The sequence below is a fragment of the Thiocystis minor genome (assembly GCF_016653465.1).
Lineage (GTDB): Bacteria > Pseudomonadota > Gammaproteobacteria > Chromatiales > Chromatiaceae > Chromatium > Chromatium minus.
Window position 1 is genome coordinate 1 of record NZ_NHSQ01000147.1, and the last position, 57671, is coordinate 57671.

54 protein-coding genes (1 of these 54 running past the window's edge) are annotated in these 57671 nt (G+C 64.0%); 37 read left to right on the top strand and 17 right to left on the bottom strand.

The genetic code is table 11. From position 1 onward, the window contains the following. Both CCR95_RS25535 and CCR95_RS19675 read left to right on the top strand, forming a co-directional pair. A partial coding sequence (locus tag CCR95_RS25535; RefSeq protein ID WP_242523135.1) for an IS4 family transposase occupies positions 1 to 84 on the top strand: 84 nt, incomplete at its 5' end. A gap of 315 nt (positions 85 to 399) precedes the next feature. After that, a complete protein-coding gene (locus CCR95_RS19675) occupies positions 400 to 1242 on the top strand; it encodes a transglutaminase-like domain-containing protein (protein WP_201097657.1) in 843 nt (280 codons plus the stop codon). 247 nt (positions 1243 to 1489) lie between these two features. Here the strand turns inward: CCR95_RS19675 and CCR95_RS19680 are convergent, their stop codons facing one another. Beyond that, the gene (locus CCR95_RS19680; RefSeq protein WP_338115446.1) at positions 1490 to 2191 is read right to left on the bottom strand and encodes a Crp/Fnr family transcriptional regulator; all 702 of its coding nucleotides are present in this window, start codon (positions 2189 to 2191) and stop codon (positions 1490 to 1492) included. A gap of 190 nt (positions 2192 to 2381) precedes the next feature. Further along, positions 2382 to 2804 carry an osmotically-inducible lipoprotein OsmB gene (locus CCR95_RS19685; protein WP_338115447.1) on the bottom strand — a complete coding sequence of 141 codons (423 nt, stop codon included), beginning with the start codon at positions 2802 to 2804 and terminating at the stop codon, positions 2382 to 2384. A 519-nt stretch (positions 2805 to 3323) separates the two neighbouring features. Between CCR95_RS19685 and CCR95_RS19690 the strand changes: the two genes are divergently transcribed. From CCR95_RS19690 to CCR95_RS19835, 29 genes are all read left to right on the top strand, one after another. Continuing rightward, positions 3324 to 3512: a Thivi_2564 family membrane protein gene (locus CCR95_RS19690; RefSeq protein ID WP_201097661.1), complete on the top strand. Its 189-nt coding sequence runs from the start codon at positions 3324 to 3326 to the stop codon at positions 3510 to 3512. A gap of 41 nt (positions 3513 to 3553) precedes the next feature. After that, entirely contained in the window at positions 3554 to 3772 is a 219-nt protein-coding gene (locus CCR95_RS19695; protein ID WP_201097663.1) for a hypothetical protein, read from the top strand. 70 nt (positions 3773 to 3842) lie between these two features. Next, positions 3843 to 4916: a DUF2333 family protein gene (locus CCR95_RS19700; RefSeq protein ID WP_201097665.1), complete on the top strand. Its 1074-nt coding sequence runs from the start codon at positions 3843 to 3845 to the stop codon at positions 4914 to 4916. Between the two features lie 318 nt (positions 4917 to 5234). Beyond that, positions 5235 to 5597 (top strand): carboxypeptidase-like regulatory domain-containing protein, encoded by a 363-nt coding sequence (locus CCR95_RS25540; RefSeq protein ID WP_242523364.1) that lies wholly within the window; start codon positions 5235 to 5237, stop codon positions 5595 to 5597. A 176-nt stretch (positions 5598 to 5773) separates the two neighbouring features. Continuing rightward, the gene (locus tag CCR95_RS19710) at positions 5774 to 5950 is read left to right on the top strand and encodes a Thivi_2564 family membrane protein (protein ID WP_201097669.1); all 177 of its coding nucleotides are present in this window, start codon (positions 5774 to 5776) and stop codon (positions 5948 to 5950) included. A 107-nt stretch (positions 5951 to 6057) separates the two neighbouring features. Beyond that, positions 6058 to 6345, top strand: coding sequence for a sll1863 family stress response protein (locus tag CCR95_RS19715; RefSeq protein WP_201097671.1), 288 nt, complete (start codon positions 6058 to 6060; stop codon positions 6343 to 6345). 179 nt (positions 6346 to 6524) lie between these two features. Further along, entirely contained in the window at positions 6525 to 15221 is an 8697-nt protein-coding gene (locus CCR95_RS19720; RefSeq protein WP_201097673.1) for a glycoside hydrolase family 94 protein, read from the top strand. 344 nt (positions 15222 to 15565) lie between these two features. Continuing rightward, positions 15566 to 17314, top strand: a complete 1749-nt coding sequence (gene glgP / locus CCR95_RS19730) for an alpha-glucan family phosphorylase (protein WP_242523365.1) — start codon at positions 15566 to 15568, stop codon at positions 17312 to 17314. 304 nt (positions 17315 to 17618) lie between these two features. Next, a complete protein-coding gene (locus CCR95_RS25545) occupies positions 17619 to 17960 on the top strand; it encodes a class I SAM-dependent methyltransferase (protein WP_242523366.1) in 342 nt (113 codons plus the stop codon). A gap of 96 nt (positions 17961 to 18056) precedes the next feature. After that, positions 18057 to 18488: a hypothetical protein gene (locus CCR95_RS19740; RefSeq protein WP_201097677.1), complete on the top strand. Its 432-nt coding sequence runs from the start codon at positions 18057 to 18059 to the stop codon at positions 18486 to 18488. A 163-nt stretch (positions 18489 to 18651) separates the two neighbouring features. Beyond that, complete coding sequence (locus CCR95_RS19745) at positions 18652 to 19107, top strand: hypothetical protein (protein WP_201097679.1); 456 nt, start codon at positions 18652 to 18654, stop codon at positions 19105 to 19107. Positions 19108 to 19256: 149 nt separating this feature from the next. Then, complete coding sequence (locus CCR95_RS19750) at positions 19257 to 19433, top strand: hypothetical protein (protein ID WP_201097681.1); 177 nt, start codon at positions 19257 to 19259, stop codon at positions 19431 to 19433. 179 nt (positions 19434 to 19612) lie between these two features. Then, positions 19613 to 20698: a transaldolase gene (gene tal, locus CCR95_RS19755; protein WP_201097683.1), complete on the top strand. Its 1086-nt coding sequence runs from the start codon at positions 19613 to 19615 to the stop codon at positions 20696 to 20698. After that, positions 20695 to 21051, top strand: coding sequence for a hypothetical protein (locus CCR95_RS26465; RefSeq protein ID WP_201097684.1), 357 nt, complete (start codon positions 20695 to 20697; stop codon positions 21049 to 21051). The genes tal and CCR95_RS26465 overlap by 4 nt, the downstream gene beginning before the upstream one ends. Next, positions 20934 to 21449, top strand: a complete 516-nt coding sequence (locus CCR95_RS26470; protein WP_420825676.1) for a phosphoketolase family protein — start codon at positions 20934 to 20936, stop codon at positions 21447 to 21449. The genes CCR95_RS26465 and CCR95_RS26470 overlap by 118 nt, the downstream gene beginning before the upstream one ends. Positions 21450 to 21471: 22 nt before the next feature. Further along, the gene (locus CCR95_RS19770) at positions 21472 to 21600 is read left to right on the top strand and encodes a class I fructose-bisphosphate aldolase (protein WP_201097686.1); all 129 of its coding nucleotides are present in this window, start codon (positions 21472 to 21474) and stop codon (positions 21598 to 21600) included. Continuing rightward, positions 21597 to 22214 (top strand): histidine phosphatase family protein, encoded by a 618-nt coding sequence (locus CCR95_RS19775; RefSeq protein ID WP_201097688.1) that lies wholly within the window; start codon positions 21597 to 21599, stop codon positions 22212 to 22214. The genes CCR95_RS19770 and CCR95_RS19775 overlap by 4 nt, the downstream gene beginning before the upstream one ends. A 167-nt stretch (positions 22215 to 22381) precedes the next feature. Continuing rightward, positions 22382 to 23848, top strand: a complete 1467-nt coding sequence (gene atpD / locus CCR95_RS19780; protein ID WP_201097690.1) for a F0F1 ATP synthase subunit beta — start codon at positions 22382 to 22384, stop codon at positions 23846 to 23848. Further along, positions 23845 to 24234 (top strand): F0F1 ATP synthase subunit epsilon, encoded by a 390-nt coding sequence (locus CCR95_RS19785; RefSeq protein ID WP_201097692.1) that lies wholly within the window; start codon positions 23845 to 23847, stop codon positions 24232 to 24234. Before atpD ends, CCR95_RS19785 begins: the two co-directional genes overlap by 4 nt. After that, on the top strand, positions 24227 to 24565 hold the full coding sequence (locus CCR95_RS19790) for an AtpZ/AtpI family protein (RefSeq protein ID WP_201097694.1): 339 nt from the start codon (positions 24227 to 24229) through the stop codon (positions 24563 to 24565). Before CCR95_RS19785 ends, CCR95_RS19790 begins: the two co-directional genes overlap by 8 nt. Continuing rightward, a complete protein-coding gene (locus CCR95_RS19795) occupies positions 24558 to 24878 on the top strand; it encodes an ATP synthase subunit I (RefSeq protein ID WP_201097696.1) in 321 nt (106 codons plus the stop codon). Before CCR95_RS19790 ends, CCR95_RS19795 begins: the two co-directional genes overlap by 8 nt. Next, complete coding sequence (locus CCR95_RS19800) at positions 24859 to 25548, top strand: F0F1 ATP synthase subunit A (protein WP_201097698.1); 690 nt, start codon at positions 24859 to 24861, stop codon at positions 25546 to 25548. Before CCR95_RS19795 ends, CCR95_RS19800 begins: the two co-directional genes overlap by 20 nt. A 30-nt stretch (positions 25549 to 25578) precedes the next feature. After that, complete coding sequence (locus CCR95_RS19805; RefSeq protein WP_201097700.1) at positions 25579 to 25860, top strand: F0F1 ATP synthase subunit C; 282 nt, start codon at positions 25579 to 25581, stop codon at positions 25858 to 25860. 3 nt (positions 25861 to 25863) lie between these two features. After that, complete coding sequence (locus tag CCR95_RS19810; protein WP_201097702.1) at positions 25864 to 26643, top strand: F0F1 ATP synthase subunit delta; 780 nt, start codon at positions 25864 to 25866, stop codon at positions 26641 to 26643. A gap of 179 nt (positions 26644 to 26822) precedes the next feature. Beyond that, positions 26823 to 27392 (top strand): four helix bundle suffix domain-containing protein, encoded by a 570-nt coding sequence (locus CCR95_RS19815; RefSeq protein ID WP_201097704.1) that lies wholly within the window; start codon positions 26823 to 26825, stop codon positions 27390 to 27392. Positions 27393 to 27630: 238 nt separating this feature from the next. Further along, positions 27631 to 29181: an alternate F1F0 ATPase, F1 subunit alpha gene (locus CCR95_RS19820; protein ID WP_201097706.1), complete on the top strand. Its 1551-nt coding sequence runs from the start codon at positions 27631 to 27633 to the stop codon at positions 29179 to 29181. 49 nt (positions 29182 to 29230) lie between these two features. After that, the gene (locus CCR95_RS19825) at positions 29231 to 29599 is read left to right on the top strand and encodes an HPF/RaiA family ribosome-associated protein (protein ID WP_201097708.1); all 369 of its coding nucleotides are present in this window, start codon (positions 29231 to 29233) and stop codon (positions 29597 to 29599) included. Beyond that, entirely contained in the window at positions 29596 to 30543 is a 948-nt protein-coding gene (locus tag CCR95_RS19830; protein ID WP_201097710.1) for a F0F1 ATP synthase subunit gamma, read from the top strand. Before CCR95_RS19825 ends, CCR95_RS19830 begins: the two co-directional genes overlap by 4 nt. 204 nt (positions 30544 to 30747) lie before the next feature. After that, the gene (locus CCR95_RS19835; RefSeq protein ID WP_201097712.1) at positions 30748 to 31062 is read left to right on the top strand and encodes a DUF1840 domain-containing protein; all 315 of its coding nucleotides are present in this window, start codon (positions 30748 to 30750) and stop codon (positions 31060 to 31062) included. A gap of 123 nt (positions 31063 to 31185) precedes the next feature. Here CCR95_RS19835 and CCR95_RS19840 read toward each other — a convergent pair whose 3' ends face one another. The 3 genes from CCR95_RS19840 to CCR95_RS19850 form a co-directional block, all read right to left on the bottom strand. Then, complete coding sequence (locus tag CCR95_RS19840; RefSeq protein ID WP_201097714.1) at positions 31186 to 31401, bottom strand: YgaP family membrane protein; 216 nt, start codon at positions 31399 to 31401, stop codon at positions 31186 to 31188. A 138-nt stretch (positions 31402 to 31539) separates the two neighbouring features. Further along, a complete protein-coding gene (locus tag CCR95_RS19845; protein WP_201097716.1) occupies positions 31540 to 35004 on the bottom strand; it encodes an HAD-IC family P-type ATPase in 3465 nt (1154 codons plus the stop codon). A 164-nt stretch (positions 35005 to 35168) separates the two neighbouring features. Then, the gene (locus tag CCR95_RS19850) at positions 35169 to 35315 is read right to left on the bottom strand and encodes an entericidin A/B family lipoprotein (protein ID WP_201097718.1); all 147 of its coding nucleotides are present in this window, start codon (positions 35313 to 35315) and stop codon (positions 35169 to 35171) included. Positions 35316 to 35957: 642 nt separating this feature from the next. Between CCR95_RS19850 and CCR95_RS19855 the strand changes: the two genes are divergently transcribed. The 4 genes from CCR95_RS19855 to CCR95_RS19870 are packed head-to-tail and all read left to right on the top strand — an operon-like array spanning position 35958 to position 42730. Continuing rightward, positions 35958 to 37031 carry an HlyD family secretion protein gene (locus CCR95_RS19855; RefSeq protein WP_201097720.1) on the top strand — a complete coding sequence of 358 codons (1074 nt, stop codon included), beginning with the start codon at positions 35958 to 35960 and terminating at the stop codon, positions 37029 to 37031. Beyond that, positions 37028 to 39790 carry a ribosome-associated ATPase/putative transporter RbbA gene (gene rbbA, locus CCR95_RS19860; RefSeq protein ID WP_201097722.1) on the top strand — a complete coding sequence of 921 codons (2763 nt, stop codon included), beginning with the start codon at positions 37028 to 37030 and terminating at the stop codon, positions 39788 to 39790. Before CCR95_RS19855 ends, rbbA begins: the two co-directional genes overlap by 4 nt. 2 nt (positions 39791 to 39792) lie before the next feature. Beyond that, on the top strand, positions 39793 to 40917 hold the full coding sequence (locus CCR95_RS19865; RefSeq protein WP_201097724.1) for an ABC transporter permease: 1125 nt from the start codon (positions 39793 to 39795) through the stop codon (positions 40915 to 40917). Positions 40918 to 40957: 40 nt separating this feature from the next. Beyond that, positions 40958 to 42730 carry an EAL domain-containing protein gene (locus CCR95_RS19870; RefSeq protein WP_242523367.1) on the top strand — a complete coding sequence of 591 codons (1773 nt, stop codon included), beginning with the start codon at positions 40958 to 40960 and terminating at the stop codon, positions 42728 to 42730. 2 nt (positions 42731 to 42732) lie between these two features. Here CCR95_RS19870 and CCR95_RS19875 read toward each other — a convergent pair whose 3' ends face one another. From CCR95_RS19875 to CCR95_RS19920, 10 genes are all read right to left on the bottom strand, one after another. Next, positions 42733 to 44643 (bottom strand): class I SAM-dependent DNA methyltransferase, encoded by a 1911-nt coding sequence (locus CCR95_RS19875; RefSeq protein ID WP_201097728.1) that lies wholly within the window; start codon positions 44641 to 44643, stop codon positions 42733 to 42735. A 7-nt stretch (positions 44644 to 44650) separates the two neighbouring features. Further along, positions 44651 to 45055, bottom strand: coding sequence for a type II toxin-antitoxin system VapC family toxin (locus tag CCR95_RS19880; protein ID WP_201097730.1), 405 nt, complete (start codon positions 45053 to 45055; stop codon positions 44651 to 44653). After that, complete coding sequence (locus CCR95_RS19885) at positions 45052 to 45303, bottom strand: type II toxin-antitoxin system VapB family antitoxin (protein ID WP_201097732.1); 252 nt, start codon at positions 45301 to 45303, stop codon at positions 45052 to 45054. Before CCR95_RS19885 ends, CCR95_RS19880 begins: the two co-directional genes overlap by 4 nt. 117 nt (positions 45304 to 45420) lie before the next feature. Next, positions 45421 to 45594 (bottom strand): hypothetical protein, encoded by a 174-nt coding sequence (locus CCR95_RS19890; protein WP_201097734.1) that lies wholly within the window; start codon positions 45592 to 45594, stop codon positions 45421 to 45423. Continuing rightward, positions 45591 to 46241: a Fic/DOC family protein gene (locus CCR95_RS19895; protein ID WP_201097736.1), complete on the bottom strand. Its 651-nt coding sequence runs from the start codon at positions 46239 to 46241 to the stop codon at positions 45591 to 45593. Before CCR95_RS19895 ends, CCR95_RS19890 begins: the two co-directional genes overlap by 4 nt. Further along, positions 46238 to 47398: a restriction endonuclease subunit S gene (locus CCR95_RS19900; RefSeq protein ID WP_201097738.1), complete on the bottom strand. Its 1161-nt coding sequence runs from the start codon at positions 47396 to 47398 to the stop codon at positions 46238 to 46240. The genes CCR95_RS19895 and CCR95_RS19900 overlap by 4 nt, the downstream gene beginning before the upstream one ends. Then, complete coding sequence (locus CCR95_RS19905; RefSeq protein WP_201097740.1) at positions 47395 to 49809, bottom strand: DEAD/DEAH box helicase family protein; 2415 nt, start codon at positions 49807 to 49809, stop codon at positions 47395 to 47397. The genes CCR95_RS19900 and CCR95_RS19905 overlap by 4 nt, the downstream gene beginning before the upstream one ends. A 35-nt stretch (positions 49810 to 49844) precedes the next feature. Next, positions 49845 to 49931, bottom strand: a complete 87-nt coding sequence (locus CCR95_RS26475) for a BrnA antitoxin family protein (protein ID WP_420825677.1) — start codon at positions 49929 to 49931, stop codon at positions 49845 to 49847. Between the two features lie 60 nt (positions 49932 to 49991). After that, the gene (locus CCR95_RS19915; protein WP_201097742.1) at positions 49992 to 51053 is read right to left on the bottom strand and encodes a linear amide C-N hydrolase; all 1062 of its coding nucleotides are present in this window, start codon (positions 51051 to 51053) and stop codon (positions 49992 to 49994) included. Between the two features lie 31 nt (positions 51054 to 51084). Next, positions 51085 to 51519: a hypothetical protein gene (locus CCR95_RS19920; RefSeq protein ID WP_201097744.1), complete on the bottom strand. Its 435-nt coding sequence runs from the start codon at positions 51517 to 51519 to the stop codon at positions 51085 to 51087. A gap of 337 nt (positions 51520 to 51856) precedes the next feature. Here CCR95_RS19920 and CCR95_RS19925 point away from each other — a divergent pair, with 337 nt between their 5' ends. Beyond that, the gene (locus tag CCR95_RS19925) at positions 51857 to 54214 is read left to right on the top strand and encodes a phosphoketolase family protein (RefSeq protein WP_201097746.1); all 2358 of its coding nucleotides are present in this window, start codon (positions 51857 to 51859) and stop codon (positions 54212 to 54214) included. A 167-nt stretch (positions 54215 to 54381) separates the two neighbouring features. Further along, complete coding sequence (locus CCR95_RS19930) at positions 54382 to 54633, top strand: cyclic nucleotide-binding domain-containing protein (RefSeq protein ID WP_242523368.1); 252 nt, start codon at positions 54382 to 54384, stop codon at positions 54631 to 54633. A gap of 26 nt (positions 54634 to 54659) precedes the next feature. Here CCR95_RS19930 and CCR95_RS19935 read toward each other — a convergent pair whose 3' ends face one another. After that, positions 54660 to 55202 carry a lipid-binding SYLF domain-containing protein gene (locus CCR95_RS19935; RefSeq protein WP_242523369.1) on the bottom strand — a complete coding sequence of 181 codons (543 nt, stop codon included), beginning with the start codon at positions 55200 to 55202 and terminating at the stop codon, positions 54660 to 54662. Between the two features lie 225 nt (positions 55203 to 55427). Continuing rightward, positions 55428 to 57671, bottom strand: the 3' portion of a protein-coding gene (locus CCR95_RS19940; RefSeq protein WP_201097749.1) for a bifunctional diguanylate cyclase/phosphodiesterase. It continues 45 nt past the right edge of the window; only the last 2244 of its 2289 coding nucleotides appear in the window; the start codon falls outside the window, past its right edge; the stop codon is at positions 55428 to 55430.

The following is a 57671-nucleotide window of genomic DNA, read 5'->3' on the forward strand; positions in this document are numbered from 1 at the left end:
CGCAAGGGCGATGGCGAGCCCGGTTTGAAGACGATCTGGCTGGGCATGCAGCGCATCATGGACTTCGCCGCCGGGATCAAATAGGCCAGGGAGATGCCGGACACGGAAAGTTGTGTGTAATGGGATGGCTTAAACCACGTCAGTTCCGAAACTTGTTGTTCAGGCAACTCAGAGTCGATTCACACACGATACATGCCATGCTGGACGCGCTTTAATCCGCTGTGTCCTCGAAACCACGTTAGCCTCCTGACGTGGATTTTGCCCTCGCAGTTGCGAGGGCTTTTTTATGGATTCTGACTCATGCTCGCGATGCCTTAGAGCGTAAGAACTTCACCCATTTCAACAAGAGACGTTTGGCTCTGCTCCAACGTCTTCCCACAGCAATAGGAGATTATGCGAATGCTGATCCGCGTTGGGTACGACATCATCTTCGAGCATCCGGCGCCAATGCCGATCATCGCCATGCTTTATTTGCATCCCTCACGCCATCAAACGATCCGTCGAGGTGAATATCTGCTCGTCGAACCCTCGGTGCAGGTCAGCGAATACACCGATGTTTTTGGCAATCGCTGCGGGCGTCTGCTCGCGCCGGCCGGCCAGGTGCGGTTCTGGAACGATGCGGTGGTCGAGGATGATGGTCTGCCGGATCGCCAGTCTCCTGGCGCCGAACAGCATGAGATTTATGATTTACCGGATACGACGCTCACCTATTTGATGCCGAGCCGTTATTGCGAAGTGGATCGCATGGTGGATCTCGCCTGGCAGTTGTTCAGTACCGTCCCAACGGGCTGGGCGCGTGTCCAGGCCATCTGCGATTTCGTGCACGGCCATCTCAGGTTCGATTATTTACAGGCCCGCAAGACGCGCACCGCTTATGAGGCTTACCAGGAGCAGGTCGGTGTCTGCCGCGACTTTACCCACCTGGCAATCGCCTTTTGCCGCTGTCTGAATATCCCCGCCCGTTACTGTACCGGGTATCTCGGCGATATCGGGATCCCGCCAATGCCAGGTCCGATGGATTTCAGCGCCTGGTTCGAGGCGTACCTGGGCGGACGCTGGCATGCCTTCGATCCGCGCAATCACAGACCACGGATTGGACGGGTTCTGATGGCGTATGGTCGCGATGCCGCGGATGTCGCTCTGCTGACCGCGTTCGGCCCGAGCCGGCTGGAGCGATTCACCGTGTGGACCGACGAAGTGGGCGAGGAAGCGCTGCGACCGCTGGTCACAGCCTCCCGCTAGACGCGGGATGAACCTATATCCGGCGTTTTGAACCGCAAAGGCGCAAAGGACACAAAGAAAAACAAGGGCTTGCAATGCGCATGACAGTCACCCCTTAGGTGAATGCACCCATCGAGGCAAGACATTGAAATCCTTCGCGTTCTTTGTGTTCTTGGCGGTTTAACTGCGCTTTTTAGGATGACAGGTTCAACGGCTTGGGAAAGGCCAGGTCTGACAAGACCGTTCGCCCGCTGACGCCCCCCTCGCGTCAGCCCAGCATCCGGTCATACATGGCTTCCGCCGCCCCGTAACAACCGCAGGCGGCGTCGATTAGCCGGGCACGGTCAAGAATCTGGATATCCCCGCGACGATAGCGGATGAGCTGGCGCTGTTGCAGCGCACTCGCCGCCTTGGTCACGCCAACGCGGCGCACCCCGAGGATCGAGGCCAGGAATTCATGGGTGATATGAAAGCGATCCGAATGCGCGCGATCCTGGGTCATCAAGAGCCAGCGGGCAAGACGCGCCTCCAGGACATGAAAGCGGGTGCAGGCGACCATCCGCTCGACCTCGTTCGTCAACACGAACAGATAGCGGTTGAGCACCGCCTGAAGCGCGCTGCTCTGTCTGAGTGCGGCGGCAAAATGCTCGGGGGTCATGCGCCAGGCGAAACCCGCGCCCTGGACCAAGGTGCGCAGCAGCGTTACCTCAACCCCCAGGATGAGCGGGGTTCCGATCATCCCTTCGTGACCGACCAGCCGCACCTCCAGACCGGCGTGATCGTCGGCAGGGGTCAGCATGGACACGAAGCTGTCGGTTGGGAAATACACATGGAGAATCCGATCGCCAGGCTCGCTGATCACCTCGGCCAGGTGAAGCTCGACGGACTCGCAGTGCGCCAGGATCTGCTGACGATCCTTGCCGGGTAGCGTCGCCAGGAGACGATTGACCAAAAGGACGGGGGGTTTCACGGGCAGCAATCGCGTTCTCTTTGTGGATCAAGGCGAACCCTGAACGGAACGGCACAGGGAAGGATGTTGAAAATACGCCGAAAAACCCGTTCGATCCGTACGCTAGCAAACATAGTGCGCGATTGACGCCCATTTGTCGTCACAAGGCTCGACCCGAGCCGGTTCGATGAAGAGGATGTTCGGCCCCGCGTCAGTGTCCGAACCAGTCCCCGTCTCCATATCCGACGCTTTGATTGCTTCTGTACCTGCGATCACTGGCGTCATGACGACGGCCACTGTTGTACCGGTTGTCCCGGTTGTCCCGGTTGTCCCGGCTGTACCGGTTGTACCGGTTGTACCGGTTGTACCGGTTGTCCCGATAGTCTCTGCCGTCATTTCGGTAGCGGTCATCGTCCCGGTCGTTGCCGACTTCATGGCCGATGAGGCCACCGACCGCAGCCCCGCCGATTGTTCCAATCGCGCTGCCATCGGTCAGTAAGGAACCCGCAACGCCACCAAGCCCCGCGCCAGCCAGGGTGTTTTGTTCTTGCCGCGACATTCCGGTGCAACCGCCCAAGCCAATCAATACGGCCAAAGTCACTAAACCGCCCAGATAGTTCTGATGTGTTTTCACTGCAATCGCTCTCGCTGATGAATCGGTCTTTCCTGTCTTTGGAGATTGCGTCAAGCGCAGTCCAAGTTGACTTCGACGCTGGAGTATCGGGGCTTGTCACGAATAACCATTCACGCCGTGATCGAGGTCTGGGAGCAGCTTATCGACAAGCGCATTCAACAGTCGGTGCGGTGGCAAACATAAGGCCAAGCCCGTTTTAGCGTTTTAGCTCTGAAGGTTTGCGATCCAGCATGACATCGCCCAATCAATCCCCGTCATGACGCCTGGCCAAGACCGAAGCGTTTTATGTGCGCTACCGTACGGACACGTCCCGGTTCTATCCATCATCTTTATCAGGCATGTCTCGCTCCCCCTCGGGATCGCCGCGAGGCTGGAGAAAGCGACGACATTGAGTGTTTGCTCTGGACGCGGTTCTACCTGAAATCGCTATCGTTTGTACGCTAGCGAACAGACAGCCGCTGGGGTAAAGGCTATTGTCAAGCTGACATCAAACATCTGAAAACATAGCGGAGATACTTTATGACATTGATTTCATTGGTCGTTACATTGGTTGTCGTGGGCGTGATCCTGTGGCTGATCAATAACTACATCCCGATGGACGGCAACATCAAGAAAATCTTGAATGTGGTCGTGATCCTCGTCGTCATCCTTTGGCTGTTGACCGCCTTCGGGCTGTTGGGACCCATCTCGGGGATGCGTATCGGGTAATCGATGAACGAATCAGTAGAACCACTGCGGGAGCAGAGAACATGAAAGCGATCAACATCGCCGCCATTGCGCTCATCGTTGCCGGCGGTTTGGGGCTGGCGTATGGCAGTTTCAGTTTTACCAAAGAGACGCAGGAGGCCAGGATCGGCCCGCTCGCCGTCACGGTTCAGGAGCGGGAGACCGTCAACATCCCGCAATGGGCCGGTATCGCGGCGATCGTGGCCGGCGCGGTTCTGCTCATGGTGTCCAAGCCCCGCTAGTTTCCACATCGCTGGTGATCCCGGGTCACCCTAATCGACTCCCTCCTCGCGGAGGGAGCTGGAGCATGCAATGAACGATCTCTCATCGCCAAAAAAACCGGTTCTGACCAGGAAGGTCAGCCAAGTCGCCAGCTACTATAACCCTCGGACCTGGAAAGAGAAGGGGCTGTGGTGGACCATGGGTCTGTTTCTGATGACCTATCTGGTCGTCGTCGTCATTCTGGGGTTGATCTGGTCGCAATCACCCGACACCTTCGACGTGCGCGCGAATGCCTTGTCGTTGGTGAATGACGATGCAAGCAAAGTGGTTCCGGGTACCGCCACGACGACCACCGCCATCCGGATTGCAGAAACCTTGCTCGATAAACCCGGCGGCTATCTGACCAACGATATCAGCCCGCCAGGTCTCTATCTGGACAACCTCCCGAATTGGGAATTCGGTGCCTTGACCGAGCTGCGCGATCTGGTGCTTGCGCTGCGGAACGATTTCAGCCGCTCCCAGTCCCAGTCGGTCGAGGATAAGGATCTGGGCATTGCGCAACCCCAGTTCAATTACCAATCGAATTCCTGGATCCTGCCCTCCACCGAGTCGGAGTATCGGAAAGGCACAGAAGGACTCTATGGGTATTTACGCCGGCTCTCCGATGAGAATGAACGTGACGGCCAGTTTTTCGCGCGCGCCGATAACTTGACCGTGTATCTCGAAATGACCGAAAAGCGATTGGGAAGTCTGGCGCAGCGCCTGTCCTACGCGGTCGGCCAGGTTCATCTCGATACGGCCTTGGCCGGCGATCCCAACGCCCGTCAGTCGACCCCGGTCCCTGCCCAAGCGCAGACCAAGACCCCTTGGTTCGACATCGACGATATCTTTTTCGAGACACGCGGCTATACCTGGGCGCTGCTGCATACCCTGGAGGCGATCGAAATCGACTTCGAGCCGGTGCTCAAGGATAAGAATGCCTTGGTGTCGCTGAAGCAGATCGTCCGCGAATTGCACAATACCCAGAACATTATCTGGAGTCCGATGATCCTCAATGGCACCGGATTTGGGCCGATGGCCAATCACTCGCTGGTCATGGCCTCCTATGTCTCGCGCGTCAATGCCGCGATCACGGATCTTCGTAGTCTGTTGCAGAAGGGCTGAAGTCGTGCATTTCATTGCGGGCTTCATCTGTGCATCACCTCATTCATCCATCTTAATCAATCCTAAAGAGACCTCGAAATGATCAATCGGCAGAGAGTGGGCTTCATCGCCATGGCGTTGATCCTGGGCACTGGAGCGTGGTCGTCAGCCAGTGCTCAGCGAACCGAACAAGTTCAGGTGACGAAGCGGAGCGCTGGCACCTTGCAGGTGGCTGACGCCCAAACGACGTATGGCATTCGTCCCGCCGACACCAGCGCTTCATCGCCGGCTTCATCCGCGGATTCCGCCACTGGCCACGTTGGCCACGACGGATCCACGATGGGACATTCATCGACCATTCAAAGCGCTGGCGGCATTCGCTATGTTTCGGGTGGGATCGGCGAAAGTGAACGAAACGAACTCAATGCACTCTCCAGCCAGTTCAACCTGCATCTGCTCTTCGCGACGCAAGGCAGCGGCGAGTATCTCTCGGCGGTCCGCGTGAACATTCTGGACACCCAGGATGCTCCGGTCTTGACCGCCGAGTCGAAAGGCCCCTGGTTCTACGCCCAACTCCCGCCAGGCGACTACAGCATCGAAGTCACCCCGACCGGTCGACGCGGCCAGGATGAAACCCAGCGAAAAACCGTCCACCTCGATGGCTCTAGCCAGGCGCGCTTCGATTTCTACTGGAAGAAATAAACGCAGCGAACGTGCTTCCAGCAGAAGCATCCGCGTTCGACGTGCGTCCTATTTCGGCGCGCTGACAAGACGTCGGTGACAGCGGCGTCTTCCCGACGTCTCTGTGCGCTAGCGTACAGACGCTTGTCAGGGCGCGTTGTAGTCTGTCCCTAACCTCATCTGAAAGGATCAACGCCATGGCCTATATTCAATTAGTGATCAACCTGGTCGCCTTTGGCGCCATTCTCTGGGCGGTCAATGTGTATATTCCGATGAACGCTACCGTCAAGAAAGTCGTGAATGCGATCGTGGTCGTGATCGCGATTCTCTTTGTACTCAGCGCTTTCGGTTTCTTTGGCCCCATCGCCTGGTGACGGCCTCGGGCAGGGTGATTCGAGATGAATTCCCGGCCCCGCGATGGGTAGGCAGTTGAATTCCGGCAATCCGCCGGGTAAACGATCCAAAATAGGAGTCATATCCCATGTTGACAAAAGACGAATATGTCGCGCAAATCAAGGTGCAGCTTGACGAATGGAGTACGGAAATCGATAAACTCCAGGAGCGAGGGCATGAAATCAAGGAAGATGCCAAGGTGAAATATGAGGAACAACTCGTCGCGCTCCGCACCAAACGCGAGGAAGGCGAGAAAAAGCTGGAAGAGATTCAGGCCGCCGCTGAAAACAACTGGGAGCAGTTCAAAATGGAATCCGACCGTGTTTGGGAGGCATTCAAGGATTCTTTCGAGACGTTCAAGTCGCATTTCAAGTAATCCTTCAGCCCATCGATTGACGCGCATTCAATCACCATTCGCGCCAATCGATGACAGGCGGCATCAGTCACCTCAGTCACGGGAGGACCGCCGTCTTCCGCGGATGATCTCCGGACAGGGGGGGGCCGGAGAGGGCGGCGTCTCGCCGTCAGCGATTGGGAAATTTGAAGGAGAGTCATTTGGCGATTCGCGACACCCTGCTCCAGTTCAGGAGACAGCTTCCGGGCAACGGTTTGATCGACGTGGCAGTCGGCGACGAGCCGCCGCTGCGTTCGGAACTCTTCAGCGCGGTGCAGATGGAGGAGCACGGCAAGCGGCTCGCCGACGCGCACGCCCTGACGCCCGGACATCCGCCGGACCGCCTGCTGGCGCGACTCAAAGAGAATGAAACCCTTCTGATCGGCGTCTGCCGCCTGCTCATGGCCGCCGTCACCGAGAATCGCCGGATCGCCCCAGCCGGCGAATGGCTGCTCGACAACTTCTATCTGATCGAAGAACAGATCCGCACCGCCAAGCGCCATCTCCCCAAGGGCTACAGCCGGCAATTGCCGCGTCTGAGCCGGGGGCCATCGACCGGCCTGCCACGGGTCTATGACCTGGCGCTGGAGATGATCGCGCACGGCGATGGCCGGGTGGATCCGGAGAATCTCAGCCGGTTCGTCGCCGCTTACCAGACCCTCAGCACACTCAAGCTGGGCGAGTTGTGGGCCATCCCCATCATGCTGCGGCTGACGCTGATCGAGAATCTGCGCCGGGTCGCGGCCCGTATCGCGGTGAGCCGCACCGACCAGAATCTGGCCGACGGCTGGGCCGACCAACTGACCGCGATGGCCGAAAGCGATCCGAAGAATCTGATTCTGGTGATCGCCGACATGGCGCGCTCGAACCCACCCCTATCGAGCGCCTTCGTGGCGGAGCTGGCGCGCCGGCTGCAAGGCCAGAGTTCCGCGCTGGCCCTGCCGCTGACCTGGATCGAGCAGCAGCTCGCCGAGTCGGGTCTGACGATCGAGCAGTTGGTGCAGTTGGAAAACCAGCAGCAGGCCGCCGACCAGGTCTCCATCGGCAACAGCATCGGCAGTCTCCGCTTTCTCGGCGCGATGGACTGGCGCACGTTTGTCGAGACCATGAGTCTGGTCGAGCGGATCCTGAACGAGGATCCGGGCGGCGTGTATGGACGGATGGCGTTCGCCACCCGCGATCGCTACCGGCACGTCGTGGAGAAGGTCGCGAAAAACAGCCGGCTGTCCGAAGCCGAGGTGGCGCGCCACGCGATCGAACTGGCGCGGGAGTGCGCGCAGGCGGCCGCGCCCGGCGACGACGCGCGCACGGCGCATGTGGGCTATTACCTGATCGACCGGGGATTGTCCCAGCTCGAACATCGGGCGCGAGCGAGTTTGCGTTTCGTGGCATCACTGCAACGACGGGGCCGCCGGATCCCCTTCGTCCTGTATCTCGGCGCAATCATCCTCTTGACGGCGCTCTTCACCGGGGGGCTGTTGGCGCAGGCGCCGTCCGAGGGCGTGTCGGATTGGCTGCTCCTGCTCCTGGGGCTGCCCGCCATCCTGGGCACCAGTCAACTCGCGCTGGCGCTGGTGAACTGGCTGGCGACCCTGCTGGCGACCCCCGAACCACTGCCGCGCCTGGATTTTTCCGCCGGCATTCCGACCGCGTCACGCACCCTGGTGGTGACGCCGACCATGCTCACCAGCGCCGAGGGCATCGAATCGCTGGTCGAGGCGCTGGAGGTCCGCTTCCTGGCCAATCGCGACGACCGCCTGCACTTTGGCCTCTTGACCGACTTTCGCGATGCACCGTCGGAAACCCTGCCGGAAGACGCTGCCCTGGTCGCGCTGGCCGCGCAAGGGATCGCGGCGCTGAATGAACGCTATCCGCGCGCCGACGGCCACACATTCTTCCTGTTCCACCGCCCGCGCCGCTGGAACCCGCAGGAGCGGATCTGGATGGGATACGAGCGCAAGCGCGGCAAGCTGGCGGATCTGAATGCCCTGCTGCGCGGCAACGCCGGGGATCGTTTCGCGCTTGTCGTCGGCGCGACGGACATCCTGCTCGGCGTGCGCTACGTCATCACCCTGGATACGGATACCCAACTCCCGCGCGATGCCGCCCGCGAACTGGTCGGCGCCCTGGCGCACCCGCTCAATCGGGCCTCCTACGAGGCGCACCGGCAGCTCGTCACCGCGGGCTACGGCATCCTCCAGCCGCGCGTGGCCGTGAGCCTGCCCGGCGCGAACCGCTCGCGTTACGCACGGCTGCATGGGAACGATGCCGGCATCGACCCCTATACCCACGCCGTCTCCGATGTCTACCAGGATTGGTTTCAGGAAGGTTCCTTCATCGGCAAGGGGATCTACGAGGTCGATGCCTTCGAGCAGGCGCTCGCCGGGCGTTTTCCCGAGAACCGCATCCTCAGCCACGATCTGCTGGAAGGCTGCCATGCGCGCTCCGGGCTGTTGAGCGACGTGCAGTTGTACGAGGACTATCCCGCCTGCTATAGCGCGGACGTGAGTCGGCGCTACCGCTGGATTCGCGGCGACTGGCAGATTGCCGGCTGGCTGCTGCCGCGTGTCCCCGGTTTCGATGGACAGCGGCGCAAGAATCCGCTGTCGGCGCTGTCGCGCTGGAAGCTGGCCGATAACCTGCGACGCAGTCTGGTGCCGGCGTCCCTGACGCTGCTGTTCGTGCTGGGCTGGATGGTCACGGAGTCGCCGGGGCTCTGGACCCTGGCGGTGCTCGGAATTTCGCTGATTCCGTCGCTGCTGACCGCGCTCCTGAGCGTCCTGCAAAAGCCGGGCGATGTGCGCTGGCGTCATCACCTCACTGCGGCGCTCCGCGCGGCGGTCCGGCAACTGGAACAGGCAATGTTCACGATCGTCTGTCTGCCCTATGAGGGATTCTTCAGCCTGGACGCCATGGCCCGCACCCTCTGGCGGACGTGGGTCAGCCATCGACGCCTGCTCGAATGGACCTCGTCGGGCGATCTGGACCGCTCGGACCGGAGTCTCGGCGTCTTCCATCGGACGATGTGGATCGCCCCCGCGCTGGCCCTGTTCACGGCGTTGGTTCTAGCCCTGAGCGAACCGGCCGTGCTCCTCGTGGCGGGGCCGATCCTCCTGCTCTGGCTGGCCGCGCCCAGCCTCGCCTGGTGGATGAGCCGCCCGCTAACGCGCCGCGAGGCTCGTCTGACGGCCGAGCAGTTCCGCTTTCTGCGCGCCATGTCCCGCAAGACCTGGGCCTTCTTCGAGCAGTTCGTCGGCCCCGAAGACCATTGGCTGCCGCCGGATAATTATCAGGAGCATCCGGTCGCCGTGGTCGCGCATCGCACCTCGCCGACCAACCTGGGGCTGTCGCTGCTCGCCAATCTGGCCGCCCATGACTTCGGCTATTTGACGACCGGCGGGCTGCTCGCGCGCACCGCCGGCGCGCTGGAGACGATGGCCAGCCTGGAGCGCTATCGCGGCCATTTCTTCAACTGGTACGACACCCAGACACTCAAGCCACTGGCCCCGCTCTACATCTCCTCGGTGGACAGCGGCAATCTCGCGGGTCATCTGCTGACCCTGCAGCCGGGTCTGCTGGCGCTGATCGACGCGCCGATCCTCAACCCGCGCTGGCTGGAGGGGATCGAGGACAGTTTCGGGATTCTGCTGGATGGGCTCGCGCCGCTTCGGAAGCGCGTGCTGCCGTCCGTGCTCGCGCCATTCCAGCAGACGCTGACGGCGGTCGTCCAGTCGCGCCCAACCGGACTCGCGGCGGCCTGCGGCTGTCTTGAGTCGCTGGCGACGGCGGCCGAGGCGGCGGCGCTGGATCTGACCGGGCACCGCGAGGGTGCCGCGAACACCTGGGCCTTGTCGCTGGCCCAACAATGCCGTGCCCTCCTGGATGATCTGCGGTTTCTGGCGCCCTGGCTCGCGAACCCGGCTCAGAATCCGTTTGACAGGGTTCCCACGCTGCGGGAGTTGGCGCGGGTTGAGCTGGCGTTGGAAGACAACAAAGACAGCAAGGACGGCAAGGACGGCAAGGACAACAGGATCCGGGAGGCCAGCCAGCGCGCCCGCGAGCGGATCGCCGTGCTCGAATACCTGGCCCTGCAGGCCGGCGAACTGGCCCGGATGGACTACGACTTCCTGTACGACGAGTCGCGTCATCTGCTGGCCATCGGCTACAACGTCACCGATCACCGCCAGGATGCGAGCTACTACGATCTGCTGGCCTCCGAGGCCCGTCTGGGCAGTTTCGTGGCGATCGCGCAGGGTCAACTGCCGCAGGAAAGCTGGTTCGCCCTGGGACGCCTGCTGACGGTCGCCGCCGGCGAGCCGACGCTCCTGTCCTGGAGCGGCTCCATGTTCGAGTACCTGATGCCGTTGCTGGTGATGCCGACCGACGACCACACCCTGCTCGATCAGACCTATCGCACGGCGGTCGCCCGGCAGATCCAGTATGGCAAGCAGCGTGGCGTCCCCTGGGGCGTGTCCGAGTCCGGCTACCACACGGTCGACGTTCAGCTCAATTACCAGTACCGCGCCTTCGGCGTGCCCGGTCTGGGACTTAAGCGCTGGCTGGCCGAGGATCTGGTCATCGCGCCCTATGCCTCCGCGCTCGCCCTGATGGTGGCGCCCGAGGCGGCGTGCCAGAATCTCCAGCGCCTCGCCGCCAGCGGCTTCGAAGGTCGCTACGGCTTCTACGAGGCCATCGACTACACGCCGTCGCGCCTGCCGCGCGGGCAGTCGAGCGCCGTGGTGCGCTCCTTCATGGCCCATCATCAGGGCATGAGTTTCCTGTCGCTGGCCTATCTGTTGCTGGACCGTCCGATGCAGCGGCGCTTTTTGTCGGCCCCACTGTTCCAGGCCACCGCCCTGCTGCTCCAGGAGCGCATCCCCAAGACCCCATCGTTCTATGCGCACGCCACCGGCGAGCCGACCGACATCCGCACGACGGACAGTGATCAGGAGTCGCAGATTCGCGTCTTCACCAGCCCTCACACTGCCATCCCGGAAGTGAAACTGCTGTCGAATGGTCGCTACCATGTGATGGTCACCAACGCCGGCGGCGGCTCCAGTCGCTGGAAGGATCTCGCCGTCACGCGCTGGCGCGAGGACACCACCTGCGATCCCTGGGGTAGCTTCTGTTATCTGCGCGATCCGGCGAGCGGCGAGTTCTGGTCGACCGCCTATCAGCCGACGCTCAAGCAGCCGGACAGCTACGAGGCGATCTTCTCGGAGGGGCGTGCCGAGTTCCGCCGCCGCGACCAAGGGATCGAGTCCTATACCGAGATCGCGGTCTCGCCGGAAGACGACATCGAACTGCGCCGGGTGCGTCTCACCAACCGCTCCCGGACCCGCCGGGTCATCGAGATCACCAGTTACGCCGAGGTGGTGCTCGCCCCGCCCGCCGCGGATGCGCTGCATCCGGCCTTCAGCAACCTCTTCGTGCAGACCGAACTCCTCGACCCGCAGCCGGCGATCCTCTGCACCCGCCGCCCGCGCTCGCGCGACGAGTCCTCGCCCTGGCTGTTTCATCTGATGGTGGTGCGCGGGGCCGAGTGCGGCGCGCCTGCCTATGAAACGGATCGGATGCGCTTCATCGGGCGCGACCGCACCGTCGCCAACCCCCAGGCAATGGACGGGGCGCTCTCGGGCAGCGCGGGTTCGGTGTTGGATCCGATCGTTGCCATCCGCTATACGATCACCCTCGATCCCGATCAATTCGCCACCATCGATCGGGTCACGGGCATCGGCGACAGCCGCGAGATCGCCGTAGGTCTGGTCGAGAAATACCAGGATCAGCGCCTCGCCGATCGCGTCTTCGATCTGGCCTGGACTCACAGTCAGGTGGTGCTGCGCCAGATCAATGCCAGCCAGTCCGATGTGCAACTCTACGGGCGTCTGGCCAGCTCGATCCTCTATGCCAACGCCTCGCTGCGCGCCGAGCCGAGCATTCTCAGTCAGAATCGGCGCGGGCAATCCGGACTCTGGAGCCACGCGGTCTCGGGCGACGTACCGCTGGTGCTGGTGCAGATCGGCGACCCGGCGAACATCGAGCTAGTCCATCAACTGGTCCAGGCCCATACCTATTGGCGCCTGAAGGGACTGACCGTGGACTTGGTGATCTGGAACGAGGATCGCGCCGGGTATCGGCAACTCCTCCACGACCAGATCCTGGGGCTGATCGCGGCAGGCGCCGAGGCGCATGTGATCGACCGGCCCGGCGGCATCTTCATCCGACCCGCCGATCAGATTTCAAACGAGGACCGTATCCTGTTCCAGACGGTCGCACGGGTCATCCTCAGCGATACGCGGGGCACGCTGGTCGAGCAACTCAAGCGACGCGGTCCGCTGGAAAAGCGGGTGCCACGCCTGCGTCCGACCCGCAGCCGCTTTGCCGAATGGAGTCGGAGCATCGCGCCCCCAGTGGCCGGCGAGGCGGAGCCGGATGGCCCCGCGCCGCGCCGCTTCGACAATGGACTGGGCGGCTTCAGCCCCGATGGTCGCGAGTACGTCATCACCACCGCGCCCGGCCAGACAACGCCCGCGCCCTGGGTGAATGTTCTGGCCAATCCGCACTTCGGGACGGTCATCTCGGCGAGCGGCATGGCCTACACCTGGAGCGAGAACGCCCACGAGTTCCGACTCACGCCTTGGCATAACGACCCGGTGAGCGATGCCAGCGGCGAAGCCTTCTATCTGCGCGACGAGGACAGCGGCCACATCTGGTCGCCGACGCCGCTGCCCGCCGGCGGCCCCGCAACGTATGTCAGCCGCCACGGCTTCGGCTACAGCGTCTTCGAGCATACCGAGGATGGCATCCAGTCCGCATTGTGTGTCTATGTGGCCCTCGACGCGCCCATCAAGTTCTCGGTGCTGACGCTGACCAACCGCTCGAATCAGCCGCGCCGGCTGTCCGCGACCGGCTATGTCGAGTGGGTGCTCGGCGATTTGCGGCCCAAGTCGGCCCTGCACGTCATCACCGAGATCGATCCGACCAGCGGCGCGATCTTCGCGCGCAATCCCTACAACACCGAGTTTGCCGACCGCCTCGCCTTCTTCGACGTGGACGATCCGGACCGGACCGTCAGCGGCGACCGCACTGAATTCATCGGTCGCAACGGAACGCTTGGCCAGCCGGCCGCGCTGGGACGGATGCGCCTATCCGGCAAGGTTGGCGCCGCGCTGGATGCCTGTGCCGCGCTCCAGACGAGTTTCGAGCTGGCGCCGGGGCAGACGCAGGAGATCGTCTTCCGACTGGGCGTGGTCGGGCGGCGCGGCGCGGACGATGCCAGCTCACTGGTGCATCGCGGTCGCGGGGCATCCGCCGCGCGGACCGTGCTGGAGGCGGTGCGCCAGCATTGGACACGCACCCTGGGCGCCGTTCAAGTGGACACCCCGGACGCCGCGCTCAATGTCCTCGCCAACGGCTGGCTGCTCTATCAGACCCTGGCCTGTCGGCTGTGGGCGCGCAGCGGGTACTACCAGTCGGGCGGCGCTTTCGGCTTCCGCGACCAGTTGCAGGACGCCATGGCGCTCATCCATGCCGAGCCCGGATTGCTGCGCGAGCATCTGCTGCTGTGCGCGGGACGTCAGTTCCGCGAAGGCGATGTGCAGCACTGGTGGCATCCGCCCACGGGTCGGGGGGTCAGGACGCACTGTTCCGACGATTATCTCTGGCTGCCGCTGGCGACCTGTCGCTATGTCCTCGCCACCGGCGATATCAGCGTGCTGGAGGAGACGGCCCGTTTTCTGGAAGGCCGCTTGGTCAGCGGGGAGGACGACTCCTATTACGACCTGCCCGGTCAGTCCGACGAATCGGCGAGTCTCTACCAGCATTGCGTGCGCGCCATCCTGCACGGTCTGCGCTTCGGCGAGCATGGCCTGCCGCTGATGGGCTCCGGCGACTGGAACGACGGCATGAACCTGGTCGGGATCCAGGGCCGGGGCGAGAGCGTCTGGCTGGGCTGGTTCCTCTATGACGTCCTGACGCAGTTCAGCGAGGTCGCGCGCTTACAGGGCGACCTGCCTTTCGTCGAGCGCTGCCAGCAGGAGGCGTCACAGGTCCGCCAGAATATCGAGGCCCACGGTTGGGATGGCGGCTGGTATCGGCGCGCCTACTTCGATGACGGCACCCCGCTGGGCTCGGCGAGTCAGGTCGAGTGCCAGATCGATTCCATCGCGCAAAGCTGGTCGGTGCTCTCCGGGGCCGGCGATCCGGCGCGCGCCCGCCTGGGCATGGCGGCGCTGGAGGCGCGGCTGGTGCGTCGGGATGCCGGATTGATTCAACTGCTGGATCCGCCTTTCGACACCTCCGATTTGAATCCGGGCTATATCAAGGGCTACGTGCCCGGCGTGCGGGAGAACGGCGGGCAATACACCCATGCGGCCATCTGGGCGACGATGGCCTTCGCGCGCCAGGGCGATGCGGCGCGCGCCTGGGAACTCTTCGCCATGATCAACCCGATCAACCATGGTCGCTCGCCTGCGGACATCGCGACCTACAAGGTCGAACCCTATGTCATCGCGGCCGATGTCTATGGCGTCGCGCCGCATGTCGGGCGCGGCGGCTGGAGCTGGTACACCGGCTCGGCGAGCTGGATGTATCGGCTGATCCTGGAATCCCTGCTGGGGCTGCGGCTGGAGGTCGACACCCTGCATGTCGCACCCTGTCTCCCCGCCGATTGGGAGGGGTTCAAGCTGCGCTACCGTTATCGGGAGACGATTTACCGGATCGTCGTGACGCAAGGCGTCGATGGCGAGGGCGGGACGCGGATCACCCTAGACGGTGTCGCGCAGGACGCGCCGAGGATTCCGCTGGTGGACGACCGCCGCGAACATCGGGTTGAGGTGTTCATGCGTCTTCCTGCCTAAACAGCCGGAGAGTCCATCGACTGGCGCGTGTCGCCCCAAGCCGGCATTGAGAAGGTTGCGCGCCGCGTTGAGGTCGCGGTCGTGTTCCGCACCGCAGCCAGAGCACACTTGATGTCCTGGTGCCGGTGTGTCCAGGTGAATTAGGTATTCTTACGGAGTGTCTGATCGCGCTTGGAAAGCCATCATTAAAACACGGCACTCCAGCCGCTCGGGACGACGTGAGTCGAACCTTGACTCCGCGCTTCTCGATGACGATCTAGGGACTGATCCAAGTCCGTTGGGCGCGATCATTGCCGGCAGAAACTTGCGTTCGTCATCCCAAAGCGACAAGAGAGCAACACGCAATGAGCATGACACCGGCACTCAATCTCGGAAGCAGCATCCATCCGGACGGCGTTGCGAACGATGCACGGATCGCCTATTTCTCGATGGAGATTGCCCTGCATCCGGCGATGCCGACTTACAGCGGCGGGTTGGGCATTCTGGCGGGCGACATGATCCGTGCCGCCGCCGATCGCGAGCTGCCGATGGTGGCGGTCACGCTGCTGCACCGCAAAGGCTATTTTTATCAGACGATCGACGCCAGTGGCTGGCAGACGGAAAATGCCGTCGAATGGATCGTGGAGGATTTCGTGCAGGCGCTGCCGCAGCGCACCGCCGTCACGATCGAGGGCCGGACGGTAGCCCTGCGCGCCTGGCGTTACGATGTCCGCGGCTGCACCGGCGCGGTGGTGCCGGTCTATCTGCTCGACACCGATCTCCCCGACAACGGCGAATGGGATCGCACGCTGACGCACTGGCTCTACGGTGGCGATCCGCACTATCGGCTCTGTCAGGAGGTCGTGCTCGGCATGGGCGGGGTGACGATGCTCCGCGCACTCGGCCACGACGGTCTCCAGCGCTTCCACATGAACGAAGGACACGCCAGTCTGCTCCCCATCGCGCTGCTCGACGAACACGCCAAACGCGCCGGTCGCACGAGCTTCACGCACGAGGACATCGAAGAGGTCCGCCGGCATTGCGTGTTTACCACGCACACCCCGGTCCCCGCCGGTCACGATCGGTTCCCCACCGAACTCATCAATCAGGTGCTCGGCCGCGAGGAGACGGCGGCGATGAAGGACGTGTTGCTCTGGGACGACTATCTCAACATGACCTATCTGGCGCTTAACCTGAGTTACTACGTGAACGGTGTCGCCAAGAAACACGCCGAAGTGTTGCGCCAGATGTTTGCCCAGTACCGCATCGACGCCATCACCAACGGCGTGCATGCCGTGACCTGGACCAGCCCGGCGTTCCAGGCGCTGTTCGATCAGCACATCCCCGGTTGGCGCGAGGAAAATTTCACCCTGCGCTATGCGTTGGGCATTCCGCCACATGAGGTTTGGCGGGCGCACGACCAGGCCAAGCGTCAGCTCTTGGATCACGTCAACCGTGTCACGAATGTGGGCATGGATGCGCGCGACCTGACGATCGGATTCGCGCGCCGCGACGCGACCTACAAGCGCGGCGATCTGATTTTCCTTGACCTGGAGCGGTTGAAACGGATTTCCGCCGACGTCGGTCGCTTCCAGATCATCTATGCCGGCAAGGCCCATCCGCAAGACCAGGAAGGCAAGGAACTCATTCAGCGTATCTTTCAGGCGCGCGATGCACTCAAGTTGCAGGTCAAGATTGCCTACCTGCCCAATTACGATTGGCCGCTGGCGCAGTTGATGACGGCCGGCGTGGATGTCTGGCTCAATACCCCGGAGCCGCCGCTGGAGGCCTCCGGCACCAGCGGCATGAAGGCCGCGCTCAACGGCGTGCCCAGCCTCAGCATTCTCGACGGTTGGTGGCTCGAAGGCTGCATCGAAGGCGTAACCGGTTGGGCGATCGGCGACTTAACGAGTCCCGCCAACATGGGCGAGGATCAATCACCCCACGATGCGGCGGCGCTCTACGACAAATTGGAGCGGGTGATCGTCCCGCTGTTCTACAGCGACCAGGAGCGGTTTATTGACGTCATGCGTCACGCGATCGCACTCAACGGTTCGTTTTTCAATACCCAGCGCATGGTGCTGCAATACGTCACGAAGGCGTATCTTCGCTGACGATCACGGCGGCATACGCCAACGGATGACTGATCGATGAATTGAGCCATCACCCGTAAACGCTGAATGTGGGTTCCATCGCTGGGGGACGAAATACGCGCACGATTGATGGCGGTTTGTTCGGCAACACACATGGACGGAGCATTTTTTGTGTGCGCTAGCGAACAGACGGCCCCGGACACTTTGGCCATGCTCTCGGTGAAGCTTGGTTCAATGACGCTCACTTGGCGGCTGAGACCGGGCGGAGCGCCTGTCCGCGAGTCGGTCAGACGGGTTCGGAAACCGTCCTGCGGAGACACCCTCGATGAGCCAATGCGCAACCGTTTTCGGGGCTTCGGCCCCTGACCGACTTTCTCATCTGATTCAGCAGCGGGTCTTCGGCGACCGGGTCAAGATCCCGTTGGAAATTCGCCTCTGGGGCGGCCGCACCGATCGCTGCGGCGACGCCGAGCCGGCGGTGAAGATCCTGTTCACCTGTCGGGCCTGGGCCGAAAACCTGGAGGCCGCCCGGGAGGACATCATCGCCCGTTGGGGCGAGACGCTCTATCGGCGCTTCCGGCTCTATCTCTGGGGCTCGGCCCTGGCCTTCCTGAGTCGAAGCGCGGAGGCCTTTCGGGTCGTGTTGGAACGTCCACTGGATGCATGAGGGGATGTCGTTGTGAAACCCATCGATTGCGGAAAACTCTCCGCGCACTTGCGGTTCTGCTGGGTATTGCTGAGTTGGCTGTCCCTGGCCCCGGTCATGGCCGCTGACTGGCAGGGAACCCTGCCGGATGGTTCGCGGGTCGAGGTGGATGCGAGCACCCATCGGGCCTGGCATCGAGACGGCAACAGGGTTGTGCCCTTGTGGGATGGCGTGCACCAGCTTGAGGACGGCTCGGTGGTGATTGTCCGTGATGGAACCGCGGTGCCCACCACGGGGATGCTGGAGACCTGGGTGCCTTCATCCGAGGAGGAATCACCGCGCGTGTCATCGGCGTGTGACGATCTGATCAAAGGGGTCTGCGGTGCGGATAATCGCTGCGCGACATCGCAGGCCTGTGGTCTGGCGCATCAACTCGCCGAAATGGCGGCGGGCAAGTCGGCCAAGGTGATGGGCGCTGACGCGCGCATCAAGACCGGGGACCAATGTCGCGAGGCCCTCGCGAATCCGTTCTTTGTGCGCTGCGATTGATCCATCGGCTTCCGCCAGGACGCTTATGTGCGGCAGCGTACCGACAGCCATCGCCAGTGCGCCTAAAAGAAGCCTCTCGCATTGGTTCATTGGGACGCTGACAGATGAGCGTTTGGCCTCTTGCGCAGACAAACATCCTACCAATCCTGACTGGAGTTTGACCATGAAACGCATGAGCCTTCGCACCACGTCGACTGCTGCCCTCTTTCTCGCCGGTTCGGTCTTGACCGTCAGCGTGTTTGCCCAACCGCCACAAGGCGCCTATGGTCCGGGCGACGGCATGAATCCCGGCGCGATGAGCGGCCCCGGATACGGACCAGGTCCTGGACCCAGTCAGGGTCCGGGCTATGGGATGGGTCCCGGCATGATGCATGGTTACGGCCCTGGATCCGGTCAGGGTCCGGGCTACGGCATGGATCCAGGCATGATGCATGGTGACGGTCATGGATCCGGTCAGGGTCCGGGCTATGGGATGGGTGGTCCCGGCATGATGCGTGGTTACGGCCCTGGCCCTGGTCAAGGCTACGGTATGGATCCCGGCATGAGGGGGGGCTACGGCCCAGGATCCGATCAGGGTCCGGGCTATGGTCAGGATCCCGGTTTCAATCGGACCAGATAACCGCAGGTGCCGCTTGAGGCGCGAGCGTTGGCGGCCGGACCAGTCCAGCGCATGAGCCACCAGGATACCCATTCAGCCCATCGCGGTCTCGTCGCAAGATCGCGGTCTTCTTCGTCAGCCTGCGCCTGGTCGACGAAGAGACCTTGGCCGTGCGCTACCTCGTCGTCAATACGAGCAACTGGTGTGTCGGTCATCAGGTGTTGGTCGCCCCGCCGTGGATTGCGGGCGTGCACTGGCCGGATCGAAGCGTCTCGGCCGATCTGAGCCGCGCGGAGAGACAGGCTGCGCCGTCCTACGATCCGTCGGCGGAACTGGATCGGCAATGAGAAGCGGATCCGCACGCGCACGACGGGCGACCCCCGCACTGGCAGACCGGCTCGGCGCCCGACGACCGCGTGATCTGACGCCAAGCCACCAGCGAGCCCCCTCTAGCCCAATGGCCCAACTGTCCCCGCCGACTGCCGTTGGCGCAACCCCAACTCTGCCTGAGCCCAGGACTGCAAACATGAACCCTACACAGGCACTCCATCAGCTCGGCCAGAGCCTCTGGCTGGACAACATCACGCGCAGCCTGCTGCGCAGCGGCACCCTGGCGCGTTACATCGGCGAGTTGTCGGTGACCGGCCTGACCTCGAACCCGACCATCTTCGAGCATGCGATCGGCGCGGGCGACAGCTACGACGACAGCATCCGCGTGCTCGCCGACAGGGGGCTGTCGGATGAGGATCTGTTTTTCGCACTCGCCCTCGAAGACCTGACGCAAGCGGCCGATCTGTTCCGACCTGCCTTCGACGCCAGCGACGGTCTGGACGGCTGGGTGTCGCTCGAAGTCTCGCCGCTCCTGGCCCACGACGCGGCTCACACCATCCGGGACGCGAACCGGCTGCATACGAAGGCCGACAAGCCCAACCTGTTCATCAAGATCCCCGGCACGGCCGAGGGCATCGCGGCCATCGAGGAAGCCATCTTCGAGGGCGTGCCGGTCAACGTCACACTGCTGTTCTCGCGCGAGCAGGTGCTGGCCGCCGCCGAGGCTTACCTTCGTGGCATCGAGCGCCGGCTGGCGACCGGGCTCGATCCTGACGTGGCGTCGGTGTTGTCGCTCTTCGTCAGCCGCTGGGACGTCGCCGTGAAGCAGGACGTCGCGCCACCTTTCCACAATCGGTTGGGCATCGCCATCGCCATGCGCACCTTCAAGGCGCACGCCGAACTCTTGGCCTCGGCACGCTGGCAGCGACTCGCCGCCGCCGGCGCGCGCCCGCAGCGCCTGCTGTGGGCCAGCACCGGCACCAAGGACCTCGCAGCGCCGGACACCCTGTACGTCCAGGCGCTGGCAGCGCCCGGAACCATCAACACCTTGCCCGAGAAGACACTGCTGGCCTTTGCCGATCACGGCCAGGTCGAACGGGCGTTGCCGGCCGACGGCGGTGACGCCGAAGCCGTGATCGCGGACTTCCGACGCGAAGGTATCGACGACGACGCGCTCGCCGCTCAACTACAGCGCGAAGGGGTCGATGCCTTCGCCACCTCCTGGCATGCGCTGCTCACGCGCATCCGCGAGAAGCGCGCGTTACCGGCGCCGCGGACATGAGCGCGGCCAGCCTCGATCGGCTGTGCATCAACACCCTGCGCACGCTGGCCATCGACCAGGTGCAGCGGGCCAACTCCGGGCACCCCGGGACGCCAATGGGTGCGGCGCCCACCGCCTACTGCCTTTGGCAGCGCTTCCTGCGCTTTGACCCCGAAGATGCCGCCTGGCCCGACCGCGACCGCTTCGTGCTGTCGGTCGGCCACGCCTCGGCGCTGCTGTATGGGCTGCTGCATCTGTGCGGCGTGAAAGCGGCGACTATGTGCTGGCCGATGCCGCCGACGGGCGGCCCGAGGTGCTGCTGCTGGCCAGCGGCAGCGAAGTGGCCTTGTGCATCGCCGCCTACGAGGAGTTGACGTCCGAGGGCATCCAGGCGCGCGTGGTCAGCATGCCCTCGTGGGATCTGTTCGAGCGCCAGGACGATGCCTATCGCGAGCAGGTGCTGCCCGAAGCCGTGACGGCCCGCGTCTCGGTCGAGGCCGCTTCGCCGCTGGGTTGGGACGGCGACTTCCATGTTCGCGGCTACAAAGAGGAAGGCACCATCACCACTCCCTTCGACATGACGGTGCTGAACGATCTGGACCGTTTCCACCTGGTGATGGACGCCATCGACCGGCTGCCTCGGACCGGCGACAAGGGTATCTACCTGAAGCAACAGCTCAAGGACAAGCTGATCGAACACAGGCAGTACATCGACAAACACGGACAGGACATGCCGGAGATTCGCGACTGGACCTGGAGCATCCCCGCATGACCGCGCCCTTCAGCAACCGGCCATGGAAACCTGGGCGGGCCAGGACGCCAACGCGAAAGCCGCACAACAAGCCCTGCTGCAACGCGCCAGATGCAACTTGGCCGCGCGTCGCGGCGAATACCGTGCCGCACTGGAAGTCACAGGCGCATGACAGCCAACGCATCCAACAGCCTGCGCCTGTATCTCGTTCGTCACGGCGAAACCGAGTGGTCGCTGTCCGGCCAACACACCGGCCGCGCGGATCTTCCGTTGACCCAGCATGGCGAGGACGAGGCGCGCGAACTGGGCCGGTACCTGCGGGAGATCCCATTTGCCCATGTGCTGACCAGTCCGCTCAAGCGCGCGCGGCAAACCTGCGAGTTGGCCGGTCTGGATCTCACCCCGGAAATCGCGCCCGACCTGGCCGAATGGGACGATGGCGATTACGAAGGCCAGCGCTCAGTCGATATCCGGAGCAGCCGTCCGGATTGGGATGTCTATCGGGACGGCTGCCCCCAAGGGGAAATGCCCGCACAGGTTTCTGACCGCGCCGATCGGCTTCTCGCCCGTGTGTGCGCCCTGACCGGAACGATCGCGCTCTTTTCGCACGGTCAATTCGGCGGCGTCCTGGCCGCGCGCTGGATCGGGCTGGCGGTGACCGAAGCGCGGCATTTCACACTCGGCACGGCATCGCTCAGCCTGTTCGCCTTCGACTCCCACCACCCGGACGTACCGGTGATCGCGTTGTGGAATCTGGTCGCTCGGGACATGCCCGCTCATGCGTGAATCCGGACCGGTGACCAATGCCGCGAGGCGCTCGCGAATCCGCCTGTTGCGCGCAGCGATTGATCCATCGGTTGCCGCCAGGACGCTTATGTGCGGCAGCGTACAGACGGCCGTTGCCAGCGCACCTATAAGAAGCCTATCGCATTGGTTCAGTTGGACGTTGACAGATGAGCCGCCAGGAAACCCCTTCAGCCAATGACGGCCGGGTCGTCGCGGTGCGCGGCAGCGTCGTGGATCTGCGCTTCGAGACGCATCTGCCGTCGATCCATCGGCTGCTGCGCGCCGGGGCGGAAGGCGAGATCCTGATCGAAGTGCTGGCGCAGTTGGATGCCCGGCAGGTGCGCGGGATCGCCCTGACACCCACACAAGGACTCGCGCGCGGCATGTCGGTCGAGGACAGCGGCGGGCCGCTGATGGCGCCGGTGGGCAAGGGCGTTCTCGGGCGCATGTTCGACGTCTTCGGCAACGCCATCGACCGCCAGCCGGCACCCACCGAGATCGAATGGCGCTCGGTGCATCGCGCCCCGCCGCCGCTGGCGCGGCGTTCCACCCAATCCGAGATCTTCGAGACCGGGATCAAGGTCATCGATGTGCTGGTGCCGCTGGAGCGCGGCGGCAAGGCGGGCCTGTTCGGCGGGGCGGGTGTGGGCAAGACCGTGCTGCTCACCGAGATGATCCACAACATGATCGGCCACCACGCCGGGGTCAGCCTCTTCTGCGGCATCGGCGAGCGCTGTCGCGAAGGCGAGGAACTCTATCGCGAGATGAAGGACGCCGGCGTCCTGCCGAACATGGTGATGGTCTTCGGCCAGATGAACGAGCCACCGGGCAGCCGCTTTCGGGTCGGCCACGCGGCGCTGACGATGGCCGAGTATTTTCGCGACGACGAGCAGCGCGATGTGCTGCTGCTGATCGACAATATCTTCCGCTTCATCCAGGCCGGCATGGAGGTCTCCGGGCTCATGGGTCAGATGCCCTCGCGTCTGGGCTATCAGCCGACCATGGGGACGGAGCTGTCGGGGCTGGAGGAGCGCATCGCCAACACCGATGCCGGCGCCATCACGTCGATCCAGGCGGTCTATGTGCCGGCGGACGATTTCACCGATCCGGCGGCGGTGCATACCTTCTCCCATCTCTCCGCGTCCATCGTGCTCTCGCGCAAGCGGGCGGGCGAAGGGCTGTATCCGGCCATCGATCCGCTGCAATCGAGTTCCCGGATGGCGACGCCGGGGATCGTCGGCGAGCGGCATTACGCTTTGGCGCAGGAGATCCGGCGCACCCTTGCCCAATACGCGGAACTGAAGGACATCATCGCCATGCTCGGTCTGGAGCAACTGTCGCCAGAGGATCGCAATCTGGTGGCGCGTGCGCGGCGGCTGGAGCGGTTTTTGACTCAGCCTTTTTTTACGACGGAACGCTTTACTGGGCTGACTGGCAAGCTGGTGAGCCTAGCTGAGGCGCTGGATGGCTGCGAGCGCATTTTGGGGGATGAGTTTAGGGATGTGCCCGAGGGGGCGCTTTATATGATTGGGGGGGTGGATGAGGTTAAGGTTAAGGCGAAGGACTATAAGGACTGCAAGGACAAGGACGACAAGGACCACAAGGACAGCAAGGACGAGGAGAAGACAGTATGAAATTAAAGGTTTTGTTGCCTTTTCGGGTTTTTGTGGAGGTCACCGGGGTGACGCGCATCGTCGCGGAGACGCCGGATGGCGCCTTTGGGCTGCTGCCACGTCGATTGGATGGTGTCGCGGCGCTTGCGCCGGGGATTCTGATCTACGAAACCGCCGCCGAGGGCGAGGTCTACCTGGCCGTGGATGCCGGGGTGCTGGTCAAGACCGGGCCTGAGGTGCTGGTGTCGGTGCGCCGGGCGATCCGCGGCAGCGACCTCGGCCAGTTGCGCGCGACGGTGGAGCGGGAGTTTCTGATCCTGGACGAACGCGAGCAGGAAATGCGCTCGGTGATGGCGAAACTGGAATCCGGATTTCTGCACCGTTTCGTGAGTCTGCAACATGACTGAGTCTCCAGAAAGAAAGACGGCGGGCACGGCTCCGACCCTCGCCGGACAGGTCGGCAACAAGGCCGCGCGCAAGCTCAAGGCCCGGCGCGACCCCACGCCGGGGGTCTGGTTCGGCCTCGGCATGATGGGGCTGATCGGCTGGTCGGTGGTGGTGCCGACCCTGCTCGGCGCGGGGCTGGGGCTCTGGCTCGACGCACGGCATCCCGGCACCCATTCCTGGACGCTGGCGCTACTGGTCGGCGGGCTCACGCTCGGCTGCTTCAATGCCTGGCGCTGGGTCGCCAAGGAAGAACGGGCGATGCGCGAAGAACAGGAGGATCGCGATGACTGACACGCTGAACCTGGTGCTGGCCGGGGTCGTGGGCCTGGCGCTCGGGGCGGTCTTCTTCGGCGGACTCTGGTGGACGCTGCGCAAGAGCCTTGAGTCACCGCGCCCGGCGCTGTGGCTGCTGGGCAGCCTGCTAACGCGGATGAGTCTGGTGCTGGTCGGCCTGTACCTGGTCTCCGACGGCCAATGGGAGCGCCTGCTGGCTGGGCTCGTCGGCGTGATCGGCGCGCGGTTTTTCGTCCTGCGACTGACTGGCCCAGCCGCTGGACATCAAGGCGTTGCAAAGGAGGCCCGGCATGCGTCTGACGCCCGATGAGATCATCTTTTGGCAGTACGGGTTTCTCAAGCTCAACGCCACCATCGTCTTCACCTGGGCGCTGATGCTGGTGCTGGTGGTCGGCTCGATCCTGGTCACGCACCGGCTGTCTCGGGATCTCAGCCGTTCGCGCTGGCAGAACCTGCTGGAGATCCTCGTCACCGGCATCGAGCAACAGATCCGGGAGGTCGGCCTGCATGAGGCGCGCACCTATCTCGGCTTTCTCGGCACCCTCTTCCTGTTCGTCGCCGCGGCCACCCTGGCCACCGTCATCCCCGGCTACGAGCCGCCGACCGGCTCGCTCTCGACCACCACCGCACTCGCGCTGTGCGTGCTGGTAGCCGTGCCGCTGTTCGGCATCGCGGACCAGGGGCTGGGTGGCTATCTCAAGTCCTACATGGAGCCGACCGTCATGATGCTGCCGTTCAACCTCATCAGCGAGGTCTCACGCACCCTGGCCCTGGCGGTGCGGCTGTTCGGCAACATGATGAGCGGGGCGATGATCATCGCCATCCTGCTCACTATCACGCCCTTCCTCTTTCCGATCCTCATGACAGCGCTCGGCCTGCTCACCGGGATGGTGCAGGCGTACATCTTCAGCATCCTGGCCGCTGTGTATATCGCGGCCGCCACGCGCACACGCAAGCCCAAGCCGGTGGCCAAGCCATGAGACACCCACAGACTCAGCGGAGAACACACCATGGATAGCTTGACCCTGATCGCGGTGGCATCGATCGTCATCGCCGGCCTCACCACGGGCTTCGGCACCATGGGACCGGCGCTCGCGGAAGGCCGCGCGGTGGCGACCGCGCTGACCGCACTGGCGCAGCAGCCCGACGCCTCGGCCACCATCACCCGCACCCTGTTCGTCGGTCTGGCGATGATCGAGTCCACGGCCATCTACTGCTTCGTGGTTTCGATGATCCTCATCTTCGCCAACCCCTTCTGGAACCTCGCCATCGCCCAGGTCGCCGGGAAGTAGGTCATGCTCATCGACTGGTTCACCGTCGGCGCGCAGGCGATCAACTTTCTGGTTCTGGTGTGGTTGCTGAAGCGCTTTCTCTATCGCCCGATCCTCGACGCCATCGACGCGCGCGAGCAGCGGATCAGCGCGGAGCTGGCGGATGCCGACGCCAAACGCGCCGAGGCCCGGCAGGAGCGCGAGACCTTTCAGCAGAAGAACGAAGAATTCGACCGACAGCGTGCGGCGCTCCTGGCCGAGGCGACGGATGCAGCGAAGGCCGAGCGCCAGCGGCTGCTCGACGAGGCCCGGCAAGCCGCCGATGCACTGCGCGCCAAGCGGCAGGACGCCTTGCGACAGGAGGCCGATCAGCTCAATCAGGCGCTATCGAAACGGACTCGGCGGGAGGTCTTCGCGATCGCGCGCAAGACCCTGACGGATCTTGCCGGGGTCAGTCTGGACGAGCGTCTGGTTGAGGTCTTCATCGAGCGCCTGAGGGCGATGGAGGGCGAGGCGCATGCCGTGTTTGCCGAGGCGCTGAAGGCGGCAACCGAGCCGGTGCGGGTGCGCAGTGCCTTTGAGCTGCACGCGGTGCAGCGCGCGATGATCCAGGCGGCGCTCAACAGCGATTTTGCAACCGAGGTTCCGGTCCAGTTCGACGCCGGGCCGGATTTGGTTGGCGGGATCGAGTTGACGGTGCATGGACAACGGATCGGCTGGAGCATTGCGGATTATCTGAGGTCGCTGGAGCAGGGGGTTGGGGAGTTGCTGAATGGGCAGAGTGGGGTTGCAAAGAGTGAATGACTTCAAGGACTCCATGGACTACAAAGACTTTTAAGGACAACAAAGACTTTAAGGACAACAAAGACTCCAGGGACTTCAAGGACTGGTTGATTCAGTTGTCGTTGCAGTCCTTGATGTCCTTGAAGTCTTCTCTTTGAAGTCTTTGAAGTCCCTGAAGTCCTTCAACCAAGGAGCACCCCATGCCCACCGGCTTCATCCCCACCCACGGCGGCTACAAAAACCTGCTCTCCTATCAAAAAGCCGAAATCGTCTACGACGCCACAATCCATTTCTGTCAACGATTCGTCGAAAAACGCGACCGCACCTATGACCAGATGGTGCAAGCCGCCCGGTCCGGCAAACAGAACATCATCGAGGGCAGCATGGCCTCCGGTACCTCGAAGGAAATGGAGATCAAGCTGACCAATGTCGCCCGAGCCAGCCTGGAGGAGCTGCTGGCCGACTACCGCGACTTCCTGCGCGTGCGCGGGATCGCGGAGTGGCCCAAGGATCACGCCTACGCCCTTCGGCTGCGCGAGCTGAACCGTATTCCCAACGCGACTTATGAAACCTTTCGCAAGGGCGTCGAGCATCCCGACCCGGCCATTTGCGCCAACGTCATCATCGGGTTGATTCGGGTGACGAGCGTGCTCTTGAGTCGGCAGATTCAGGCGCTGGAGAAGGCGTTTCTTGAACAAGGCGGGCTGCGTGAGCGCATGACCAGGGCGCGGCTTGATGCGCGTGACCGGCAGCGCGGGAGGGGGCGGTGAGTGTTGAGGACTTCAAGGACTTTAAGGACGACAAAGACTCCAAGGACAACAGGGACCGATTGGCTCGGTTGTTGTTGCAGTCCTTAAAACTTTTTAAAGACGACAAAGACTTCAAGGACAACAAAGACCGTCAAGCCCAGCGGTCCTTGCAGTCACTGGAGTCTTTGAAGTCTTTTCTTTGCTGTCCTTGAAGTCTTTGTAGTCCTTGAAGTCTCTGAAGTCCCAAGAGCCCTAACCCATGCCACAAACCCTCCAAGCCATCTTCGACCAGACCTTTGCCGCCATCAGCCAGGCAAGAGACACCTTTGTCCCTGAGATCACGCCTTACGAGATCGGCACCATCGCCAGCGTCTCCACCGGCATCGCCAAGGTTTCCGGTCTACCCAGTGTCGGCTTCGAGGAACTACTGGCGTTTCCCGGCGAGGTCTTCGGCATCGCCTTCAACCTGGACCCGGACGAGATCGGCGTCGTGCTGCTCGGGGACTACTGGCAACTGCACGCCGGCGACGCGGTCGAGCGCACCGGTCGAGTCATGGACGTGGCGGTCGGCGATGGCCTGCTGGGACGTGTCATCGACCCGCTCGGCCGCCCGCTCGATGGCTTGGGGCCGCTGTCCACCAGCGCGCGCCTGCCGATCGAGCGTCCCGCCGCGCCCATCATGGACCGCGCGCCGGTCACCGTACCGCTGCAGACCGGGCTCAAGGTCATCGACGCCCTCATCCCCATCGGACGCGGCCAGCGCGAGCTGATCCTCGGCGACCGTCAGACCGGCAAGACCGCCATCGCGATCGACACCATCCTCAACCAGCGGGGTCAGGATGTGCTGTGCGTCTATTGCGCCATCGGCCAGCGGGCCTCGGCCATCGCCAAGACGCTGGCGACCTTCCGGGAACAGGGCGCGCTGGACTACACCCTGGTGGTCGTGACCGAGGGCAACGACGCGCCGGGGCTCACCTACATCGCCCCCTATGCCGCGACCAGCATCGCCGAGCACTTCATGGAGCAGGGCCGCGACGTGCTGATCGTCTATGACGACCTCACCCACCATGCCCGCGCCTATCGCGAGCTGTCGCTGCTGCTGCGCCGCCCGCCCGGTCGCGAGGCTTTTCCGGGCGATATCTTCTACATCCACTCGCGCCTGCTGGAGCGCGCCACGCACCTGCGCGAGGGACTCGGCGGGGGCTCGCTCACCGCGCTGCCCATCATCGAGACCGAGGCGCAGAACCTCTCCGCCTACATTCCGACCAATCTCATCTCCATCACCGACGGACAGATCTATCTCTCGCCGTCGCTGTTCGAATTGGGCGTGCTGCCCGCAGTCGATGTCGGCCAATCCGTCTCGCGCGTCGGTGGCAAGGCACAGCGGGCGGCCTACCGTGCGGTCGCGGGCGATCTGAAGCTGGCCTATGCGCAATTCGAGGAACTGGAGACCTTCGCCCGCTTCGGTGCCCGCGTCGATGAAGACACCCGGAGCCGCATCGCGCATGGGCGACGCATCCGCGCCTGTCTCAAGCAGCCGGAATTCGCCCCGGTGTCGATGCCCGCGCAGATCGCCATCCTGCTGGCCCTGACCGCCGGACTCTTCGACGCGGTGGCGCTGGCGCGGATGCCCGAGGCCGAACGGGCGGTGCAGGAAGCGGCGACACAGATTCAGGAGGAGATCGTTGATCGGTTGGTCAACGCCGATGCCTTGAGCGACGCGGATCGTCGAACCATCGTCGAGATCGGGCGCGCGGCGCTGGCCGGATTCCAGCCACAGCCGGAGTCCGAGCCCAAACCGGGAGGTTAGTGCGAATCGTCCGGAGCAACCAACACTGAGTCAGGATGAGGAGAACAGCATGCAGATCCAAGTCAATACCGATCGTCATACCGAAGGGCACGAGCGCCTGGCCACTTGGGCCAGTGGCGTCGTGGAACAGGCGCTGAGTCATGTCAGCGATCGCATCACGCGTGTGGAGGTCCACCTCAGCGATGAGAACGGCGACAAGCGCGGGCAGCACGACCAGCGTTGCATGATGGAAGCCCGTCTGGAAGGTCGCCAGCCGATCGCCATCACGCATCAGGCGGCGACCATGGACCAGGCCGTCAAGGGTGCCGCGGAGAAGTTGACCGGCGCAGTCGAGAGCATTCTCGGTCGGTTGCGCGATCAGCGCCATCACCAGGCCGAACCACTCCCAGAGGAGGCGACACCGCCGGACGCGCCATGAGCGACACCGCCGCCAGCCTGCGCCACAAAATCGGGAGCGCCGGCGACCTCCAGGCCGTGGTCCGCACCATGAAATCGCTGGCCGCGTCGAGCATCGTTCAGTACGAGCAATCGGTGCTTGCCTTGGGCGACTACGCGCGCACCGTGGAGCTGGGCTTGAGCGTCTGCTTCCGGGGCATCGGCCACGCGGAGGTCGTGGCTGGCGATGCCAAAGGCGCCGCGACGGGCGACATTGGCGCGGTTGTGTTTGGCTCCGATCAGGGACTGGTGGGCCAGTTCAATGATCTGGTGGCCGAGCAGGCGGTGAAGACGCTGGAAGGGCTGACCGATCCGCCGTGGGATCGACCCGGGAGACGGGCGCAGGTGTGGGCGGTCGGCGAGCGGGTACAGGCGCGTTTGGCGGACGCGGGGCTGCCAGTGGTCGGCCGCTTCAAGGTGCCGAGTTCGGCCGCGGGCATTACCCCGCTGATTGGAGAGATTCTGACGGCGATCGAGACGGACGATGGGTTTCGCCGCGCGCTACCCAGCCTGTATCTTGTCTACAACAGACCCGACCCGGCGGCGGTCTATGCGCCCGTCGCGCAGCGACTGCTGCCGTTGGACGCGCCCTGGCGGCGCTCGCTGGCCGAAGCCCCCTGGCCGACGAACAACCTGCCCGAGATCATCGGGGGCGACACCGGAGCCGCTAACGGAACCCTGCGGGCACTCATCCGCGAGCATCTGTTCGTCTCGCTCTTTCGGGCCTGTGCCGAATCCCTGGCCAGCGAGAACGCCAGCCGTCTCGCCGCGATGCAGCGCGCCGACAAGAACATCGAAGAGTTGCTGGAAACGCTGAACGGAACCTTCCACCAACTGCGCCAAAGCGCCATCGACGCGGAGCTGTTCGATGTCATCGCCGGCTTCGAGGCACTCGCCGGATCGCGGCGAACAGCAAAACGGTGTTAAAAAAGAGCTGTCAGCTTCCAGCCTTCAGCGGCCAGCTTGTTTGAATCAGACACTTGGCCATCGCGCCTCGCGTGCGGGGACTCACCTAACGGGAGACGGCTTCGATCAGCGAAAACCTTGGCACAACAACGGCTGGAAGCTGGTCGCTGACGGCTGACGGCTTTTTTACGTTAAATCAATCATCAAGACAGGAGTGAGGAAACCATGTTGATCACGTTCGAAACCAAAGCCTACGCCAGCATCACCATGTTCGGGGATGTCGCCATCGCCTTGCTCAAGCTGATGGGGCAGAGCGGACGCGTGCCCGGCGCCCTGATGGCCGACGATGTGCCGGCCGCACTGGCGCATCTGAAGGCGGCCGTCCAGGCGCAACCGGACGCGCCTCTGGATCCAGCCAACAACTCAGTGAGTGACGGAGAGGAAGGCGAGCACGTCAGCCTTGCCCATCGGGCATTGCCCCTGATCGAGCTGCTCACGGCCGCTGCCGCGCAGCACGAAAACGTGATGTGGGACGTCTGATCGGGTTGCACGAGAGCCAACGGCGGAGCACCGATGTCAATGCGCCCGAATTTGCACAGCGTCAGAGGCACAACGAAGCCCACCGCCGGGCCTGGCGGCCCGCTCGGTAGGCGGCCTCCTGGCCTATTTGCTCACGGGCGTCACGTCCTTGTTGGAGCTGAAATCGAAGAAGGTGTAGACCGGGCAGAAGCGGAAATAAGCGGTGACGAGCAGCACCGTGCCGAGGAGTCCACCAATCCAGCTACCGCGAAAGATGGCGAGGATCAGAAGGACGCCGACGATGGCGCGAATCAGACGATCGGTGTTGCCGACGTTGGGTTTGGTGTAATCGAAATTCATCACGAATGCTCCAATGGTTGACGATGGATGGTGGCCTCCGTGCCGGATCGGTCCGTGGCGGGATCGGTTGGGATCGAGCCGCGATTCCGGTCCTTCCGTCCGCCTCGGGGCGGACGGGAAGTCCTGAGAAAAGTGGATTTAGACAGGCTCCGCGTTGTCCCTTCTCCTGTTCGGGTCAGGGGCGATGACGTGCGCGGGACGCCCCGAACGGCGCGCAAACCACCAGCCGATCGCCTTCTCGATCTCGACCAGCAGGAAGATCCCCGCGCCGAGCCCGACCGGCAGCAGCCAATCGCGGGCGGCCAGCGGAGCGGTGTGGAACCAGGCGTTCATGAAGGGCGCATAGACGAACAGGGCTTGCAACAGGGCGAGCACGCCGACCGCGATCCAGACCGCCGGGTTGGTCAGCCACAGACGCGGCCTCAAGCTCGTTTCGTAGAGCGAGCGGCAGTTGAAGAGAAAGAAGACCTGCCCGAGCACCAGGGTGTTGACGGCCATGGTTTGCGCCGAAGCGATGGGATAGCCCTGGCCCTGCTCGAAAAGGAAGACAGCGATGGTGGCCGCGCCGATCAGCAGCGAGACCAGGACCATGCGCCATAGCAACCAACCGCCGAGGATGGGCGCATCGGGTCGGCGCGGCGGGCGCTGCATCAGCCCCGGCTCGGCGGGCTCGAAGGCGAGCGCGAGCGAGAGGGTCACGGCGACCACCAGATTGACCCAGAGGATCTGCACCGGCGAGAGCGGCAGCGCGAAGCCGAACAGCACCGCGACCAGGATGACCAGCGCCTGGGCGCCATTGGTTGGCAGCAGGAAGAGGATGGATTTGCGCAGGTTGTCGTAGATGGTGCGGCCCTGCTCCACCGCCTGCTCGATCGAGGCGAAGTTGTCGTCGGCCAGCACGATGGCGGCCGCCTCCTTGGTCGCTTCTGTCCCCTTGATGCCCATGGACACGCCGACATCGGCGCGCTTGAGCGCGGGGGCGTCGTTGACCCCGTCGCCGGTCATGGCCACCACCTCGCCATTGGCCTGGAGTGCCTGCACCAGACGCAGCTTGTGCTCCGGGCTGGTGCGGGCGAAGACGTCATGATCCTGGACGATCCGGCGCAACGCCGCCTCGTCGGCGGCCTCCAGCTCGGCCCCGGTGACGGCGCGGTGACCGTTGCCAATGCCCATCTCCCGCGCGATGGCGATCGCGGTGCCGGGATGATCGCCGGTAATCATCTTGACCCGGATGCCGGCCTGTCGGAAGGCGGCGATCGCGGCGACCGCCTCCGGGCGCGGCGGGTCGAGGATGCCGACCAGCCCCAGGAACAGCAGCCCGCCATCGAGATCGGCGGGCGTGAGGTCGCTCTTGTCGTCCGCGGCGGCACCCACGGCGGCGGCGAGCACGCGCAGCCCCTCAGCGCTGAGTGAGGCGATCTGGTCCTCCCAGAACGCCAACTCCAGCGGCTCGCGGCCGCCGTCGACGCCCCGCTGTTCGGCGCAGAGCCGCAGCACTGGACCGGGCGCGCCCTTGACCAGCATCCGCAGCGCCGGTCCTGGCGCTGGCTCCGGCCTCTGGTCGAGCGTCGCCATGAGCTTGCGGGTCGAATCGAAGGGGATGACCGCCAGGCGCTGGGAGTCGCCCGACGCGAAACCGGCCTTGTGCGCGAGGGTACGCAGCGCGCCCTCGGTCGGCTCCCCGATCACCGTCCAGTGGCCGTCTTCCTCGGCGATGTGGGCATCGTTGCAGCGGGCCATGACCTCGACCAGGGCCTGGAGGTCCGGGGTTTGCGCGAGCGCAACGGGGTGCTTATTGAAGCGAATCTCGCCGTCCGGGGCATAGCCGATCCCCGTCGCTTCGTAGTGAGCGACGCGGGTGACCAGATGCCGCGCGGTCATCTCGTTGCGGGTAAGGGTGCCGGTCTTGTCGGTGCAAATCACGGTGACCGAGCCCAGGGTCTCCACCGCCGGGAGCCGGCGGGTGATGGCATTGCGTCGCGCCATCCGCTGCACGCCCAGCGCCAAGGTGATGGTCAGGACCGCTGGCAGACCTTCCGGGATCGCGGCGACAGCAAAACCGATGGCGGCCATGACCAGCTCGCCCAGTGGGAAGTCGTGCAGCCACCAACCGATCAGGAACATCCCCGCCGCCATGACGAGGATCACGAAGGAGAGCACCCGACCGAAGGCGGCCATCTGCCGGGTTAGCGGGGTGGCCAGCGTCTCCACCTCCGCGATCAGGCGGCCGATGCGCCCAATCTCCGTGGTCGGCCCGGTGCCCGTGACGACCCCCAGCCCGGCGCCGCCCGCGACCAGGGTGCCCGAGTAGGCCATCCCCCGCCGGTCGCCGATCCCGGCCGTCTGGTCCACCGGCTCGGTCCCCTTGTCGGCGAGTACCGACTCCCCGGTCAGCGCGGACTCGTCGATGCGCAGACTGGCCGATTCGCAGAGCCGCAGATCGGCGGGCACGCGGTCGCCGGCGCGCAGTCGCACTAGGTCGCCCGGCACCAGATCGGCCGAGTCGATCAGCCCCCATTGGCCATCGCGCCGGCACTGGGCGCTCGGCGCGAGCATCTTGCGGATGCCCGCCAGCGCCTGCTCGGCCTTGCCCTCCTGGATGAAGCCGATGACGGCATTGATGACCGTCACCTCCAGAATCACCCAGGTATCGACCCAGTGGCCCATCAGCGCCGTCGCGACCGCGCCGGCGAGCAGGATGTAGATGAGGCTGTCGTGGAAATGCCTGAGGAAGCGTCTGATCGGACCGGCCCGCGCCGGGCTGGGCAGCCGATTGGGGCCGACGAGTGCGAGGCGTTTGGTCGCCTCGGCGGCGGAGAGACCCTCGGGACGGCTTTGCAGCGCCTTCAGAACCTCCTCGGCCGGCAGCGCATGTGGCGCGCCGACAGCGAGCCCGCTGGGAACCGCCGTTGCGGGCGCCAGCGCGCGGTCGTCGTGAACATCGAAGCGGTAGAGCAAAAGGACGGCGGCCAGGGCGCCGCCCAGGAGCCAGTCCGGACCAATCAGCCAGAGCACGAAGGGCACGGCCAGGATGAAGACCCGGGTGCCCTGGTTGTAGTGGCGACCGGCGCGATCGAGGATCTCGGCGATGGGGTCGATCGCTGGACCGTTGAAGAAGCCGTCCGGCAGATTGATGACGAAACTGCCCTGGTTGTAGTACCGCAGCGCCAACAGGAAGGACATGAAGCCGGCGAAGAAGAGGGCGGCGAGCAGCAGCAGCTTGACGCGCACGAGATCCGGTCCGCTCGGTGCCGCGCTCAGCGCCTGCGACAGATCGGCTAGATCGATCCCGCCGAAGGTCACGCCCATGATGCCCAGGCTGATCAGCATGCAGGTCGAGGCAAACGTGGTGGCGGACATCACCCAGTTGCGCAGGGTTTGGATCGCCAGATTGTCCTTGCCGCCGGCGCGCACAGCCTCGATCCAGGCCCGGCGCAGCCGGTTGGAGCGGCCCTGGTGGGTGCGCTCGGGGTGACGGCGCGCGAGCCAACTCATGGAGAGCTGATAGCCGATCAGCAGCGCGAACCCCACGGCGTCCGCGCCCCGGATCCAGGGCCATCCGGCCAGCTCGGCGAACAGGGCATCGAACGAGTCAGGCGGCATCAAACCCCGCCTCCATCGCGGCGAGAGACGCACGAACCATCCCTGGCGCCCCGACCAGCCGCTGCCGCGGTGTCGGTCGATCCTCCGGCGAGCAGGAAGCCGACCATGGCTGTCATGGCCGGCTTCCTGGTGTTGCTAGCGGTGCGCATGCGCTTCTCGCCGCTTCACATATCCTTCTTGACGTCTCTCGCCGAATCGCTCAAGGCATCACCGCCGCTCTGGATATCCTTGCCGGCGCCCTCCATGGTGTTGCAGCCGAACAATCCGCTGATCGCAATCAGCAGTGTCAGTGTCAGGAGCTTATTCATCATCAATACCTCTTCTATGGGCCGTTTGTTGGCGTTTGCCTTGCGGTCGGTTCGTCCAGCGTGCATGGGCTCCCGATCGACTGGATTCTGGTTTGCCGGCACCGCTGGCTGGGGTCGCGCGGCATCTGCGAATGCACCTGGGATGAGTGAATCTACGCCGTCAGGGCGACGCGCTTCAGTGCGCTAGCGAACTTAAGGACACCTTAATCGCGCATCCGAGAAGCCTCGCACGCTGTGGCGCGCGGGGGCCGCTATCTCGCTTCGTGCGCTAGCGAACAGACGTCGGCCTGACATTGCGTTTAACCTGGTTCGAATTGCGCCGTGTCCGAGTGCTCGAACAGAGTGCGGGAACCAGCGAACCAACGAGCAGGCAGAGGTGTATGGCGATGACTCGGTTAACCAGCCGTTCAAGCAATCGAGCAGGATCTCTCCCACCCAGTCGCCCGCTGGGGGAGTCGGTTGAACACCCTTTCTTACAGGTCAAGGAGTTGATCCGCGAACGCCGCAGACTCGCCTTGGTATACCAGCGCAGTCAGAGCGGCCTCGACCGCGGCCATCTGGATAACATCGATCGCAAACTTGCCAGCCACAACATCGATATCCCAGCCATCCAGCGCTCTGTCGCCCAACGGAAGACCTGAAACCGTGACCCCAGCACTTAAGAAGAAGGCGGTTGCGGCAGTCATCCTGATCGCCATCGCCACCCTCGCGGTCCTGGCCTGGACCGCCCTGCAACCCTCGGGTCCGGGTGCCGGCTTCGTCAGCGGCAACGGCCGCATCGAGGCCACCGAGGTCGACGTCGCCACCAAGCTCGCCGGTCGGGTGCGGGAGATCCTGGTCAGCGAGGGCGATTTCGTTGAGGCCGGTCAGCCGCTGGCGCGGATGCAGGTCGACGTCCTGGACGCGCAGCGCGACGAGGCGCTGGCCAAGTCCCGCCAGGCCGTCACCGCCGTCGCCAGCGCCAAGGCCCAGGTCGCGGTGCGCCAGAGCGACACCGCCGCCGCGCAGGCCCTGGTGGGTCAGCGCGAGAGCGAGCTGGACGCGGCCCAGCGGCGTTACGCGCGCTCCGAGACCCTGTCCGAGAAGGGCATGACCACCCGTCAGATCCTCGACGACGACCGCGCCCGCGTGCATGGCGCGGAGGCGACGCTGGCCGGAGCCGAGGCCCAGGTGACCGCGAGTCAGGCGGCGATCACGGCCGCGCGCGCCGGGGTCGTCGGCGCCAACTCCGGCGTGGAGGCGAGCGAGGCAACGGTCGCCCGCGTCGAGGCCGACATCGAGGACAGCCTGCTCAAGTCCCCGCGCGCCGGGCGGGTGCAATACCGCATCGCCCAGCCCGGCGAGGTGCTGGGCGCCGGTGGCAAGGTGCTCAACCTGGTCGATCTGAGCGATGTCTATATGACCTTCTTCCTGCCCGAGCGGGCGGCCGGGCGGGTGGCGCTGGGCAGCGACGTGCGTCTCGTGCTCGATGCCGCGCCGCAATATGTGATTCCGGCGCGGGTGTCCTATGTCGCCAGCACCGCGCAGTTCACGCCCAAGACGGTGGAGACCGCCAGCGAGCGCCAGAAGCTGATGTTTCGCGTCAAGGCGCGGATCGATCCGGCGCTGTTGCAACAACACCGTAAACTGGTCAAGACCGGACTGCCCGGCATGGCCTGGCTCAAGCTCGACGAACAGGCTATCTGGCCGGCTGAGCTGGTGCTGAAGGTGCCGGATTGACCGCCGTCGATCCGCCGGAGCGGGACGCGCCGGCGCCGGTAGCCAGCCTGACCGACGTGAGTCTGCGCTACGGCAAGGTGGTGGCGCTGGACGCCATCACCCTCGACCTCCCGGCCGGGCGCATGGTCGGACTGCTCGGCCCGGACGGCGTGGGTAAATCCAGCCTGCTGGCGCTGCTGTCCGGCGCCCGCGTCATTCAAGAGGGCCAGGTACGAGCCTTGGGCGGAGACATGGCCGGCGCCCGCCATCGCGGGCGCGTCTGCCCCCGCATCTCCTACATGCCCCAGGGCCTGGGCAAGAACCTCTATCCGACCCTGTCGATTGAGGAGAACCTCCAGTTCTTCGGCCGGCTATTCGGCCACCCGGCCGCCGAGCGCCGCCGCCGCATCGATGCGCTGACCGCGAGCACCGGCCTGACGTCCTTCCTGTCGCGTCCGGCCGGCAAGCTCTCCGGCGGCATGAAACAGAAGCTCGGGCTCTGCTGCGCCCTGATCCACGACCCGGACCTCTTGATCCTGGACGAGCCGACCACCGGCGTCGATCCGCTCGCCCGCTCGCAGTTCTGGGACTTGATCAGAGGGATAAGGGCCGAGCAAACCGGCATGAGCGTGATCGTCGCCACCGCCTACATGGACGAGGCCCAGGGCTTCGACTGGCTGGTGGCCATGGACGCCGGCCGTGTCCTGGCCACCGGCACACCGGCCGAGCTGCTGGAGCGCACCGGCAGCGCGTCGCTGGACGCGGCCTTCATCGCCCTGCTGCCGGAGGACCGTCGGCGCGGTCATCGGGCGGTGACCATCCCGCCGCTCGCCGCCGGAGTCGATGCCGAGATCGCCATCGAGGCGGAAGACCTCACCATGCGTTTCGGCGATTTCGTCGCCGTCGATCATGTGAATCTCTCCATCCGTCGCGGCGAGATCTTCGGCTTCATCGGCTCCAACGGCTGCGGCAAGTCCACCACCATGAAGATGCTGACCGGACTGCTGCCGGCCAGCGCGGGCCGTGCGGCGCTGTTTGGGCAGGCGGTCGATCCCAAGGACATCGCCACGCGCCGGCGCGTGGGCTATATGTCGCAGGCGTTCTCGCTCTACTCGGAGCTGTCGGTGCGCCAGAACCTGGTGCTGCACGCGCGCCTGTTCCAGGTGCCGGAGACCGACATCCCGACGCGGGTGGAAGAGATGGTCCAGCGCTTCGGTCTGGCCGAGGCGGTCGACGCCATGCCCGGCACGCTGCCGCTGGGTATCCGCCAGCGTCTCTCGCTGGCCGTGGCCATGGTGCATCGACCCGAGCTGCTGATCCTGGACGAGCCCACCTCGGGCGTGGACCCCATCGCGCGCGACAGCCTCTGGCAACTGATGATCGACCTGGCGCGCAACGACCGGGTCACCATCTTCATCTCCACCCATTTCATGAACGAGGCCGGGCGCTGCGACCGCATCTCGCTGATGCATGCCGGGCGCGTGCTGGTCACCGATGCCCCGGCCGAGCTGGTGCGTCAACGCGGCGCGGCGACGCTGGAGGCGGCCTTCATCGGCTATCTGGAGGACGCCGGCGCGCGGGGCGAGACCTCGGCCGCACCGGCGACAGCGGCCCCATCGGTTGCAGCGACCGCGCCGCGCGCCCACCGCCTTCCCTTCAGCCTGGGCCGCGCCTGGAGCTACGGCCTGCGCGAGACACTGGAGCTGCGACGCGACCCGATGCGCGCCACCATGGCGCTGCTCGGAACGGCGCTGCTGATGTTCGTCTTCGGCTATGGCATCAGCCTGGACGTGGAGGATCTGAGCTATGCCGTGCTCGATCGCGACCAGACCGGCTTGAGCCAGAATTACGCGCTGAACCTGTCCGGCTCGCGCTACTTCGTCGAGCGCCCGCCGATCCAGGACGACCGCGATCTCGACCGGCGCATGCGCGCCGGCCAGCTCGCGCTGGCCATCGAGATCCCGCACGGCTTCGCGCGTGACATCGCGCGCGGTCACAGCGTCCAGATCGGCGCCTGGGTAGACGGTGCCATGCCAGTGCGCGCCGAGACGGTGCGCGGCTATGTGCAGGGGATGCACCAGGGCTGGCTGCTGGAGCAGGCGAAACACCAGCTCGGCCAGGACGCCGCGACCGGACCCGCCACCATCGCGACCCGCTTTCGCTACAACCCGGACGTGCGCAGCCTGCCGGCGATGGTGCCGGCGGTCATCCCCATGCTGCTGCTGATGATCCCGGCGATGCTGACCGCGCTCGCGGTGGTGCGCGAGAAGGAGCTGGGCTCCATCATCAATCTCTATGTAACCCCGGTCACCCGCAGCGAATTCCTGCTCGGCAAACAGCTCCCCTACATCCTGCTGGCGATGCTCAACTTCGCCCTGCTGACGCTGCTGGCGGTCACCGTCTTCGGGGTGCAGGTGAAGGGCAGCCTGCTGGCGCTGACGACGGGGGCGCTGCTCTTCGTCACCTTCTCGACCGGTTTCGGGCTCTTCGCCTCGACCTTCACGCGCAGCCAGATCGCGGCCATGTTCGTGACCATCATCGGCACCATCATCCCGGCCGTTCAGTTCGCTGGCATGCTCAACCCGGTGTCCTCGCTCGAAGGCGTGGGGTATCTCATCGGCCAGGTCTATCCAGCCGCGCACTTTCTGACCATCACCCGTGGCGTCTTCAACAAGGCGCTGGGCTTCGCCAGCCTCGAAGCCTCCTTCTGGTCGCTCGCGCTGGCGGTGCCGGTGATCCTGACCCTGTCGATCCTGCTGTTGAAGAAGCAGGAGCGCTGAAGATGGCGCATCTCGCCAACATCTACCGCCTGGGCATCAAGGAGCTTTGGAGCCTGGCGCGCGATCCCATGATGCTCGTCCTCATCGCCTACACTTTCACCGTGTCCATCTATGTGGCGGCCACGGCGATGCCGGAGACCCTGCACAAGGCGCCGATCGCCATCGTCGACGAGGACGCCTCGCCGCTGTCGGCGCGCATCGCCGCCGCCTTCTATCCGCCGCGCTTCGATCCGCCGGCGATGATCGCCCTCTCGTCGATCGATGCCGGCCTGGATGCCGGGACCTATACCTTCGTGCTGGACATCCCGCCGGACTTCCAGCGCGACGTGCTGGCCGGACGCTCGCCCGCCATCCAGCTCAATGTCGACGCCACGCGCATGAGCCAGGCGTTCACCGGCAGCAGCTTTGTCCAGCAGATGGTGCTGGGCGAGGTCACGGCGTTCATGCAGGGCTACCGCGGCAGCGCCCCCTTGCCGGTGGAACTGGCCCTGCGCACCCGTTTCAATCCCAACCTGGAGCAGTCCTGGTTCGGCGCCCTGATGGAGATCATCAACAACGTCACGATGCTGTCGATTATCCTGACCGGGGCGGCGCTGATCCGCGAGCGCGAGCACGGCACCATCGAGCACCTGCTGGCGATGCCGGTCACGCCCGCCGAGATCATGCTGGCCAAGGTCTGGTCGATGGGGCTGGTGGTGCTGCTGGCCGCCGGCGTGGCGCTGGTGTTCGTCGTGCAGGGTGTGCTGCGCATCCCGATCGAAGGCTCGCTGGCGCTCTTCCTGGTCGCCGCCGCGCTGCATCTCTTCGCCACCACCTCGCTCGGCATCTTCATGGCCACGCTGGCGCGCTCGATGCCGCAGTTCGGAATGCTCGCGGTGCTCATCCTGCTGCCGCTGCAACTGCTCTCGGGCAACTCCACCCCGCGCGAGAGCATGCCGGCACTGGTACAGGACGTGATGCTGGCCGCGCCCACCACGCACTTCGTCACGGCCGCCCAGGCAATCCTGTATCGTGGCGCGGGTATTGCGGTGGTCTGGCCGCCGTTCCTTGCGCTCGCCGTGATCGGCGCGGTGTTTTTCGCCATCGCGCTCACGCGCTTTCGCCGGACCATTAGCGCGATGGCCTGAGTCCACTTCGTGACACGCAACCATGACTGATGCGATCCCTATGAACACCGAAGCGAAACCGACGCAACGGACCAACCGCGAACCGCTCACCGGGCTGCCCGGTCGGGCGCTGATCCGCGATCGGCTCGCCAACGCCTTGCAGCGTTCGCGGCGCAATGGCTTGAGCCTGGTGGTGCTATTCGTCGATCTCGACGGCTTCAATCGGATGCACGACAGTCAGGATCAAAGCACTGGTGACCGTCTGCTCAAGACCGTCGCCGAACGGCTGACCGAACAGATCCGGCCGGGGGACACCGTGGCGCATCTCGCCAGAGACGAGTTCCTCATCCTTTGCGAGCAGATCGAACAACCGGCCACGCTGTCCGCCCTGGCCGATCGGCTCAACGAGGCGCTGCGTCAGCCATTCGAGTGCGACGGGCGGCGACTGCTCGTGACGGCCAGCATCGGGCTCGCCGTCGGTCACGGCAATTCCCATTCCGCCGACGAGCTATTGAGCCATGCCGAGACGGTGATGTCGTCGGTGAAGGACGAGGGCGGCGACGGCTGGGAGTTTTTCAGTCCCGGTCAGCACGACCAGGACCAGCGGCGGCTCGCCATCGTCAATGGTCTGCGCACCGCGATCGAGCGCAACGAGCTGTCGACCCGTTTTCAGCCCATCGTCGTCGCCGAGAGCGGTCGCATCGTCGGCGCGGAACTGCTGCTGCGCTGGCACCCGCCCGAAGGCGAGATATCGCCCGCGGTCTTCATTCCGATTGCCGAGATGACCGGCGCCATCGTGCCCATCGGCGCCTGGGTCTTCCGTCAGGCGTGTCTGGCCGAGGCGGATTGGCGGCGACGCTGGGGCAGCGAGGCGCCCTATGTGTCGGTGAATGTCTCGCCGCGACAGTTGGGCAAGGACTCGCTGGTCGAGGAGTTTGCCGCCATCCTGCGCGAGACGGGGGCGGACCCGGCGCGCCTGCTGCTGGAAATCACCGAGACCGCGCTGATGGCGGATGTCGAGCTGAATCTGCGGATCCTGCGCCGCTTAACCGAAATCGGTTTGCGGGTGGCGGTGGACGATTTCGGCACCGGCTATTCCTCGCTGGCGCAATTGACGCGCCTGCCGGTCTCGGTCCTGAAGATCGATCGGGCCTTCGTCGATGGCCTCGACAAGCGTCCGGAGAACCGCGCGGTCATCCGCGCCGTGATCGGGCTCGGTCGCGCCCTCGGGCTAAAGCTGGTCGCGGAAGGGGTCGAGACCGACGCCCAGCGGCGCGAACTCCGTGCCTATGGCTGCGAGTTTGCCCAAGGCTATTATTTTCACCGTCCGCTCGGGGAGCCGGCGTTCATCGACACCCTGGAGCGCGAGCGTCAGGGCGGCGCGCCGGACGCGGCGGCGCCACTCTATTTTCTGATCTATGTCAGCCAGGCGACGCCGCCGATGACCGGGGCGACGTTCGACGCCCTGCGGCAACAATCCAATTCCTATAATCGCTCGACTGGCCTGACTGGCTGCCTGCTCTATCAGGATGGCCTTTTCATGCAGATGCTCGAAGGCCAGCGGGAGGTCGTGTCCGCCCTGATGGACAAGGTCATGACCGACCCGCGTCACCGCGACGTGCGCATCGTCATGGAGGGTCCGGCGCGACGGCGCGTCTTCCTGGACTGGGGCATGGCGGTGCGCGACCTGACACCCGGCCCGAACGAACCGGATTTCACGCCCTGGCCCGGTCGCCGCTTGAGTTTCCGCGATCTGGCCGAGGATGCGCGGACCTGCTACGTCTATCTCACCGCCTTCGCGGGCTGCGGCATGTCGGAGGGAATCAGGGCCTGACGTCAATCGCCCGCCGCCAGCAGCGCGGCGAGCCTGGCCAATGCCTCGGAGACGATGCGTCCCTGCGCCTCGATATGGCCGATGATCTGTTGCGGGGCGCGGGTATCCGTCTCCACCACAGCCGTTGGGTTGACGGCCTTCAGATCGAACACGGCGGCATCGATGTCGGCCGCCGTGGTTTCCAACTCGCGGACGGCTTTGTCCTGTTCCAGAATCCGCGTCGTCAGCGCCGACAGATCGGCATCGCTGGCCTTGTCTTTCTTCAGACGCTTGAGCTGCTCCTTCAAATCCACCACGGCGGCTTTGATCTGTGCGGCCTCATCGAGCCGGGGCTGCATCTCGGCGCGGGCCTTGGCGCGGCGGGCGGCGAAATCCACCGTCCAGGAGTAGCGGCTGTCGCCCTCGGGCTTGCCGCGCGCTTGCAGCAGACGGGCATAGCTGGGAAAAGGCTTGCCCGCGTTGGCCTCGTCGGCCTGCCAGTCGGCGGTGAGGATGGCGGGCAAGTGCGCGTCGGCCAGCACCGCGCCGTCCGCGTCAAAACCAAAGTGCGCCAGCGTCAGCGGGGTTTTCTTGCCGACTTTCACGGAAGACAGGTCGTAGTACCAGATTTTCCCGGTCTTCCGGCCCTTGGTGAAGAACAGCAGATTGGTTTTCACGCCCGCGCCCGCCGTGGAGAACACGCCGCCGGGCAGGCTGAGGATGGCCCACAGATCGCACTCGTCCACCAGCTTGCGCTTGGTCTCGACAAAGGCGCTCTCGTTGGTGCGGAACAGCAAGCCCTCGTCCAGCACGATGGCGCAGGTGCCCTCGGGCGCCAGCTCGCTCAGGATGTCCTGCACGAACAGCACCTGGGTGGCGCTGGTTTCATAGGCGAAGTTTTTCTGCGCGTCACGGCCTTCCTTGCCGCCGAAGGGCGGGTTGGTGAGGATCACGTCGAAGGTCTTGGGCGCCTGGTCGAACAGTGCCGCATAGGTGGCGCGGCGGGTCAGCGCGTTGCCATGCCAGAGATTGGGCTGGTCGATGCCGTGCAGCACCAGATTGGCCAGCGCGATCGGGAACACCAGGTTCTCCTTTTCGCGTCCGAAAAAGGTGTCGTGCTTGAGGGTGTCGATGTCGGTGCTGGTCGCGCTTGGCCCCAACTGGCGGGCGATGTGCTCATAGGCAATCGCCAGAAAACCGCCGGTGCCGCAGCAGGGGTCATACACCGTCTGTCCCAGTTGCGGATTAACCGTGTGCACCATGGCGCGGATCACCTCGCGCGGGGTGAAGAACTGGCCGCCATCGGAGTTCTTCTCGCCCATCTTCAACAGCAGGTCTTCATAGACCTGCGACAGGGTGAAGAAATGCCGGTCGTCCACATGGTCGATGTGGATCTGATGCACCTTGTCCAGGATGTCGCGCAGATTGGCCTCGCTATCGACGCGCACCTTGTCCACCGCCGTCATGGTGCGGCCCATGATGCGCTGCTTGCGGCTGGCCGCCGGGTTGGGCAGACCGGTGAGGGTGTCGATGTCCAGGCTGTGCAGATGCGGCAGCAGTTCCTGGTTGATGAACTCGAACAGCTTGCCGTCGCCCGCCGCAAACAGTTCCTGACGCTTCCAGCCGCAAGGCTTGCCCTCGGGTGTTTGCGGGTGCTCGGGCTTGTCGGAATAGGGGGCCGCCCAGTCCTGCCAGCGGTAAGAGCTGCGCAGCGCGGGCGAGAAATTCGCGCCCACGGCTTCGGCCCTTTCCCGCGCCCTGACTTCCTGGGCGTCGAGAATGCGCAGAAACAGAATCCAGGTCAGCTCCGGCACATACTGCAAGGCGCTGGCGCAGTTGGAGCGGCGCATCACATCGCAGATGCTTTTGACGAAGGCCGAGAGGGATTGGGTCGAGGCGATGGTTTTGGGCGACTTGATCGTGTTGCGTGGCATGGCAGGATCAATCCTGCATCGACGGGTTTGTCGTCGCCCAGGCGACGTCCAGGCGCGCGGTCAGTGCGGCCAAGCGCTTGTCCAGCGTCCACAAGCGTGCGCCGGGCGTGAGCTGCGTGGCCGCCAACAAGGCGATGTCGACCATTCCGCAACCTTGGCCGTAGAGTGCTTCGCGCTCGATAAAGGCCAGCAATTCTGCGGTGTTGGCCTGCCGCGCCGAGCGCAAGCGCGCCAGATCGGCTAACGTGCGCTCGCGTGGGGCAGGCGGGGTGCCGCAGGCCAGTTCCAGTCGCACAAAGGGATGCGTCAAGACGGCGTCCTGCGCCAGCAGGCGCGTCAGTTGGGCGTTGCCGTGACGGAAATGATCGATCCAAACGCTGGTATCAACCAGCACGGCGACGGCGGCGATCATGCGGTTTCCGGCATGTCGCGGCGGCGCGGAACCTCGGGCATCTCGGGCATCGTGCCACCCAGCGCGGCCAGCCGTTGCCCGGCTTGTACGCGGATGAAGGTCCGGATGGCCTCGCGGAACAGCTCGGCCTTGTCCATGTCGGGGTCGGCAAGTTCGAGCGCCTGTTGATACAAGGTGTCATCGATTGTGACGGTGGTACGCATGGCAAAGCTCCTGATGTTGGCGTCGATAATGATGACATATTGCATCAATACAGGCATCGAGTCAGCGGCGGATGGATGCAGACTTGCGCGTTCGCCGGCTGCTGATGCGGGCGTGTCGAGTGGGGTGAGTTGCGGTTGTCATCGTTTGATTTCTCAGTAACACTACATTTGGGCTTTGGCAAACGGAGGGGTGATGAAAGATTCGTTGTTGGAATGCAATATGTGGTTGCGCGATCCAAAGCGGCGCGAAGCCGCCATGCGCCTGAGTGCGGCGAGTTCGTCCGCCATCGAAGGTATTTTCAAACCTTTCAGGGAAATGGAAGCAGAAACCGTCAAGCGCCCCTCCCGTAAACGCGCAAAGTCCGCACAATCACCCGGCTGAAACAGCGTTCCAACGGCGCGTAGTCTCGCTCGATCGCGGTCTGGATCGCGGCGAAATACGTTTGTCGGCCACGTCCTGACCAGACGGAAAAGTCCAATGGCGGCAACCCAGCTTGCAGCGCCATCAGCCAAGCCAGCAACCGCGCACAGCGTCCATTGCCTTCGCGAAAGGGGTGAATCAATACCAATTCAGCATGGATACGCGCCAGAGCCGCGATCAGCCGTGCGTCGTCCACTCCTCGGCATGGCGTATAGGCTGTCAGCTCCTCGGCTTCCAACACCTGCATCAAGCGTGGCACCTGCGCAGCCGCCGCAAACACGAAACCGCCCTTGCTGACATTCACCTGTCGATACTGACCGGCCCATAGATAGATACCACCGAGCCAGCGCCCATGCAGTTCGCGGATATCAGCGGATGTGAAGCGATGGGATGGCCCGAAATAACTTACGGCCCACTTCTGCACCGCGATCAGCGCCTCGGATTCCACCTGTTGCATCTCGCGCACACGGACGATGCCGAGCCGATTGCGCAGCACCCGCTTTCGCGATCCAGGCTCGAATTCCGCTTCGATGCCATGGGCGCTATAACGGCTTTCGGTCATGCGCAGGCATCGAAAGCGTGGGCGAGGATTTTTCGCGGGAGCAAATCAATCTCGCTGAGTTTTTGTTCAATCGCGTTGCGTAATGGCCGTAATTCTTTTAATGCCGCAGAGGCTCTTGCTTGATCGGCAAAATTTGGCAGCTTTATCTCGCCCTCCGCAAGACGATTGAACAACATCCGTTCACGCACTGCGCCACGAGCAAGAGAAAGAATGCAGCGTTCACCCAGTGGCGAGCGCAGCCAGTGGTAAAACCAGCGCGAATCTACGATGCCTTCCTTACCTTGAAGCGCGACGTAATCGGGGCTGGTGATGCCTGGGATGTCATCTTCGTCCACGAAGGCGATTGAGCCGATCAAAATACGCATCGGGTTGTAAAACACCGTGCCTGGAAATGCTGGCTTGTACTTCGGTGCTTGTTTGCCGGGTGGCTCCTTGGCGGGAGCCAGACCGCCGCGCGTTGCGCCCAGCACTGGGTAGCTGGCCCAGTCTGAACCGATCCCTTTTTTGACTTCCTCTAACACGTCTCCAAGTGTCTGGAGACTTGACAGCGAATGCTTGATGCTGTCGAAAATGATGGCATCCGCCAGCCTGGTGGTTTCCTGTAACTGCACCCGCGCCGCCTGCCGGGCTGTTTCCACTTCGGTTAGTTGGGTTTTCAGACGGGTGGCAATGCGGCGCTGATCGTGTATGGACGGCAAGTCGATCGGCACTGACGTGATGACTCCCTGCGCAATGTTTCGCATGGAGTCACTGGTTCCGGTCGCGTAATGCTCGATGTGTCTGCGAGCTTTCGGGGCACGCAAGGCGAACAGAAGGTACTCCTTGCATGCGCGTTCCTCATCTATGACAAGGCGCAGCGTCTTGTCTGAAAGCAAGCGAAATGGGTAGTCGCGGTTAACCAGTACTACTGCCCCGACGAATTCTTTGGTGTTTGCCCTGGATATCAGCAAATCGCCTTTCCGGACGCGGTGACTCGCGTCTGGCATGTACTCACTATTCAGCGCCTTGGCTTCGTCAGGTTGGAAGTTCGACCATGTAACCGCGCTGACTTTCAGCACACCGAGTTCATCCGAGCGCGCAAGCACTTCAGCGGTCTGGAAGCTCTTGCCGGCTTGAATGTCGAGCAGCACATCGTTCAGCGTCAATTGATCGCTCATACCCCAAACAACCTCCCCTTAGCCTCGTGCATCACCCGCGCCGGCGCACCCAACCCCCGCAAGGCGTCCAGCCCGCCCGCCTGCCGGATCTCGGGCACCTCCCACAACGCCGGGGTTTCCAGCGCATCGGTGCCGCCCTGGGCGAACTGATGGCCGAGCCCTTTCAGCACGATGGCGGCCTTGTCGTCCATGCCGCTGAACCAGCTCTGGTTGTGGTCGATGAAGATCGCGCCGCGTTCGGGGCGCTTCAAGGCGCGGGCGTGGTAGCCGTGGTGGCCGAAAAAGTCGTAGAGGTCGAAGTCGCTCATCCGGTCGATTTCGCGGATCGCTTCCGGGCTGAAATTGTCGCCCAACAGGTGGTCGATGAGTTGGCGGCGCTTTTGCGTTTCGATCCAGAGGGCGCGGAAGTCATCGAGGTTGTGGGCCTCGGACAGCACGCGCTGAATCACTTCACGGCGGTATTTGTCCACCGGAATGCGCGCATCTCTTCCGTCGCGCAGGCCGAGAATGAAGCGTCCGTCGCCCGAAACCGAGACATAGGGTCCACGCATCTCGCCCACCGCCGGGCCGTCTCCGCCGACCTCACCGCCGCCGTTGCCGCCATCGTCTCCACCGCCCTTGCCGCTCCCGCCGGGGCGCGGCGGCCGGGTGATCAGGTCGGTGCCGAACAGACTGGTGACATCGGTGTAGTCATAGAGCCAGAACTTGTATTTCTGCGTCTCCTCATGGATGCGCGTGCCGCGCCCGACCATCTGGTAGAACTTGATGGGCGATTGCAGGTAGCGGAAGAACACCACGGCGTTCAGGCGCTCGATGTCGACGCCGGCTTCCAGCAGGTCCACCGTGCAGGCGATGAAGGCGCGCTCGCCAGAGCCGCGCATCGGCTCGATCAGGTCCGCGCCCTTGTTCGGTCCGCCCATGCATTTGAAGGCGTAGTGGTCCTTCGGCGTGTGGCCCTGTTCGTTGCACCAGCGGGTGTAGAGGTTGTTCAGGTGCTGGGCAACGCGGTCGGCGTGGATCTCGCGGGTGCAGAAGATGATGACCTTCTGTTCCGGCCCGCCGTTCTGGCACAACAACTGGAACAGGTCTTCACACATCCTGGGGGTGCGCAGTTCGATGAATAACTCGTCGTCGAAGTCCTTGCCGGTGTATTCGGCCTTGGTCAGGTCGGTTTCGGTCAGCGGTTTGCCGGTTTTGATGTCGCGCACGCCGGCCTTGAGGATCTCGGCCCTGGTGAAGGTGGCGCTGTCGATGCTGGCCTTGCGTTTGACGATTTCGCAGGCGGCCAGATAGCCGTCTTCCTGCGCCTGGATCAGGCTGTATTCGTAGACCGGTTCGCCGAAGTATTGGCGGTTGTTGGCGGTGATTTCGCGGTCTTCGGCGGGGGCGTTTTTGGCCTCGTGCAGTTGGCGCGGGGTGGCGGTGAGGCCAATGTGAATGGCGTCGGGGTTGCGCCTGAGCACCTCTGACCAGCGCCCCCAGGCGGAGCGATGGCATTCGTCGATGATGATGACGCTGAAGGCGTTTTCGCCGTAATGTTCGGACAGGAAGCTGGCAAAACCGTCGTCGTCATCCAGCCCGAGCGTTTGATAGGTGGCAATGTGGATCCGGGCATTCCGCGCGGCATTGTCGCCGCGTTCGGTTCTAACGAGGCGGGCGTTGTCGCCGAAGGCGGCCTTGAGCTTGGTGTACGCCTGTTCGCGCAACTCGTCGCGGTCACAGAGAAACAGCGCGGGTTTGGGTAGTCGACCCGCCTGGCTCATGCGCCACAGCAGATTGGTGGCGATGATGGTTTTACCCGCACCGGTGGCGAGCGCCAGTAGGACGCGGGCGGGTTCGTTGCGCAGATGGCAGAGGATGATTTTTTCAAACGCCGCGCGAATGGCGGCGTCCTGATAGTAGCGACTGAGCGCCCAGGCCGGGCTGTCGGCCTGAAACAGGATGGCGGCCTCCGGCTGAGTGAGATCGATGCCCGAGTCTTTGGCGTAGCGTGCCGAAAGCATGGCATGCGGCGGAAAATCGGAAAACGGAAACGGCCCGCCTTGCAGGCTGGTCACGCAATCGAATTCCCCATAGCGATGACCATTGGTGGCGAAGACGTATTTCACGTCGAAACGCTCGCAATCGGCATATCCCTTGGCCTGCTGCATGCCCGCGAGCGGGTCTTCGCTTTCTCGCTTGGCCTCCAGCACGGCGATGGGCAGCGGCTTGGGCATCACGCGGATTTGGATACAGAGCAGGTAGTCGGTGCGCCCCGGCCCCTTGCTACGGCGGCCCTTGGCCCCGGTGGGTTCGACGGGGGCAGGCGTCAGAATGGTTTCAAGCGTGATTTGCGCGCGGCTGACATAGCCTTTGGCGCGCAGCAGGGGGTCGATCAGATGGTAGCGGGTCTCCGCCTCGTTCATGCTCATTGCGTTTTCCCTTGTTCCGCTTCCTGATGAGGCGATCAACCATGGTGTTCGATGTACTCGCGCAGCGCCTCATTGATGCGCGTCTGGTATCGATCTCCCTGAGCCTTGAACCAGGTCAGCACGTCGGCTTTTCCTGGGATCGCCGAGTTGAACTCAGCTCTTTAGCCGCCGACTGCGCGGGCTCAATGCGGCGCCAGAAACTGGAATGCCTCGGCCTTCTTAAAGTGAGCCGTCTGGTCTCCACCGAGGCCGGGATTGTCATGGAGGGCGAGCTTGCGAACGCCCGAGCCGGCCTTGAAGTCGATCTGGTCGAGCCGGACCCAGACCAGACTGGGGCTCAAGGTGTCCTCGAAAAAATACACCTTGTTCTTCTGGTCCGCGACCGTGCGCCAGATGGTGGACGAGAGGTTGGGTTGGCCCGCCGTGCTGATCCCGCGGGGAACGCTGACGTTCCGCATCACGCTGAAGACCGCGGCGACCGCCTCGCGCGGGTCGGCGGATTGTTGGGTGGCATTGATGTAGAAGCTGGCGCGGGCGAAGCGGTCGGCGGCGCGATTGGTGCCCGGCAGCATGACGGTGCCGCCGATCTGCTGCCAGTAGGCGTTCAGGGCGAGTTGGTGGTCGTAGGTGGGCGAGTTGGTCATCACCTGGTACTGGCGACCGTGATGGATGACGAGTTTGCCGCCGATGTACTCGAAAATGGCCGAATCGCCCGAGGCGTCGGAAATGGACAGGTGAATCCTGCCCTCGACGCCGTTGGGCGCTACGACGACGACGGGTCGGAAAGCCTCCTGGCGCATCCCGGCGACGGCCTCCTCGACGGTGGCGAAGTTGTCGAGGACGTACTGCGTCCACGCGGCGATGGAGATCTGCGGGCGCGTGTCGCCCGGGTCGCTGGGATATTCACTCTCGACCAGGAACAGCAGGTTAGCCACGAGCCCCTGCTCATTCATGCCGTCGGCCGTGCCCGCTTCGTAGACTGAAGCGATCACGCTGCCGTACTGGCTGGTCCATCTGAAACCCTGGTCGCCCATCCCGCCATCGCGGGTCATCCCGCGCGGGAAGATCCAGAGGTTCGTCTGCATATCCTCAAGCCAGTCCATGCTCCTGCCGGTGACGGTCTGGCCCGCCTGGCCGAAGTAAACCGCGCGGCTACAGGCGGACGCGGGAGGAATCTGCGACATTGCACAGGATGCACCGAGCAACGCGATCAATGCGGATCTCCGCAACACCTTGTTGATCATGTCATATTCCTCATGGTGATCAGTTGACGGTCTATTTTTTCCTGATCCAGGCTCCAACCCCGACGACCGTATCGGTCGCGGTGACATGCCGATAAATCACATTCAGCCGGTCATCGTTGACGATTTCGCCATCCAGGAGGCCGTCCTCATCGGCAAACGCCACCGTCTTGTTATCCAGGCCGATGACGGCGATAAACTTTTCGCTCCCTCGCGGGGAGGTGAAGACGCCGTGCAGCACGCGACCTTGCTGCTTGTTGACCACGGCTTCTGCTTTAAGCGTACTGAACTCGCCACGGTGATGGGTGTTCTCCCGGATGTCCGGCCCCCTGGCGAGGACACCGCCTTCCGCTTCAACCGCCCAGGTTCCGACCAGATTGGGGATACCGGAATCGGCGGCGCACAGTCCGCTACCAAGCAACCATCCAGCAAGCGCGAGGCCGAAGGCGGATGTCTTGAGCGTGTTCATCGTTTTCTCCTGACGTGAGGAAATGGGTGTGATCAGACACGAGCCTCGCGAAACGGATCGCGGGGAGGTGAACGATTGAGAGATTTGTTGCCATCGGTGATGGTGCCAAGGTTATCAGCGTCGCACACCGACTTGCGCCTAAGTATGACCCAAAACTTGCCTGCGCCTTAACGCTTCCGCAGCTCTATGTTCTCTAACGCACAGACCGGCGGGCGGAAAGGGTGTCTGCTCGCGGTTCCCGGACATGCGATGTCCGGCATCCGTTCGCCACCGCCTCGATGGGCCGCTTCATGGCCAGGCGGCATCTCCCAGGCACCGTCCCTTCAGGAATCCGAACATGACCACGGCGACCCAAACCCTCGATCCCGAACAGCTCCGCAAACTCGACGCCTGGTGGCGCGCGGCGAACTATCTCTCGGTCGGACAGATCTATCTCTACGACAATCCGCTGCTGAAAGAACCGCTTTCGCTTGCGCACATCAAGCCGCGCCTGCTCGGCCACTGGGGCACAACGCCGGGATTGAGCTTCATCTACGCGCATCTCAACCGTGTCATCAAGGACAACGATCTGAGCCTCATCTATGTCGCCGGGCCGGGTCACGGCGGACCCGCGATGGTGGCGAACGCCTATCTGGAAGGGACTTACAGCGAGGTCTATCCGAACATTTCCCAGGACGAGGAGGGGATGCGGCGGCTGTTCAAGCAGTTCTCCTTTCCCGGCGGCATCCCCAGTCATGTCGCGCCGGAGACGCCGGGGTCGATCAACGAGGGCGGCGAGCTGGGCTATGCGCTCTCGCATGCCTTCGGCGCGGCCTTCGACAATCCCGACCTGATCGTCGCCTGCGTGGTCGGCGATGGCGAGGCGGAGACCGGCCCACTGGCCACGAGCTGGCACTCGAACAAGTTCCTCAATCCGATCCACGACGGCGCGGTGCTGCCGATCCTGCACCTCAACGGCTACAAGATCGCCGGTCCCACGGTGCTCGCGCGCATCCCGCGCGACGAGCTGGAAGCGCTGTTCCACGGCTATGGCTACGCGCCCTATTTCGTCGAGGGCGACGATCCCATGACGATGCACCAGCTCATGGCCGCCACGCTCGACACCGTGGTCGCCGAGATCCAGCGTATCCAAAACGACGCCCGCGCCTTCGGCTTCGAGACGCGTCCGCGCTGGCCCATGATCGTCCTGCGCTCGCCCAAGGGCTGGACCGGTCCGAAGAGCGTAGACGGCAAGGCCGCCGAGGGGACTTTTCGCTCCCATCAGGTGCCGATGGCCGACATGCGCCATCCGGGGCATCTGGAGATCCTGGAAGACTGGCTGAAGAGTTATCGCCCGGAGGCGTTGTTCGACGCCAGCGGTCGACTCAACGCCGACATCGCGACCCTGGCCCCGCAGGGCGAGCGGCGCATGAGCGCCAATCCGCACGCCAATGGCGGGCTGCTGCTGCGCGATCTGCGGATGCCGGATTTTCGCGACCAGGCGGTGGCGGTGCCCCAACCGGGTGGCGTGGACGCCGAGGCGACCCGCGTCCAGGGCCGCTTCATCCGCGATGTCGTGCGGCTCAATCCCCAGACTTTTCGGGTCTTCAGCCCGGACGAAACGGCCTCGAACCGCTGGGACGCGGTGTTCGAGGTCACGGATCGCTGCTCGGTCGCGGAGATCCTCCCCGGCGACGAGCATGTCGGACCGGATGGCCGGGTGATGGAGATGTTGAGCGAGCATCAGTGCGAGGGCTGGCTCGAAGGCTATCTGCTCACCGGCCGCCACGGCTTCTTCTCCTGTTACGAAGCCTTCATCCACATCATCGACTCCATGTTCAACCAGCACGCCAAGTGGCTCAAGGTGTGCAACGACATCCCCTGGCGGCGGCCCATCGCCTCGCTCAACTATCTGCTCTCCTCCCATGTCTGGCGTCAGGATCACAACGGTTTCAGCCATCAGGATCCCGGCTTCATCGACCATGTCATCAACAAGAAGGCGGCGGTCATCCGGGTCTATCTGCCGCCGGATGCCAACACCCTGCTTTCGGTGACCGATCACTGTCTGCGCAGCCGCAACTACGTCAATGTCATCGTCGCCGGGAAGCAGTCCTCGCCTCAATGGCTCGACATGGATGCCGCCATCAAGCACTGCACCGCCGGCATCGGCATCTGGCCCTGGGCCAGCAACGACCAGGACGGCGAGCCGGAGGTCGTCATGGCCTGTGCCGGCGACGTGCCGACGCTCGAAACCCTGGCCGCCGTCGCCCTGCTGCGCACCCATGTTCCCGACCTGAAGATCCGGGTGATCAACGTGGTCGATCTGATGAAGCTCCAGCCGCCCAGCGAGCACCCGCACGGACTGAGCGACCGGGAGTTCGACCTGCTCTTCACCACCGACAAGCCGATCATCTTCGCCTATCACGGCTATCCCTGGCTGATTCACCGGCTCACCTATCGCCGCGCCAACCACCGCAACCTGCATGTGCGCGGCTATAAGGAAGAGGGCACCACCTCGACGCCCTTCGATACGGTGGTCAAGAACGATCTGGATCGCTTCGACCTGGTCGCCGACGTCATTGATCGGGTGCCGCGACTTGGCCCCAGGGCCGCCTACGCCAAGCTGGCGATTCGCGACAAGCTGATCGAGCACCGGCACTACATCGCCGAACATGGCGAGGATCTGCCGGAGATTCGGGATTGGAAATGGGTGTGATGCCTGAAACTTAGCCTGATCGGGCGCGGTCGAACCCTGCGTGGAAAACCGGCTGCGTCGTCGGTGCGTGCGTTTGCCGACAGACGGAGTAGCCTCGACGCTCTCTCGTCAAATCGATCTCGACGGACGGATCACCCGCAGGGATTCCCTCTCCACGGAGCGCGCTGATGTCCATTGCCCTCGACCCCAAGAAAAACCATCTGCTCGCCGCGCTGCCCGAGGCCGAGTGGCAACGCTGGCGACCGCAACTGGAGCCAGTCGAGATGCCGCTGGGCGAGGTGCTCTCCGAATCGGACCGCATCCTGGATCATGTGTATTTTCCGCTCACCGCCATCGTCTCGCTGCTCAATGAGTGCGCGGACCATGGCGGTGCTGATGCACAAAAGACCAGATCACTTCTCGCGCGGGACGCGGTTTAACGTCATCGTCGTCGCGCGACGTCCGATCAACGTTGGATGGGGGTGATTTTCGTCCCTTCGATGCTCAGGCTAGCCATGAGACCCTGCTGATCGAAAATGAAGGCGTAGGCATCGTCCTTTAAGGTCGTCGAGGACAGATTCTTGGCCGCCCCTTCATCCAGGACCACCACGGTCGGCCCGACACCGATTTCCCAACCTTCCGATTTGTCCAAATAGCTCAGGGCGTTGTCGTTCATCAGAAACACGACATAGCTGTAGGACTGAACGCCAGCCTGCCAGCCCCAGGACGCGGACACCGAATTGTAGTAGCCGGCAACCTGCTCGCCCTTCATCAGCACGCCTTCGCCATAACTGCCACCGAGTCCCAACCCGGCTTTGACGATACTCGGGAACACCAGGGTCGCCCGGGCGGTCTTGCCGATCGTGGCGGCGGCGGGATTGGTTTGATACAAGAGCTGTAACGCTTGGGCGGCGTCTCGATTCAGCTCTTCCGCCGTGGCGGCCAGCGCTTGGCCGGCGATTGACGCCAACGAGACGGTCGCGGCGGCCATGAGGAGAACGTTTTTCATCGTGTTGCGCGGATTGAACATGTGGATTTCCTGTCGGTCGTTTTGAACTGATGGGTTGATAGCAACGGCGGCTTGATTGCCGCGGCGGTCGTCCCGGTTTGCCGAATTGGACACGATCGCCTGTGTCCGAATGGCATGGAAGAGAGTAAGCGCGATCGGGCGCAAGCTCTGTTCGATGGCACACATAGCGACAGGACAAAAGAAAGAGGAGCGGATCTCGCCGCCTCAGTGAACGCCGCCCGCCTGCTGGCGGTACCAGTCGGCGAACCGCTCGCCCGCCATCGGGACGCCCAGGTAGAAGCCTTGCACCTGATCGCAACCGTGCTCGCGCAGGAACGCCAGGTTCGCCGCGGTCTCGACGCCGACCGCGCCGATCTCGAGCTGCAAGGCGCGGCCGAGACCAATAATGGCGTCCACCATGGCGGGCATCGCCGGCTTGACCCCCAGGCGCTGCACCAACGCCCGGTTGATCGCCAGCCGATCCAACGGGAGTGAATCCAAGGCGTCGAGGCTGGAGTAGCTCAGACCGAAGTCGTCCAACGCCACCCGGACCCCGAGCTGTTGCAGCGCCTCCAGCATCCGCCGTGAGGCCGGCAGATCCTGCATCAGGGTGACCTCACTCAGTTCCAGCGACACGACGGCGGGGTCGACGTCGCTCGCCTGGGCGGCGGCGGTCAGTTGCCGCAGGAACCCCTGGTGGTGAAACTGCCGGGCCGAGACGTTGACGGCCATGGCGATCGGGGGCAGCCCATCCTGCCGCCAGGCCAGCTGTTGACGACACACCTCCTCGAAGACCCACTGGCCAAGCTGATGGATGAGTCCGCTGGATTCGGCGACCGCCAGGAGCGTCAGGGGCGCGACCTCGCTCCCATCGACCTGCGGCCAGCGCAGCAGCGCTTCGACCCCGGTGACGCCGCCGCCGTGGGTGTCCAGGATCGGTTGGTAGGCGAGTTGAAATGCCGCCCGCGTCAACCCCTCGCGCAGGCGGTGCTCCAGCGTCGCGGTGGTCCGTGCCTGTTGATTGAGCGCCGCGGTCACGAACTGATAGCTGCCGGGGCTGATCTGCTTGGCTTGATAGAGGGCGGCATCCGCGCGCTGGATCAGGACTTCGATGGTCTGGCCGTCCTGTGGGTACATGCTGATGCCGATGCTGGCGAGACAGTGCAATTCCAGTCCATCGATCTGGTAGGCGGGCGTCAGCGCGGCGATGGCGTTGCGCGCCGCGCGCGCCACGTCGGCGCCATCCCCGACGTTCGCCAGGACGACGATGAACTCGTCGCCGCCGAGCCGGGCGACCAGATCCTCCGCGCGAAAGGTCTCGCGCAGCCGGCGCGCAACCGCTTGCAACAGCCGGTCACCCACCGGATGGCCATAGGTATCGTTAACCGCCTTGAAGCGGTCCAGGTCGAAAAACAGCACCGCCAACTGACCGCCCGGCCGGCGGGTGTTCGCCAGCATGTGATTGGCCAGTTGATCGAGCAAGGCCCGGCTGGGCAGGCCGGTCAGGGAATCGTGCTGGGCCAGATGGACCGCCTGGTCCTCGGCGGCCTTGTGGTGAGTGACATCCTGGTGCACCAGCAGCACCCGCGCCAGCCGGCCCTGGGCGTCCAGGATCGCCGCCAGGCGGGCCATGAACCAGCGATGCGCCCCGTCCTTGCACCGCAGTCGATATTGAATCTCGCTGCCTTGCGCCGACGCCTCCACGAAGCGGGCGAGGTGGACGAGGATCCGCGCCCGATCCTCCGGGTGCAGCAAGGCGGCCCAATCCCGGAGTTGCAACGGCAATTCGCCCAGGGTATAGCCGGTCTGCCGCCACCATTCGGGCGGGAAAAACACCTGGTTCGTGCGCACATCCCATTCCCAGAAGGTCAAATCGCCGATGTCCGCCACCAGACGCAGCCGCGCCTGGCTCTCGATCAACGCCTGCTCGCTGTGTTTGCGGGCATCGATGTCGATCAGGATGACCCGGCAGGGCGGCTGGTCGCTCACCGCCTCGGGTGCGAGACTGGTCTCGAGCCGGACCCAGATTGGCGGCGCGTCGGCGCGCCGCAGGCGCAGTTCGCAGGACTGCTGCTCGCCCGCGGAACGGAGCTGGCGGCGGCAGTGGTAATAGATGTCCTGATCCTCGGGGAGAATGAAGCGGGTCAGGGATTGGTCGATCAGTGCGTCGCGCGGGGTGTCCAGGAGTCTCGCCGCGGCGAGGTTGCCCTCCTCGATCAGGCCCGCCTCGTTTAGGGTCAGATAGCCGATTGGGGCCAGATCGTAGAGGTCGAAATAGCGCGATCGCGAAGACTCCAGCGCCTCCTGGGTGTGACGCAGTTCATCGTTCTGCAGCTCCAGTTCGATCTGGTGCACGCGCAGCTCGTGGACCAACCGTTCGGTCGTCTCGGTCGTGAACGCCGCCTCGGCCGGAGAAGACGTCTGGGTCGCGAGCCGCCTCTCGGCCTGCCGACGTAAATCGGCCGCCGG

Bases quoted from the DNA above. Each gene is read 5' to 3' on its own strand.
- CCR95_RS19675 (WP_201097657.1), top strand. From the start codon at position 400: ATGCTGATCCGCGTTGGGTACGACATCATCTTCGAGCATCCGGCGCCA.
- CCR95_RS19690 (WP_201097661.1), top strand. From the start codon at position 3,324: ATGACATTGATTTCATTGGTCGTTACATTGGTTGTCGTGGGCGTGATC.
- CCR95_RS19695 (WP_201097663.1), top strand. From the start codon at position 3,554: ATGAAAGCGATCAACATCGCCGCCATTGCGCTCATCGTTGCCGGCGGT.
- CCR95_RS19700 (WP_201097665.1), top strand. From the start codon at position 3,843: ATGAACGATCTCTCATCGCCAAAAAAACCGGTTCTGACCAGGAAGGTC.
- CCR95_RS25540 (WP_242523364.1), top strand. From the start codon at position 5,235: ATGGGACATTCATCGACCATTCAAAGCGCTGGCGGCATTCGCTATGTT.
- CCR95_RS19710 (WP_201097669.1), top strand. From the start codon at position 5,774: ATGGCCTATATTCAATTAGTGATCAACCTGGTCGCCTTTGGCGCCATT.
- CCR95_RS19715 (WP_201097671.1), top strand. From the start codon at position 6,058: ATGTTGACAAAAGACGAATATGTCGCGCAAATCAAGGTGCAGCTTGAC.
- glgP (WP_242523365.1), top strand. From the start codon at position 15,566: ATGAGCATGACACCGGCACTCAATCTCGGAAGCAGCATCCATCCGGAC.
- CCR95_RS25545 (WP_242523366.1), top strand. From the start codon at position 17,619: ATGAGCCAATGCGCAACCGTTTTCGGGGCTTCGGCCCCTGACCGACTT.
- CCR95_RS19740 (WP_201097677.1), top strand. From the start codon at position 18,057: ATGGCCGCTGACTGGCAGGGAACCCTGCCGGATGGTTCGCGGGTCGAG.
- CCR95_RS19745 (WP_201097679.1), top strand. From the start codon at position 18,652: ATGAAACGCATGAGCCTTCGCACCACGTCGACTGCTGCCCTCTTTCTC.
- tal (WP_201097683.1), top strand. From the start codon at position 19,613: ATGAACCCTACACAGGCACTCCATCAGCTCGGCCAGAGCCTCTGGCTG.
- CCR95_RS26465 (WP_201097684.1), top strand. From the start codon at position 20,695: ATGAGCGCGGCCAGCCTCGATCGGCTGTGCATCAACACCCTGCGCACG.
- CCR95_RS19770 (WP_201097686.1), top strand. From the start codon at position 21,472: ATGGAAACCTGGGCGGGCCAGGACGCCAACGCGAAAGCCGCACAACAA.
- CCR95_RS19775 (WP_201097688.1), top strand. From the start codon at position 21,597: ATGACAGCCAACGCATCCAACAGCCTGCGCCTGTATCTCGTTCGTCAC.
- atpD (WP_201097690.1), top strand. From the start codon at position 22,382: ATGAGCCGCCAGGAAACCCCTTCAGCCAATGACGGCCGGGTCGTCGCG.
- CCR95_RS19785 (WP_201097692.1), top strand. From the start codon at position 23,845: ATGAAATTAAAGGTTTTGTTGCCTTTTCGGGTTTTTGTGGAGGTCACC.
- CCR95_RS19790 (WP_201097694.1), top strand. From the start codon at position 24,227: ATGACTGAGTCTCCAGAAAGAAAGACGGCGGGCACGGCTCCGACCCTC.
- CCR95_RS19795 (WP_201097696.1), top strand. From the start codon at position 24,558: ATGACTGACACGCTGAACCTGGTGCTGGCCGGGGTCGTGGGCCTGGCG.
- CCR95_RS19800 (WP_201097698.1), top strand. From the start codon at position 24,859: ATGCGTCTGACGCCCGATGAGATCATCTTTTGGCAGTACGGGTTTCTC.
- CCR95_RS19805 (WP_201097700.1), top strand. From the start codon at position 25,579: ATGGATAGCTTGACCCTGATCGCGGTGGCATCGATCGTCATCGCCGGC.
- CCR95_RS19810 (WP_201097702.1), top strand. From the start codon at position 25,864: ATGCTCATCGACTGGTTCACCGTCGGCGCGCAGGCGATCAACTTTCTG.
- CCR95_RS19815 (WP_201097704.1), top strand. From the start codon at position 26,823: ATGCCCACCGGCTTCATCCCCACCCACGGCGGCTACAAAAACCTGCTC.
- CCR95_RS19820 (WP_201097706.1), top strand. From the start codon at position 27,631: ATGCCACAAACCCTCCAAGCCATCTTCGACCAGACCTTTGCCGCCATC.
- CCR95_RS19825 (WP_201097708.1), top strand. From the start codon at position 29,231: ATGCAGATCCAAGTCAATACCGATCGTCATACCGAAGGGCACGAGCGC.
- CCR95_RS19830 (WP_201097710.1), top strand. From the start codon at position 29,596: ATGAGCGACACCGCCGCCAGCCTGCGCCACAAAATCGGGAGCGCCGGC.
- CCR95_RS19835 (WP_201097712.1), top strand. From the start codon at position 30,748: ATGTTGATCACGTTCGAAACCAAAGCCTACGCCAGCATCACCATGTTC.
- CCR95_RS19840 (WP_201097714.1), bottom strand. From the start codon at position 31,401: ATGAATTTCGATTACACCAAACCCAACGTCGGCAACACCGATCGTCTG.
- CCR95_RS19845 (WP_201097716.1), bottom strand. From the start codon at position 35,004: ATGCCGCCTGACTCGTTCGATGCCCTGTTCGCCGAGCTGGCCGGATGG.
- CCR95_RS19850 (WP_201097718.1), bottom strand. From the start codon at position 35,315: ATGATGAATAAGCTCCTGACACTGACACTGCTGATTGCGATCAGCGGA.
- CCR95_RS19865 (WP_201097724.1), top strand. From the start codon at position 39,793: ATGGCGCATCTCGCCAACATCTACCGCCTGGGCATCAAGGAGCTTTGG.
- CCR95_RS19870 (WP_242523367.1), top strand. From the start codon at position 40,958: ATGAACACCGAAGCGAAACCGACGCAACGGACCAACCGCGAACCGCTC.
- CCR95_RS19875 (WP_201097728.1), bottom strand. From the start codon at position 44,643: ATGCCACGCAACACGATCAAGTCGCCCAAAACCATCGCCTCGACCCAA.
- CCR95_RS19880 (WP_201097730.1), bottom strand. From the start codon at position 45,055: ATGATCGCCGCCGTCGCCGTGCTGGTTGATACCAGCGTTTGGATCGAT.
- CCR95_RS19885 (WP_201097732.1), bottom strand. From the start codon at position 45,303: ATGCAATATGTCATCATTATCGACGCCAACATCAGGAGCTTTGCCATG.
- CCR95_RS19895 (WP_201097736.1), bottom strand. From the start codon at position 46,241: ATGACCGAAAGCCGTTATAGCGCCCATGGCATCGAAGCGGAATTCGAG.
- CCR95_RS19900 (WP_201097738.1), bottom strand. From the start codon at position 47,398: ATGAGCGATCAATTGACGCTGAACGATGTGCTGCTCGACATTCAAGCC.
- CCR95_RS19905 (WP_201097740.1), bottom strand. From the start codon at position 49,809: ATGAGCATGAACGAGGCGGAGACCCGCTACCATCTGATCGACCCCCTG.
- CCR95_RS19915 (WP_201097742.1), bottom strand. From the start codon at position 51,053: ATGATCAACAAGGTGTTGCGGAGATCCGCATTGATCGCGTTGCTCGGT.
- CCR95_RS19920 (WP_201097744.1), bottom strand. From the start codon at position 51,519: ATGAACACGCTCAAGACATCCGCCTTCGGCCTCGCGCTTGCTGGATGG.
- CCR95_RS19925 (WP_201097746.1), top strand. From the start codon at position 51,857: ATGACCACGGCGACCCAAACCCTCGATCCCGAACAGCTCCGCAAACTC.
- CCR95_RS19930 (WP_242523368.1), top strand. From the start codon at position 54,382: ATGTCCATTGCCCTCGACCCCAAGAAAAACCATCTGCTCGCCGCGCTG.
- CCR95_RS19935 (WP_242523369.1), bottom strand. From the start codon at position 55,202: ATGAAAAACGTTCTCCTCATGGCCGCCGCGACCGTCTCGTTGGCGTCA.